54 protein-coding genes and 1 tRNA gene (1 of these 55 cut by a window edge) are annotated in these 57,671 nt (G+C 41.7%); 19 read left to right on the top strand and 36 right to left on the bottom strand.

Annotated features, from left to right (window positions below):
• Positions 1-19: 19 nt before the first annotated feature.
• The 7 genes from BM176_RS05530 to BM176_RS05560 form a co-directional block, all read right to left on the bottom strand.
• Positions 20-832 carry a helix-turn-helix domain-containing protein gene (locus BM176_RS05530; protein WP_090100408.1) on the bottom strand — a complete coding sequence of 271 codons (813 nt, stop codon included), beginning with the start codon at positions 830-832 and terminating at the stop codon, positions 20-22.
• Positions 833-1,027: 195 nt separating this feature from the next.
• Entirely contained in the window at positions 1,028-2,233 is a 1,206-nt protein-coding gene (locus BM176_RS05535; protein WP_090100410.1) for a dipeptidase, read from the bottom strand.
• A 710-nt stretch (positions 2,234-2,943) separates the two neighbouring features.
• Complete coding sequence (locus BM176_RS05540; protein WP_090100412.1) at positions 2,944-4,074, bottom strand: TlpA family protein disulfide reductase; 1,131 nt, start codon at positions 4,072-4,074, stop codon at positions 2,944-2,946.
• 91 nt (positions 4,075-4,165) lie between these two features.
• A complete protein-coding gene (locus BM176_RS05545) occupies positions 4,166-5,629 on the bottom strand; it encodes a RagB/SusD family nutrient uptake outer membrane protein (RefSeq protein ID WP_143097721.1) in 1,464 nt (487 codons plus the stop codon).
• A 21-nt stretch (positions 5,630-5,650) separates the two neighbouring features.
• Positions 5,651-9,118, bottom strand: a complete 3,468-nt coding sequence (locus BM176_RS05550; protein WP_177230305.1) for a SusC/RagA family TonB-linked outer membrane protein — start codon at positions 9,116-9,118, stop codon at positions 5,651-5,653.
• A gap of 190 nt (positions 9,119-9,308) precedes the next feature.
• Positions 9,309-10,442, bottom strand: coding sequence for a FecR family protein (locus BM176_RS05555; RefSeq protein ID WP_090100417.1), 1,134 nt, complete (start codon positions 10,440-10,442; stop codon positions 9,309-9,311).
• 62 nt (positions 10,443-10,504) lie between these two features.
• Positions 10,505-11,098, bottom strand: a complete 594-nt coding sequence (locus tag BM176_RS05560) for an RNA polymerase sigma factor (RefSeq protein ID WP_177230306.1) — start codon at positions 11,096-11,098, stop codon at positions 10,505-10,507.
• Positions 11,099-11,508: 410 nt separating this feature from the next.
• Here BM176_RS05560 and BM176_RS05565 point away from each other — a divergent pair, with 410 nt between their 5' ends.
• Positions 11,509-13,854 carry an ABC transporter permease gene (locus tag BM176_RS05565; RefSeq protein WP_090100421.1) on the top strand — a complete coding sequence of 782 codons (2,346 nt, stop codon included), beginning with the start codon at positions 11,509-11,511 and terminating at the stop codon, positions 13,852-13,854.
• A gap of 166 nt (positions 13,855-14,020) precedes the next feature.
• Here the strand turns inward: BM176_RS05565 and BM176_RS05570 are convergent, their stop codons facing one another.
• The 6 genes from BM176_RS05570 to BM176_RS05595 all read right to left on the bottom strand — a co-directional run bounded on the left by BM176_RS05570 (position 14,021) and on the right by BM176_RS05595 (position 18,329).
• Positions 14,021-14,533 (bottom strand): DinB family protein, encoded by a 513-nt coding sequence (locus tag BM176_RS05570; protein WP_090100423.1) that lies wholly within the window; start codon positions 14,531-14,533, stop codon positions 14,021-14,023.
• Between the two features lie 50 nt (positions 14,534-14,583).
• Complete coding sequence (locus BM176_RS05575) at positions 14,584-15,162, bottom strand: Crp/Fnr family transcriptional regulator (protein ID WP_090100425.1); 579 nt, start codon at positions 15,160-15,162, stop codon at positions 14,584-14,586.
• A gap of 199 nt (positions 15,163-15,361) precedes the next feature.
• On the bottom strand, positions 15,362-15,928 hold the full coding sequence (locus BM176_RS05580; RefSeq protein WP_090100426.1) for a hypothetical protein: 567 nt from the start codon (positions 15,926-15,928) through the stop codon (positions 15,362-15,364).
• Positions 15,929-16,459: 531 nt separating this feature from the next.
• Positions 16,460-16,768 (bottom strand): hypothetical protein, encoded by a 309-nt coding sequence (locus BM176_RS05585; protein ID WP_090100428.1) that lies wholly within the window; start codon positions 16,766-16,768, stop codon positions 16,460-16,462.
• A gap of 212 nt (positions 16,769-16,980) precedes the next feature.
• Positions 16,981-17,055: transfer RNA gene (locus BM176_RS05590), tRNA-Pro, on the bottom strand.
• 419 nt (positions 17,056-17,474) lie between these two features.
• Complete coding sequence (locus tag BM176_RS05595) at positions 17,475-18,329, bottom strand: hypothetical protein (RefSeq protein WP_143097722.1); 855 nt, start codon at positions 18,327-18,329, stop codon at positions 17,475-17,477.
• 74 nt (positions 18,330-18,403) lie between these two features.
• Between BM176_RS05595 and BM176_RS05600 the strand changes: the two genes are divergently transcribed.
• Together BM176_RS05600 and BM176_RS05605 are read left to right on the top strand one after the other, a co-directional pair.
• Complete coding sequence (locus BM176_RS05600; protein ID WP_090100432.1) at positions 18,404-21,007, top strand: PAS domain-containing protein; 2,604 nt, start codon at positions 18,404-18,406, stop codon at positions 21,005-21,007.
• A gap of 50 nt (positions 21,008-21,057) precedes the next feature.
• The gene (locus tag BM176_RS05605; protein WP_255373443.1) at positions 21,058-22,299 is read left to right on the top strand and encodes a multidrug effflux MFS transporter; all 1,242 of its coding nucleotides are present in this window, start codon (positions 21,058-21,060) and stop codon (positions 22,297-22,299) included.
• Between the two features lie 11 nt (positions 22,300-22,310).
• Here BM176_RS05605 and BM176_RS05610 read toward each other — a convergent pair whose 3' ends face one another.
• The 5 genes from BM176_RS05610 to BM176_RS05630 all read right to left on the bottom strand — a co-directional run bounded on the left by BM176_RS05610 (position 22,311) and on the right by BM176_RS05630 (position 26,220).
• Positions 22,311-23,171: an NAD(P)-dependent oxidoreductase gene (locus BM176_RS05610; RefSeq protein WP_090100434.1), complete on the bottom strand. Its 861-nt coding sequence runs from the start codon at positions 23,169-23,171 to the stop codon at positions 22,311-22,313.
• A gap of 76 nt (positions 23,172-23,247) precedes the next feature.
• Positions 23,248-23,613: a hypothetical protein gene (locus BM176_RS05615; RefSeq protein ID WP_090100436.1), complete on the bottom strand. Its 366-nt coding sequence runs from the start codon at positions 23,611-23,613 to the stop codon at positions 23,248-23,250.
• A gap of 320 nt (positions 23,614-23,933) precedes the next feature.
• Positions 23,934-24,404 (bottom strand): Dps family protein, encoded by a 471-nt coding sequence (locus BM176_RS05620; RefSeq protein WP_090100438.1) that lies wholly within the window; start codon positions 24,402-24,404, stop codon positions 23,934-23,936.
• Positions 24,405-24,426: 22 nt separating this feature from the next.
• Entirely contained in the window at positions 24,427-24,744 is a 318-nt protein-coding gene (locus BM176_RS05625; protein ID WP_090100440.1) for a hypothetical protein, read from the bottom strand.
• Positions 24,745-24,819: 75 nt separating this feature from the next.
• Complete coding sequence (locus BM176_RS05630) at positions 24,820-26,220, bottom strand: sigma-54-dependent transcriptional regulator (RefSeq protein WP_090100442.1); 1,401 nt, start codon at positions 26,218-26,220, stop codon at positions 24,820-24,822.
• Between the two features lie 253 nt (positions 26,221-26,473).
• On the opposite strand from BM176_RS05630, the gene BM176_RS05635 reads away from it, so the two are divergent.
• The 6 genes from BM176_RS05635 to BM176_RS05650 all read left to right on the top strand — a co-directional run bounded on the left by BM176_RS05635 (position 26,474) and on the right by BM176_RS05650 (position 29,508).
• Positions 26,474-27,121: a class I SAM-dependent methyltransferase gene (locus BM176_RS05635; protein WP_090100444.1), complete on the top strand. Its 648-nt coding sequence runs from the start codon at positions 26,474-26,476 to the stop codon at positions 27,119-27,121.
• A gap of 153 nt (positions 27,122-27,274) precedes the next feature.
• On the top strand, positions 27,275-27,466 hold the full coding sequence (locus BM176_RS05640) for a hypothetical protein (protein WP_090100446.1): 192 nt from the start codon (positions 27,275-27,277) through the stop codon (positions 27,464-27,466).
• A 48-nt stretch (positions 27,467-27,514) separates the two neighbouring features.
• Positions 27,515-27,682: a hypothetical protein gene (locus tag BM176_RS32385; RefSeq protein ID WP_177230308.1), complete on the top strand. Its 168-nt coding sequence runs from the start codon at positions 27,515-27,517 to the stop codon at positions 27,680-27,682.
• A 46-nt stretch (positions 27,683-27,728) separates the two neighbouring features.
• The gene (locus BM176_RS32390; RefSeq protein WP_177230309.1) at positions 27,729-27,875 is read left to right on the top strand and encodes a hypothetical protein; all 147 of its coding nucleotides are present in this window, start codon (positions 27,729-27,731) and stop codon (positions 27,873-27,875) included.
• 67 nt (positions 27,876-27,942) lie between these two features.
• Positions 27,943-28,578, top strand: a complete 636-nt coding sequence (locus BM176_RS05645; protein ID WP_090100447.1) for a hypothetical protein — start codon at positions 27,943-27,945, stop codon at positions 28,576-28,578.
• A gap of 141 nt (positions 28,579-28,719) precedes the next feature.
• Positions 28,720-29,508, top strand: coding sequence for a PhzF family phenazine biosynthesis protein (locus tag BM176_RS05650; protein ID WP_090100449.1), 789 nt, complete (start codon positions 28,720-28,722; stop codon positions 29,506-29,508).
• Positions 29,509-29,561: 53 nt separating this feature from the next.
• On the opposite strand, the gene BM176_RS05655 is transcribed toward BM176_RS05650, so the two are convergent.
• Complete coding sequence (locus tag BM176_RS05655) at positions 29,562-30,374, bottom strand: helix-turn-helix domain-containing protein (RefSeq protein WP_090100451.1); 813 nt, start codon at positions 30,372-30,374, stop codon at positions 29,562-29,564.
• A gap of 71 nt (positions 30,375-30,445) precedes the next feature.
• Between BM176_RS05655 and BM176_RS05660 the strand changes: the two genes are divergently transcribed.
• From BM176_RS05660 to BM176_RS05670, 3 genes are read left to right on the top strand one after another with little or no spacing between them, the layout of a single operon-like run.
• Positions 30,446-31,717 (top strand): S41 family peptidase, encoded by a 1,272-nt coding sequence (locus tag BM176_RS05660; RefSeq protein WP_090100453.1) that lies wholly within the window; start codon positions 30,446-30,448, stop codon positions 31,715-31,717.
• A gap of 59 nt (positions 31,718-31,776) precedes the next feature.
• Complete coding sequence (locus BM176_RS05665; RefSeq protein WP_090100455.1) at positions 31,777-32,445, top strand: TetR/AcrR family transcriptional regulator; 669 nt, start codon at positions 31,777-31,779, stop codon at positions 32,443-32,445.
• Between the two features lie 10 nt (positions 32,446-32,455).
• Positions 32,456-32,815, top strand: a complete 360-nt coding sequence (locus BM176_RS05670) for a GIY-YIG nuclease family protein (RefSeq protein ID WP_143097724.1) — start codon at positions 32,456-32,458, stop codon at positions 32,813-32,815.
• A 20-nt stretch (positions 32,816-32,835) separates the two neighbouring features.
• Here BM176_RS05670 and BM176_RS05675 read toward each other — a convergent pair whose 3' ends face one another.
• The 8 genes from BM176_RS05675 to BM176_RS05710 form a co-directional block, all read right to left on the bottom strand.
• Entirely contained in the window at positions 32,836-34,110 is a 1,275-nt protein-coding gene (locus BM176_RS05675) for a sensor histidine kinase (protein WP_090100460.1), read from the bottom strand.
• Positions 34,094-35,467 carry a sigma-54-dependent transcriptional regulator gene (locus BM176_RS05680; protein WP_090100462.1) on the bottom strand — a complete coding sequence of 458 codons (1,374 nt, stop codon included), beginning with the start codon at positions 35,465-35,467 and terminating at the stop codon, positions 34,094-34,096. The genes BM176_RS05675 and BM176_RS05680 overlap by 17 nt, the downstream gene beginning before the upstream one ends.
• A 15-nt stretch (positions 35,468-35,482) precedes the next feature.
• On the bottom strand, positions 35,483-36,667 hold the full coding sequence (locus tag BM176_RS05685) for an ABC transporter permease (RefSeq protein ID WP_090100464.1): 1,185 nt from the start codon (positions 36,665-36,667) through the stop codon (positions 35,483-35,485).
• Between the two features lie 7 nt (positions 36,668-36,674).
• On the bottom strand, positions 36,675-37,901 hold the full coding sequence (locus BM176_RS05690; RefSeq protein ID WP_090100466.1) for an ABC transporter permease: 1,227 nt from the start codon (positions 37,899-37,901) through the stop codon (positions 36,675-36,677).
• Between the two features lie 22 nt (positions 37,902-37,923).
• A complete protein-coding gene (locus BM176_RS05695; protein ID WP_090100467.1) occupies positions 37,924-38,589 on the bottom strand; it encodes an ABC transporter ATP-binding protein in 666 nt (221 codons plus the stop codon).
• Positions 38,567-40,024 (bottom strand): TolC family protein, encoded by a 1,458-nt coding sequence (locus tag BM176_RS05700; protein WP_090100469.1) that lies wholly within the window; start codon positions 40,022-40,024, stop codon positions 38,567-38,569. Before BM176_RS05700 ends, BM176_RS05695 begins: the two co-directional genes overlap by 23 nt.
• Before the next feature lie 4 nt (positions 40,025-40,028).
• Positions 40,029-41,276, bottom strand: a complete 1,248-nt coding sequence (locus tag BM176_RS05705; RefSeq protein ID WP_090100471.1) for an efflux RND transporter periplasmic adaptor subunit — start codon at positions 41,274-41,276, stop codon at positions 40,029-40,031.
• Positions 41,277-41,409: 133 nt separating this feature from the next.
• Positions 41,410-41,979, bottom strand: coding sequence for a hypothetical protein (locus BM176_RS05710; RefSeq protein ID WP_143097725.1), 570 nt, complete (start codon positions 41,977-41,979; stop codon positions 41,410-41,412).
• A gap of 21 nt (positions 41,980-42,000) precedes the next feature.
• Here BM176_RS05710 and BM176_RS05715 point away from each other — a divergent pair, with 21 nt between their 5' ends.
• Together BM176_RS05715 and BM176_RS05720 are read left to right on the top strand one after the other, a co-directional pair.
• Positions 42,001-43,404 (top strand): 3' terminal RNA ribose 2'-O-methyltransferase Hen1, encoded by a 1,404-nt coding sequence (locus tag BM176_RS05715; protein WP_090100475.1) that lies wholly within the window; start codon positions 42,001-42,003, stop codon positions 43,402-43,404.
• Positions 43,391-45,949: a polynucleotide kinase-phosphatase gene (locus BM176_RS05720; RefSeq protein ID WP_090100477.1), complete on the top strand. Its 2,559-nt coding sequence runs from the start codon at positions 43,391-43,393 to the stop codon at positions 45,947-45,949. The genes BM176_RS05715 and BM176_RS05720 overlap by 14 nt, the downstream gene beginning before the upstream one ends.
• Before the next feature lie 266 nt (positions 45,950-46,215).
• Here the strand turns inward: BM176_RS05720 and BM176_RS05725 are convergent, their stop codons facing one another.
• Positions 46,216-47,922 carry an amidohydrolase family protein gene (locus BM176_RS05725; protein WP_090100479.1) on the bottom strand — a complete coding sequence of 569 codons (1,707 nt, stop codon included), beginning with the start codon at positions 47,920-47,922 and terminating at the stop codon, positions 46,216-46,218.
• A 198-nt stretch (positions 47,923-48,120) separates the two neighbouring features.
• On the opposite strand from BM176_RS05725, the gene BM176_RS05730 reads away from it, so the two are divergent.
• Positions 48,121-48,834 carry a hypothetical protein gene (locus BM176_RS05730; protein ID WP_090100481.1) on the top strand — a complete coding sequence of 238 codons (714 nt, stop codon included), beginning with the start codon at positions 48,121-48,123 and terminating at the stop codon, positions 48,832-48,834.
• On the opposite strand, the gene BM176_RS05735 is transcribed toward BM176_RS05730, so the two are convergent.
• From BM176_RS05735 to BM176_RS05770, 8 genes are all read right to left on the bottom strand, one after another.
• Positions 48,767-49,741, bottom strand: coding sequence for a nitrilase family protein (locus tag BM176_RS05735; protein ID WP_090100483.1), 975 nt, complete (start codon positions 49,739-49,741; stop codon positions 48,767-48,769). The genes BM176_RS05730 and BM176_RS05735 overlap by 68 nt on opposite strands.
• A gap of 50 nt (positions 49,742-49,791) precedes the next feature.
• The gene (locus BM176_RS05740; RefSeq protein ID WP_177230310.1) at positions 49,792-50,592 is read right to left on the bottom strand and encodes a helix-turn-helix transcriptional regulator; all 801 of its coding nucleotides are present in this window, start codon (positions 50,590-50,592) and stop codon (positions 49,792-49,794) included.
• 64 nt (positions 50,593-50,656) lie between these two features.
• A complete protein-coding gene (locus BM176_RS05745; RefSeq protein ID WP_090100487.1) occupies positions 50,657-51,082 on the bottom strand; it encodes an SRPBCC family protein in 426 nt (141 codons plus the stop codon).
• 255 nt (positions 51,083-51,337) lie between these two features.
• Positions 51,338-52,090, bottom strand: a complete 753-nt coding sequence (locus tag BM176_RS05750) for a glucose 1-dehydrogenase (RefSeq protein WP_090100489.1) — start codon at positions 52,088-52,090, stop codon at positions 51,338-51,340.
• A gap of 27 nt (positions 52,091-52,117) precedes the next feature.
• Positions 52,118-52,858 carry an SDR family oxidoreductase gene (locus tag BM176_RS05755; RefSeq protein WP_090100491.1) on the bottom strand — a complete coding sequence of 247 codons (741 nt, stop codon included), beginning with the start codon at positions 52,856-52,858 and terminating at the stop codon, positions 52,118-52,120.
• 104 nt (positions 52,859-52,962) lie between these two features.
• Positions 52,963-53,451, bottom strand: a complete 489-nt coding sequence (locus BM176_RS05760; RefSeq protein ID WP_090100493.1) for an anthrone oxygenase family protein — start codon at positions 53,449-53,451, stop codon at positions 52,963-52,965.
• Between the two features lies 1 nt (position 53,452).
• A complete protein-coding gene (locus BM176_RS05765) occupies positions 53,453-54,091 on the bottom strand; it encodes an NAD(P)-dependent oxidoreductase (RefSeq protein WP_090100495.1) in 639 nt (212 codons plus the stop codon).
• A 71-nt stretch (positions 54,092-54,162) separates the two neighbouring features.
• On the bottom strand, positions 54,163-54,951 hold the full coding sequence (locus BM176_RS05770) for a helix-turn-helix domain-containing protein (protein ID WP_090100496.1): 789 nt from the start codon (positions 54,949-54,951) through the stop codon (positions 54,163-54,165).
• Between the two features lie 95 nt (positions 54,952-55,046).
• On the opposite strand from BM176_RS05770, the gene pxpB reads away from it, so the two are divergent.
• The 4 genes in view from pxpB to BM176_RS05790 are tightly spaced (at most 11 nt apart) and all read left to right on the top strand, a layout consistent with a single transcriptional unit that may run on beyond the window.
• A complete protein-coding gene (gene pxpB, locus BM176_RS05775) occupies positions 55,047-55,748 on the top strand; it encodes a 5-oxoprolinase subunit PxpB (protein WP_090100498.1) in 702 nt (233 codons plus the stop codon).
• Positions 55,749-56,738 carry a 5-oxoprolinase subunit C family protein gene (locus BM176_RS05780; protein WP_090100500.1) on the top strand — a complete coding sequence of 330 codons (990 nt, stop codon included), beginning with the start codon at positions 55,749-55,751 and terminating at the stop codon, positions 56,736-56,738.
• Between the two features lie 11 nt (positions 56,739-56,749).
• Positions 56,750-57,490: a 5-oxoprolinase subunit PxpA gene (locus BM176_RS05785; RefSeq protein ID WP_090100502.1), complete on the top strand. Its 741-nt coding sequence runs from the start codon at positions 56,750-56,752 to the stop codon at positions 57,488-57,490.
• A protein-coding gene (locus BM176_RS05790; RefSeq protein ID WP_255373444.1) for an NRAMP family divalent metal transporter crosses the window boundary here: on the top strand, positions 57,487-57,671 show its 5' portion. 994 nt of this gene lie beyond the right edge of the window; only the first 185 of its 1,179 coding nucleotides appear in the window; it begins with the start codon at positions 57,487-57,489; its stop codon lies off the right edge, out of view. The genes BM176_RS05785 and BM176_RS05790 overlap by 4 nt, the downstream gene beginning before the upstream one ends.

The following is a 57,671-nucleotide window of genomic DNA, read 5'->3' on the forward strand; positions in this document are numbered from 1 at the left end:
TTGTAAAAAACTGAACTGGTTATAAACCTGTAAAATGATCGTTGATATATCCCCTGTTCCTGAAATAGTTTCCCGGAGCTTGATTGGTTAGAGAACGGAATGACTTTATCAGATGTGCCTGATCATAGTAACCCGCTTCGTAGGCGCATTCAGTAAGTGTTTTCTGAGGGTGAGTTGTTCTGTAAACTATAAAATGATTTAATTGTATGATACGAGTCATCATTTTCGGCCCCACGCCAATGTACTTATCAAACAAAACATCCAGGTATTTACCAGAGATACCTGTCTTTCTTATCAATTCATCTATAGTGACTAATCCATTTTGATGTAAAATAGCACCCATGGACGCCTGTATATAGCCATAGCCGGGATAATCAGAGGATAAATCAGAAATCTTCTGAAACAGTAGTTGTTCAAAATTCAGAAAGGTTTGTTGCGGATTATCAGCGATACAATTGCTCAGCTGTAAATTGCTCACTACGTCGCTCAGCGCATATGATTGATTGGTTAAAGCCGCTAAAGGAACGCGGGTCAATGTATACAATGTATGCGGATAAAACCTGATGCCATATAATCTGGAACCAGGTAACAGCCTGAGTTGATAGCTATTTACTGTTTGTGCTGCAATGAATGTATGAGGCTCATTCACCCATGTATCGTTGTGCAATTTCCTTTGAGCTGATCCATTGTTAACATGGAAGATAATTTCGTGATGCCCGTCAGGAATGATATCCTCCTCATAGAAATGATCTTTGGTATTCACCTCAAGAAACCAAAACGATTTAACTAACTGTCTTATTTTTTGAGGAATATAGGTTTGTAGTGTTATCATTTACCACAACTATTTAAGGCAAATAAATATACCACAATGTAAAAAACAATTTAGTACGCAGAGATAATAAGTTTCCTGGCAATGCGGTTTCAATAGAATGCACCAGGCAGAAAATAGCCCAGCCACCAGCACCGGAATGCCTGATGAATAATGATAATCTTCCAATATTGTGGCAATAAATACCACAATCGAACATTAGTGATGACCTTTCGTGGCTGCATCGAACACGCGGCAGAAGTTGCCGCCGCCTACCTTACCAATTTCCTCCCCGGTGAAGCCCGTTTTTAACATCGCATCGACTACGGCGTAATAGAATCCTACTTTCTGGTCCTTCCAGGCTTCATTCGTGCGCTCGCCAACCCGGCCTTGATTTTTACCACTTCCCGGACCATCCTTGTGATTATCGCCAGGGGGATCGTCATGGCGTTTGCCAGGATCACCACCAGGTCGGGGGCCAGAGGGAGTCAACTTGGTATCAGTACCGATGCAGACATGGTCAATTCCGATAACGTCAACAAGGGCACGAATATTCTGGGCATACTCCAATGGAGAATCTGCAAGGTGTGTCCATACGCCAATCACACCACCAGTGTCGGCTACGACCTGGGCATGTTCCTTGCTGATAAGTCTTGGCCGCATCATGTTGGCCATGAACGGATTCTGACCCAACCGGGAATCGAGTCCGGTATGAGAGACGAGTACCGGACGGGTCGCCACTTTGAGCGCAGCGGCCACAGTATCTGCACTAGCGTGCGATAAGTCGACGAGAATGCCTAGTCGGTTACATTCTTTGATGACGTCAGCCCCGAATGCAGTTAGTCCGCCAAAATTTGGAGGGTTAGTGAAAACGTCGCCTAATGGCACAGATGCATCGTTGTCATGGAGCAGTCCGAGGTGTCGCAAGCCCCGATTGTAGGCCTCTGCGAGCCGCTCCAAATGTCCTTCAAGAAAATGAGCTCCCTCAACCGATTGGATGACGGTCGGCTGATGGTTCTTATGGGCAGTGCGGAGATCTGCCAGGTTCAAGGAGCGCTTCATATTATTTTGAGCCAGCTGCTTGTCCATTGAAGTCAACCCATTCAAGAACCGGTCATAGGCATCTCCAGTTTTTTGTAATTTTTGATAGTCGACGGCGAATGTCATGCAGATGGCCGATAAACCCGACCGCTTCATCTCACCAGCCAGGTCGATGGTTGGGCCGGGTACCTCTGCTTGAGTAAGGGGAACGTCAATATGATTGTGCGTGTCGATGCCCATCGTGGCAGCTACGATAGCAGCCACACGTGGATCAACTTCGTTAATAGCCCACCCAGCCAGAGGGTTAAGCATCATCGCAGCACTTGTCCCGGTTACAGCGGTAAGGAACTCCCGTCGGGACCATGCAGATTGAGATTTCATCATAATTTCCAATTAAGTTAACTGCCGGTAGGATCCGATTACCCACCTACTGATTATTATTAATACAAATAGTCAATGTCAAATTGTAATAGAGATACTTTCAACCTCCGCTGACAAAATAAGAGGATTAAAACCTAATCTAATATTGAATTATGATAAATGGAGATGAAGGTACGGAACAATTTATCTGTGGAATAAGAGATGCTGTTGTATATATTTTATACGTCTTTAAAAATTCCATTTTCGCAGCGCCTTTGTGGTAGTTGATCTCATTTGGCTGAAGAAGAAATCGATTATAGGTTGTCAATGATGAATGGAAAACCTAAATGTTTGATGTCGAAGCAATTCTTTTTGTGTAAGCATTGTAGACTTATGAATGCTAGTAAATGGCCATCCGTTTTTTGAGTTAAACTCAATAATAGCAATTCTTAAAGTGTCAAGATACCTGTCCGAAAACGACAAAAGAAGTTGTCAAAATTGGAAAATTTGGAGTTAACATGGATGTTAATTGTCCGATTACATAGCAGTTTTAATTTAGTATAAAATAATACGCCTTCTTATTCAATTTATATTTGTAATTATCAGGCAATACAATTTCATTTATACCACATTAAGTATGATCTTGCCGTCGACACGTTGCACCAACTATTTAGGCCTCCGAGTGGGGAGGCCTAAATAGTTGGTATTACATTAAACCGTAGTATCCTGTTATTTTACTTCAATTCCTTTTTATAACCGGCAAGTTTCTTCTCAGATTCTTTAATGGTATCTTCCATAATGAAACCAGCGAATTTACCTTCCTTCAGTAGCTGTCTGGCAGTTGTAATTGCCTTTTCCTCGTATTGCACAGCGCTTTTGTAATCATTCATATTTGCATATGCGCCGGCCATTTCTTCATAAACTATAGATGGTGGCATCTGGGGCACTTCCAGTTGTGCATTCAATAACTCTAAAGCATATTCGTAAGTTGATTTCTTCAAGCCCTTTTTCCTGGCAATAACTGCTGCTGTAGAACCTACATATCCAGGCTTGGTAGCTTGCCACGGTCTTACAAAAGCCATTGCTGTATCTTCACTTCCATATTCGATCATAGTATTGAACTTAAAAAAACCGAATGTTCCGGCAAAGTTAGGCATGACAGCGATACCTGAATCAAGGAGCTGATAAGCCCTAGCAAATTGCTTGTCAGCAATAGCTTTTTCGTAAGCTTTATATAGGTTTTGGAAGGGTACCATTGCGGAATCTGCCTGTTCAGTTTTTTCCTGTAACTTCTTTTTGGTAGCTGCAACGTCGTAATTTCCGGACATCACCACCTTTACCACCGAATCCAGCTCAATTGGATGACCCATCCACAAAATGATGCCATCCTTCACCATAAATGAACAGGGAATACCATCTTGCCCGGCAGCCTCCATCCATTCCTTTCCCATAAACTGGTCTTTACTGTCAGTGATAACATTGAAGTCCATTTTGTTGCCCATACCTTTTACAAATTTACTTACTTTGGGAAGTGAAGATTCGTAAGGTTTGTCACCGGTTTTTTCCCAGATATTCACAGCAATGACGGTCGCGTCCTGTTTACGTTCCCTGGCAAATTCTGAAAGATGGGGCATAGATGCAATACATGGTCCACACCAGGTAGCCCAGAACTCGAAAAGGTAAAGACGTCCCTTCTCATACTGCTTAATAGGTGATCCTTTTAGCCATTTTCCGTAGCGAAGTTCAGGTGCTTTGTCGCCCACAAATAATTTTGCCCTTTCCTGCCCCAATGAAACAAGCATAAAACAAAGGATGGAAAGAAAGGTCAGACCCAAGGTTCTCGAAATCTTCAGACTGTAACTCATTTTTGTTGGATTTTGAAATTTGAAATGCAAAAAGATATTATGTAGAAGCCGTGAGCTTCTATAAAAAAATGTTTACTGTAAATAATGTCCCTTAGAAGTTCGGGACGGTCAACACCACTTTGGGATCATCAGGTTGAATGATCAACTCTTTCCCATTGTTGTCGGCAGCCTTCCGGATCATTGGTAATCCGTTGCGGAAATAATCATATCCGGCATGTCCTTCAAAGGCAAGCTCCATATGCCTTTCCGTGAGAATAGCAGCAAGCAGATCCTGATCAGCGATGTTGGTGATATCCGATTCGGGCAGTCCTGCACGTGTGTGGATTGCGCTGAGGTCGGCCCTGGCCATAGCGTAATTTTTCATTTTGGCATAAGCTTCAGCTCTGTTCAGATACAATTCGCCGGTACGTAAAAAGATGTTTGGAGCGCGGGTGAGGAGCATGTTAAGCAAGACCAGTAATTTAGTGGTCTCGGTAAGTCCCGTTGCAGGATTAACCCTAAAAAAACTACTGCGGATATCCTGTGCAGCGAGCAATTGTTTAAGGTCTGACGAGGGCATAAAAACCCCGCCCAATCCAATCGTCGGATCATAGTTGTAGAGAATCCCGATCCGGGTATTGCCTGTCATGTTGTCAAAGGCAAAGATGATCTCTTTATTAGAGGCGAATTTAGCGCGGCCAATAGATCCATCCTGATCATCGGCAAACAGGTTTTTATAGTCGTTCCCCTGCAGCAATGCTAATTTCCCTCCATTTTGAGTCAATGCACTGTCTGCATAGGTTACGGCTGCCTGGTTATAAATAGCGTCCGGATTGTCTATGTTACCGCCCATATACAAATACACCCTTGATAACAATGCCCATGCGGCTTCTTTGCTGGCAAAGCTGTTTGTTTTTACCACGGGGGTTTTCATCAATTGCGCTGCTATTTTCAATTCTTCTGTGATATAATCATACACTTCCTTAACAGTAGATGGTGCAGGTATCTCCTTTAAATCACTTGTCTTTTTTAACGCAACACCGGAACTGTTTGCAGCATTCTGATAGTAAGGCTTGCCGTATAATCTGATCAGGTTAAAATAAGTAAGCGCCCTCAGGAAATGATTTTCGCCTTTCGCATACAACACATTATTCTGGTCGGCTTCGGGAGAGGAGGCGAAACTTGTTTTTTCGAAATCAGCGATCCCCTCTAATGTAATATTAATGCTTACAATTAACTGGTATGAGCCACGATAAAAGTCGTTGCTGAAACCGAGCGTGGGACTGTTACTGTTTTGATAGAAGAACCCATCCGTCCTTTTTTCTGCAGGCCCGAAGGTGCGCAAGGTTACATTGTTACCACGGCTTTCGGATAAGTTTACCAATGGTTCATCGTAAGACGCATTGGAATTTTCGCGCAACAAGGAATAATTGCCTACTGTGGTTTCTACAATCCCGGCGGCAGAGGACAATTCCCCATCCTTATCAATTTTAATCAGCGGGCTGATTTCATCGATCTTTTTATCGCAGCCCATTGTGGCGACAGTAATTAAAAATATGATAGCGTAATTTTTCATATTAATACTTTTAGCATTCAATTAAAATGTTAGCTGTAGTCCAAATACATACCGTCGTGGGATGCTTAATGGGCCGGCTGCATTGCCAAAGTTCTGCGCTTCACCCACAGAAGGTCCTTCAGGACCGGAGGTAACTATATGTTTATTGTAGAGTGTATACAAATTATCGCCACTGGCATACACCGTGAAGTTTGATAACTTCATACGGTTGATTAACGACTGCGGTAAATCATAACTTAACCGAACATTACGAAGCGAGGCATTACTGGCATCGTACATATATTTGCTTGATCCGAAATAGTCCGTAGTTACCTGGTAATAAAGTTCCGGCTCGGTAGCGTTGGTCTGCCCGGGTGTTGTCCAGGGAATCTGGTTTTTAGTGTAGGCCAGCTGGTTATACCGATCAAGATTGGATACCTGGAAAGACGCAGTATAGTTATCGATGATCGTATATTTCAATGCAAAAGTGATTAAAACGCTCAACGAAAATTGCTTGTAGGTAAAGTTGTTGGTGATGCCACCATAGAACCTTGGCTGGGAAGAACCGATTGTTTGAAACTGCCTGTTGTCTGAAGCTGCATCTACTTCAGCAATTGTATTTACATATTCCACACCGATTTTATTTCCCTTATCGTCGAAGATCAGCTTTTCAAATCTCGGCTTTCCTGACTGTGGGTCTACGCCGGCGTACTTAACAGCTTTTAAAGCATTGATATCATCTCCTTTAAAAAGATAATAACTGTTCTGAGGGAAGTATCCCTGTCTTAATGAATCATTGGCCACCTTAACAATCTTATTCCTGTTAAAGCTGATGTTGAAAGAAGTACTCCAGGAGAAATTGGACTTGTTTATATTCTGAGAATTCAGCACTATTTCTATCCCTTTGTTTTCCACTGTAGCCGCATTCTGCCATTGTGTTGGAAAACCTGACAAAGCTGGCAATAACACCTTCTGTAACAGGTCTTGAGATCGACGTTTGTAAACGTCCACCGCAGCTGTAAAACGTTTAAAGAACTCCATGTCAACACCTGCATTCCATGATTTGGTTACTTCCCATCTGAGATTCGGATTACCTAATACCGAAATCGTGGCCGCTCCGGCTCCGCTGTACGTATATCTTGGATCGTACAACGTTCTTGTGAGAAAGTTGTCGCCAAGTTGAGAGCCACTGGTTCCATAGTTGGCCCGTAGTTTTAAATAACTGATCCATTTTACATGCTGGAGGAATTCTTCGTTGCTGGCGATCCAGGCACCACCTCCGGAATAAAAAGTACCATAGCGGTTATCACGGCCAAAGCTGCTGGATGCATCCCTACGTACTGAAGCGCTTAAGCTGTACCGGCCTTTATAGGTATATCCTGCTTCGCCAAACCAGGAGTAAATGGCCTTTATATCCTTTCCACCCTCGATATTACCCGCTTTGGTAGTCGGGATACCGAAGATCGATAAATCCGCCGCGCCACCGATTTCCCTCCCAAGCGAAATAACGGGGTAACCGGCACGCACATGGTTTACATTTACAAGCATGTCCTCAACAGTGGTTTGTCCGAATTCCATACCGGCCAAAGCGCGGAACATATGTTTACCTACATTTTTGTTAAAGGTCAGCTGGTTGGATGTGAGATAAGACATAAGATTGTCGGTGATGGTTCCCAAAAATCCTTGTGGGGCAAAAAAGGAACTGCCCCCGTTATAAGTTCTTACATCTGTATATTGGGTATTTTTGTTGTAGTTAAGATTACCAGAGTTAGTACTGGAAATGTTCAACCAATCGGTAATTTTATAGTCTAACTTAAAAGACCCGAAAAACAATTGCGACTGCCGTTTTGAAAAATTATACTGCCTGCTGAACAGGGGATTGTCAACGATCTGCTGCATTCCTCCCATTTTAAAGTTAAGTGCCTGGCTAACCGCCCCATTTGCGGCATAAGGGTTTGCCCATGGAATAAGGGATTGAATGTTATCAACGGTATTACCCTGGTCCCGGCGACCATCATTCATAATGCCATTAATAGATATTGTGGCTGTAACCTTGTCTGTTAAACGACTTTCGAGGTTCAGGCGGAAAGTTTTTCTGATCAGACTATTAAGGACGCCGGTAGCTTGCTCATTGTAGTACGAACCACCCATATAGTACCTGGTGCGATCATTTCCTCCGCTGGCAGACAGGTTTACTTCTGTGGTATGGCTGGTTATAAAAGCGTATTTCGCCCAGTCGTAAGAATTATTTACCTGCTCTTGTGTTGGCAGGCGATATGCCAGGTAATTATCCAACGTGGGGAACATGGAGGATAAGCTGGCGTTGTTCTGCGAATAATCTTCGGTATAGAATCGTTTTTGTAAGTCAAAAAGCTCTTCCCCGTTCAAGTACTTTATACGACCCTGGTTAGGCTGATTAATACCATATTTCACATCGGCGTTTATTCTTGTTTTTGCGTTACTCCCTCTTTTAGTGGTGACCACTAATACGCCCGCTGCTGCTCTGGATCCATAGATGGCGGTAGCTGCAGCGTCTTTCAGTATAATGATGTCCTGGATTTCCTGTGGCGTAACCAGCTCTTTCAGGTTTTGATTGGGCATGATTACTCCATCCAAAACAATAAGTGGCCCATAGTTGAGTGCAGGTACTACAAACTCATTGATCTGATCTACACCAACGCCCGCTATACTGCTCTGCCCTCTTACAAATATTTGTCCGCCGCTGCTGGTGGGGTCGGCAGCATTCTGTTCCGAAATATACAGACCCGCTGCCCTTCCTTTGAGTAAAGATGCGGGATCGGAAGAGGTGATGCCTCTTCTGATTTCATCTCCTGATATTTTCTGTACTGCCCCAGTCAACTCTCCGGGCTTCTTAACCCCGTAACCGGTGGAGATGACTACTTCTTTCTGCTCGATCGCTTCCTGCTGGAGCGTGAAAGCGAGTTCAAATGGTTTATCTGTTACGATCAGTTTTCTACTGATCGTGGAATACCCGATACTGGATATTTCCAGCGTATAAGTACCTGGTGGTACATTCTGCAATACAAATATTCCATCTTCATTGGTAGTTGTGCCTATCGTTGATGGTTTCAATCTTACTGATACGCCCGGTAGCATTTTACCATCGGCCCCCGCAATAATCCCTTTTATTATCACCAGGGTATTGTCAATATTATTTTCCTGCAAAACCAGATCATTGCGGGGAGTCACTGGTGCCTTAATTGAAAGCGTGACGGAGGTGTTTCTTAGACTATACTTTAATGGTTGCTGCTGAAAGAGCAGGTCGAGAAACTTCAATAATGGTAAGTCTCTGGCTGTAATTGTCACTGGTTTGGCAATAGACAGCAGTTTTTCATCAAAGAAGAAAACATACCCGGTTTGTTTTTCTACAAGCGCCAATACTTTTGATAGGTCTTCGTCTTTAACTGACATAGACACTTTGCTCTGCGCTGTTACGTTTGCACTAACATACAGTGAGGCAATAAGCATTAAAATGAATGTAATCCTCATAACTCGCAATGTTTGGTAGAGACAACCAGGCCCAGAGCTGCGGGCCTGCACGCTTTTCGCATTTTTTTGCATAATTTTGGTTGGTTTGGTAAATAACAGGATCTATCCAGACTTGACTATTGCCAAATTGTAGCCGGGTATGTTGACGCATTCCGGCTTTTTGCTTTTTTAAACGGTTGGTTTTTGATTGTTAATTATATACTACTATTGTTTTTCCCTCTATTCTAAATTTAATATTCACTTCCTGGAGCGCCTCCAGTACCTGTGCCAGGCTGAGATCGCGCTTGATTTTTCCTCTGAAAGTTCGCGATGAAACTTGTCCCTCATAACGCACATCTACGTCGTACCAGCGACTCAGCTCATTCATGACCGATTCCAGATTAGACCGGTCAAAATTAAATAGTCCGTACCTCCAGGCCATTACCTGGTCGATGTTGGCATCGTTTACGATTTTAATATCTGCTTGTCCGGCCGCCGCTTGCTGGCCTGGCTTGAGTAATACAGGTTGATTTGTCGGGTTCGACATCGATACGACGCCTTCCAGTAAGGTGGTTTTAATAATGCCTTCATCCGGATAGGCGTTTATGTTAAAATGAGTACCCAGTACTTTTACCTCAGCCTTACCATTTGCACTTACTTTAAATGGTTTTTCCTCATTCTTTGCCACCTCGAAATAGGCTTCCCCACTCATTTCCACCCGGCGCTCCTGCCCCAGGAAAGTAGTTGGGTACCGGATAGAGCTGGCTGCGTTTAACCAAACCCTGGTACCATCCGGCAGGGTGACTTTAAATTGTCCGCCACGGGGGGTACGCAACGTATTATATGTCATCGCATCCTTAGCCGCCGAAGCCACATATACCAGTTGTCCACCTTGCTGCCGTACTAGAGAACCGCCTTGTTGCAGCGTGCGATTACCCGCACTATCCAATTGTACCGTAGAACCATCATCCAGGGTAAGGGTAGCACGTTCGTAACCCGGTGTTACCTTTTCTTTTTTTGCAACGCCTGCAATTTCCTTCTGATTCTTTAACTGAAAATAGCTGCCAATACTCACGAGAAACAATACCGCTGCAGCGGCAGCCCAATACCAGCGTTGCCTTACAGGTCTCATCCGTACCTGTTTATCAAGAATAGCCGCCAACACATGGGCGCCACTGGGCGTCTGAACCGCCGTTCCCTGCAGTGCTTCCCAACGTTGACGCATAACCGATTCCAGCAGCACATCGTCCGATTCCATCACCAACGCCATTAACTCCTGGCGCTCAGTCTCAGTGGCAGTACCTTCGAAATAAAGCTTAAATAATTCAGTCAGCTGCTCATTCATGTGGAATAAATTAACCTGTACATATAAATGACACCTGAGTTTTCAAAAAGTATATGCGAAACCTATTTTTTTTCAAAAAAGAGAGAAAGTAAAAGGGTCACAGCCAGACCCAGTGAAGAACGATTTTTTACGTACTGTGTAATTAGGTTGATCGCCTGCTGCATGTATTTTTTGACCGTTGGCAGTGCAATGCCTAACTCTATCGCTATTTCCGCCTGTTTCATTTTGCCGATTCGGTTCATTGTCCATACCTGGCGACAATGTTCCGGCAATTGGGCAATCGCCTGGTCTATAAGGGAAAGATGCCATTCCCTGGTTTCCTCCGTTTCAACGGTCGGGACTTGCTTGGCAAAATCATCTAACAATGCACTGCGGCGCGCTAGATTGCGCATGGCATTGAGGGCATGGTGACGGGTCATCACCCAGAGATAAGGACTGAATCGCTCTACATATTGTAAAGTCTCGCGTCCCTGCCAGATCTTCATAAAAATATCCTGTAAAATGCTTTCGGTTTCCGGGGCTGATTGGACAATGCGATTGACGTATGTGTAGAGTAACGGGTAATATTGGTCGAATATGATAGCAAATGCTTGCCCATCGCCTTCTGCTATTCTCGATAATAGTTCTTTTTCGTTATATGTTTGATTGACTGACACGTTGTATATGAATCGCAATCTAGGATAATTTCCGAGAACTCGCCAATATAGTCTACTAATTAGAATGCAACAATATGAGCTATATCAATTTCTAATGATCTTTATTAAATTAACTATAATAGACTTCATTGGATGATATTGGGCTCCATTCCCAATTTGACAACATGAGCTAATTTCACTTTTTGTTTGCTGCAATCCATTTTGCAATATCATTACATGCCGCTTACACGTAATCATTCGATCCGGAGCGTCTTTGCGCTAAAATTCATGGATAATATGTTCAATTATGGACAGCAATTGTACGGAACTGAGCAGATAAAGGGCATTTTTGAATCACAGTTGGTTGATTATTAATATTTTGTAATGCTGGCATCTTTTTGGAATATCTGCACTACACAAGTGGTATAACTATGATCAAAAGCTACTTCAAAATGGCCTGGAGGAACCTTCTCAAAAACAAGGTTTCTTCCTTCATCAATATCTGCGGACTGTCTGTCGGGTTTGCCACAGGCATTATCATCCTGCTGGTAGTTTTGGATGAAGGCAGCTATGATAAATTCCACGTCCACCTGAAAGATACTTACCTGTTGATGCGGACCCAGTACCTGAGTGAAGAAACTAAAACCGGCACAGCAACGCCCGGCCCACTGGCAGCAAGCCTGCGTGCCGAAATACCGGAAGTAAAATATGCCGCCCGTGTGGCATTCGCAGGCGATCAACTGGTAAGAAATGGTGACAAAAGCACCTATGAAGATTGTATGTATGCCGAACCGGATTTTTTTAACATTATGAGCTTTCCGGCCTTGGAGGGTAACCCTTTGGCGGTATTGCGGGAACCGGATGCGATAGTGATCACCGAACGTACGGCTAAAAAACTGTTTAACGGAGAAAATGCCATCGGTAAAATGCTGGTGTTTAACAATCTCCTTACGCTAAAAGTAGCGGCCGTGATAAGGGATGTGCCGCTGAACAGTACCAGTCGGTTTGATGTGGTGCTTCCCTTCCTGCTTTTTGAGCCGGGTAGCCCCAGACTGAGCAAATGGGATGATAACCACCTGCAGACATGGATACAAACACAGCCCAACACCCGTTTGGATGTACTCAATACGAAATTGAAAAATCTGTTTCTGCAAAAGCAGGATGAAAAGAATAATATTCTGTTTGCCTATCCTTTCGCTGACCTGCATTTACATGGTCAGTTCAGCAACGGTAAACCCAGCGGCGGTATTATTGACATCATGATGCTGCTGGGCTGTATTGGCGTATTTGTTTTGCTGATAGCCTGTATCAACTTTATGAACCTTTCTACTGCAAGGTCGCAACAACGTGCGCGCGAAGTAGGTATACGAAAAGCTATGGGAGCTAATCGCAAACGGATCATATTACAATTTCTGAGCGAAGCCCTGTTGCTTTCATTTCTGGCGCTCCTGCTGGGTGTTGTACTGGCGCAACTGGCGCTGCCCGGCTTTATGCGTATGGCCGGCAGGGATTTCAAGCCTGATTTGCTGAACTGGCGTATATGCGGGTTAGTACTGGGATTGTGGCTGGTTACCGGGCTGCTGGCTGGCAGTTACCCGGCGTTTTACCTGAGTCGTTTTGAACCGGTAAAAGTGCTGAAAAATCTCCTGCCTGCAGGAGAGGGAGGCCGCTTGTTACGGAAAGGGCTGGTAACCTTCCAGTTCGTGATCTCCATTTTCCTGGTTATTACGACTATAGTTATTTTCCGGCAACTGCATTATGTGGAGCGCAGGCCTTTGGGTTATAATCCGGAGAATCTGATTGAAATACCCGCAAGAGGCGGCATGAAGGATAAATTTGATCTGCTTAAGAATGAACTGTTGCAGCTTCCTGGCGTTAAAAGTGTATCTGCGGGGGGCGATAACCTGGTACGGTTCGGAGGAGGCATGAATGGCGTGGAATGGCCTGGAAAAACGGCGGACCAGGATTTGGTGTTCACTATCGCCAATGTGCAATATGACTGGGTAAAAACGGTTGGACTGAAAATGGTGGAAGGCCGCGATTTCAGCCGGGCATATGGGGCTGATAGCTTCACCTGTCTGATCAACGAGGCGGCTGTAAAAAGCATGCATCTCAAAATGCCTGTTGCAGGTATGAAACTAAACAATAATGCAGTGATCGGCGTGGTACAGGATTTTGTGTATAACGACCCTACAGGCACTCCCAGGCCCATGATCATTTACCTGAACACAGGTAGCCTGGACCATTTTTTTGTACGCATCGAGAATAATGAAAACTGGCAGGAATGCCTGTCAAAAATTGAGCGGGTAGTTAAGAAGATCAATCCTGGTTATCCATTTGAGTTTAATTTTACAAAGGAAGAATATCAGAAAAGGTTCAACGTTATCCGCTCTATCGGGTATATGGCAAATACATTCGGGGGGATGGCCATTTTCATTTCCTGCATGGGGCTTTTCGGCTTATCCGCTTTCCTGGCGGAACGGCGTAGCAAGGAAGTAAGCATCCGTAAAGTGTTAGGCGCCGATATTGGTAAGCTTTGGTTCCTCCTATGCAAAGATTTCCTGAAACCGGTGTTGGTGGCATTTATACTCACTGCACCGCTCGCAGGATGGGTTATGCAAAAACTGTTGCACACCATGGATTATCATATTGAATTATCTTGGTGGATGTTTGTGCTGGCAGGTGTATCTACGATTTTGGTGGCCATCATAACTGTCAGCTTCCATGGTATTAAAACCGCTCTTGCCAACCCGGTTAAATTCCTGCAAGCGGAGTGAGAAATTAAATTACTTGATTAAAGCTCACCACTCAAATACCGAAGAAATAATTTGAGCATACTGGAGTATAAACCCGATCAGTGCAGCAATATCCTCAACAACATATAACGCTTAACAAACTTCCATTAAAAGGTTGTCGACGCTTCCTATGTACACAAAGTCTTATTTATATCGCAAATTCAAGCCGGCCGTTTATGCTCCTTTTGAGCATTGCCAGCTGTCCGCAATGCCACATGGTATGTTTGATATTCCAGTCAATCGCTTCCAGTTTACTGTGGGCTATGGGGTGTCGAGGCATAACAGGCTCCAGCGGCGCCCTCATTTGTTCCGCCGAAAGCGTTTCGATGATACCTATTGACTTTTTCTCTATGATCGCGAAGTGCTGTCGAAGCATTGCAGCTGACGTCTTTCCGACGGCATTCACCGGTGTTCCTTTCGTAAATAGTTCGCTATATTCTTTTAGAGGAACCTCCCGTAATACGTCCATCTGGTGACCTGCAATGACCATAATTGAATGATAGTAATAACTAACTAACAGGTGACCTGCCTGCCAGGTAACATTCGAATCAATACCATTAGGAATATGGTCCCACTGGTCCAATGGTATCCCATCGATGAGCCGGTTCGCCCATTCATAAGCGTTTTGAGTTTGGCTAAGCAGCAACTGACGATAATGCATGTTTTTTTCTCAAAAATAGCCTTCGGCTGCTGCATACTGATTGATCTGAATCAAGAACCAGGTTCAAGTGAGATCTTTTTTCTTATCCTACTGATGGTTTCAGGTGTGACGTTTAGGTAAGACGCCAGTAAATACTGGGGAATGCGATTCGCCAGATCCTGTTGGTCCTCCATTAAGTGTTTATAGCGCTGGTAAGGCGTATCCAGCAACAAGGACTTTACCTTGTTGTGCATTTTTACAAATAAATATTCGTTCATCTTCCGACTCATGGTTTCCACGAAGGGATACTGCCCTCCCAGTCCATCAAGCTTCGTGCGCTCAATGACATAAACAGTTGTATCCTCCATGCAGATGATTTGTTTGTCCGAAGTGGCCCGGGTCACATAACTATAATAGTCGGAGATAAAACTATTTTCAAATGCGAACTCAAAGACGATATCTACGCCATCTCTATCGAAAACACATTTCATCAATCCCGTTTCAATTAAACCAATGGTATGGCATACCCTTCCCCGTTCAATGAAAACATCATTTTTCTGTAACTCTACTTTCCGGAAATGCGATAAAAAAGCCTCTGCATCCTCCTTCATGATGTCAAAAAAAAGCATCAGACTTTCGATGATTACCATATCTGTAAAAGTAGGCAATAATTAAGTTCAACAATACCGGCGAACACCTGGTTAACTGCATCCCAATTGACGCACATAAGACTCTAATCATACATATAAAGGAAGTTTATTCATTTATTCTCTCCCACTAAGTGTCATTAGCAATTCTCAAAGAGTCCTTATTGGTAACAGATTGATGTAAAAGATCTCTTTCAACAACTCAATTTGACTTTATGGTATTATCTTTTGCCTTTTTGATGTAATCTTCACTAAAGCTATCGGTGTCCAGCGCTTTTTCATTGCGATTTACAAATGACACTCTTCCGTATTTGTCCACGCTGTAAACGGTTGTCATTTCAGAAGGGAAATGATAATCGAACCTTTTAAAAGTAACCACCAGGTGATTACTATTTATTACATATCCACCTTCAGTAGTTATTTTATGCGCTCCATTTTTTATTATTTTGGGAAAGGTAATTTCCAATGTTCTTTTGCCTTTGCTATTCACACGGTAAAGGACATACTCCTCACCGGTTGCATCATGATCATAATCCATCAAATATTCTGGTGCGGTAACTACCTGAGGAGCATTTGGATTTTCTTGTGGCACAGGGGTTTCAATAATATCTTCCTTTATATTTTTTGTACACACCTGGTAACTAAAACCATTTATTTTTACCGCTTGTATCAACCTGACTGAGGTTGTTTTTTGACCGGACACTTTTACCTGGGCATTAGTGAAGCTAATGGTAAAAGCCCAAAACAACAGTAACAGATATTTCCTCATTTTATTTTGCTAATTTAATTTGATACAAATTAATTTCTGATAGTTTAAAGCAAATGGTTAAAGATCCTTTGCGGAGGAATATAATAAAAAATATAATTATATTAATACCTCTTTCTTTTCGGTCGGAGTAAGCGAACAAATTTGCGACGATTTTGATCGAATCGGGAATATGCGGTCAAATTAATACCAATCACTTAGTGATTACATTAGTTTATCCAATTCCTATATTGAATAAATTATTTTTTCACAAGTATCTGCCAGATTGATTGTTTGATCTTGTTGTTTAATAAATCATAATTGCAGAGAAGGATACATGTGGAATTTACTATAAAAAGCCTTCAAATCTAATAACTTGAAGGCTTTTTAATTTGTCGGTCGGGGTGAGCGGACAGATTCTGAACTTTATAAACGCTTTGATCATAATTGGAGAAGATTATTCAAAGTGCAACTGCTCGAAACATTCGAGCTGTTCGAAATAAGGTCTGACTACTCAAAAAGCGGTTCTTTTAAAAACCTGATGCAATCAAAAGTTCACCACCCGAAAGAAATGTTAAACCTTCCATCTGGATAATTGTACTTAACCCGGAAGAATTTTTTTTCCATCCACTGCTTCCTGTTTTTTGAAACCATTTTCCAGTTTGGATGATCTTTAAACTTCACCTTTTCAGGCTTGTCCGTACCATCTTCCTCATATCTCATGTGAATAAATGGATTATCATAACAGGATTTCCAGAAATTAGAATGCCATCTGCATCTGCTGCATACTGCATGCAATTCCTTACTTATAAGGTTATAGGTACGGCGATGCATTGTTGCCTTCAAGCATTTGTGACGTTTCATTGTGTAGCATTTAGTGCTACAGGGCGTCAAATTTCTTCTTCATAGGTTTGTGATTTCGTTAGATTTCTATTTTTATTAAATAACATTATCAAGTTCCATCATTAGGATCAGGATATATTGTAATTATAATAACAGAGAAGGATACATTTAGAATTTATTATAATTAAAAAAGCCTTCAAATCTAATGACTTGAAGGCTTTTTAATTTTTCGGTCGGGGCGGCAAGATTCGAACTTGCGACCTCCTGCTCCCAAAGCAGGCGCGATAACCGGGCTACGCTACGCCCCGAACCCGTAGACCATCTTTCGATGTTGGGATTGCAAAAGTAGAACATTTTCGGAATATTCCAAAAGTCTTTCGAAAAAAATATTCAAAATCTGGGAAAGTCCTGTAAGAAAAACTCGTTTTCAGACTCTGATTCTATCACCAGACCGAGCCACCAGACTAACTAACAGGCAGAAACAAATAGATACAAAAACAAGTTAAATTATTTTTTAGTTGGTTTCATTGATAACGATTTCTGATATCAAAGCAAAATAGATCGGCCCTTTAAATTAAGCCCAAATAAACCCATTACAGCGTCGAAAATAACAGACAGGTCAGTTATGCTCATTGAAGACAGAAACCTCCGCAAAACAAGCTTGTAATCAATAACAGGCATCAAAAGATTATTAGCAGAGAAGAAGAACGAAGAAACGTAAACCGGCTCAGTGCGTATATTTATACTCTATATGCTGATAATACTGTTCCTTATCCGCAGTTCCCTGATAATATTTAACCATTTCTTTCAGTCCATTACTACTCCATATTGTCAATTCTCTCTTTACTGGAACCCATCCACTCACATTCCCAAAGATTAATTTCTCCTCTTCACTATTTGATTTCTTCACCTGTACTTTAGCAACAAGCCCATTCTGGTAAGTAAGATCCTCCTGGAATAACCCATCATCCGAAATTCGTGTTACCTTATACAATACCCTTCCATTGAATATTTTCTTCTCCTTTAATCCCGGGGGATAACTGTATTCTGTTCTTTCTATGATCGAAGTATCACGATAGATGGTTTCCGTGGTTATCCGGCCATCCTTATCTGATGTTCTGATGCATACATTCCTGGTTCCTCCCGGTTTTGTATCCTCAATCTCTATCTTGTCCTTTTTATAACTGATGATCTTATTCATAAATACCTGACCGTTGGTATTTCTGTAAACTTTCTCAAATACCAATCTGTTCTGTGTATCATAACTGACAGAATCTGTTAACCAGGGCAAACCATCTGCGCCATAATTTACACACATTGTCTGCAAACCGGCAGCATTATAGGTATAGCGCTTATCCTCATAATCATCCTCTTTAAACAGATCATAGGTACGCCTGAACACAAGCAACCCCTTTTCATTGTAAACACAACTATCTACGAGTTGTTTTTTATCATTCAGATGATTAAACAACCACGAAACGGAAGATTTTATATGATTCGCTTTAAATACACCAGCATCCTGCCCAAAGGAAGGAAATAGGAATCCTGCCATCAGTAGCAATAGGAAGTAAATATTTTTCATAGGAATACGAAGATAAACAAACTTCCTTTTGCTTACCTTTAATAAGAGTATGCCAAGATCTGATTAGTGAAGCGATGAACACCAACAATGAGAATGCATCCGCCGAACCGGATAACGAGTTAAAATATACCGCAAAATATGTATCCCGACTAGAGGCTATCATTGAGGGCCAGGTATATGTGCTTGAGATGATTTCCAGGAACATTCCTATTCAGGAGGTGCTGGAAGGGATCATCGCATGGGTGGAAGGAAATAGTGAAGGTGAATTGCTGGCCTCTATCCTACTAACAGATAAAGAAAATAAAACACTCCTGCATGGTGCAGCCCCATCCTTACCCGATTATTATAATGCTGCTGTAAACGGTATCCCTGTTGCATATGGAGAAGGATCCTGCGGAACCGCTGCTTTTCTGAAAGAACAGGTGATAGTAGATGATATTGCTACTAACCCACTCTGGAAAAAATATACTGCTTTGACCACAAAAGCCGGATTAGGTGCCTGCTGGTCTACGCCACTTATTGGCAAACAGGGTAATCTCCTTGGTACCTTTGCCATGTATTTTAAAACTCCCCGTAAACCGACAGAAAACGATTTGCATATTATCCGGCTGGTAGGCCGTACTATCATTATTGCAATAGAACACAATCTCGTAGAAGGTGAGAAACAATGCCTCCAGTTAAATGAACATATAACTGCACAAAAAATACTGGAAGAACGACAGAATTTTTACCAGCTACTAATGGATGTTCCCGCTGTTATTGCTGTATTAAGCGGCCCGGATCATATTTATGAACTGGCGAATAAAATATACATGCAGACATTTGGCGTTACCAGGCAGATCATTGGTAAAACCATTAAAGAAGTACTACCCGAACTTGAAGCTCAGGGTATTTATAAATTACTGGACGAAGTATACAATACCGGCGAACCCATAATAGGGTATGAGCAAGAAATAGAACTGGACCGCTCCCGAACAGGTATCCCTGAATCAGTTTATCTAAATTTCATATACCAGCCTATCCGGGACCATGCCGGCAACATCTCACAGATCCTGATACATGCTATTGATGTTACACAATCTGTGAAAGAACGCCAAAGAGCAGAAAAAAATGAAGAACAGTTCAGAAGTTTTGTGCTGAATGCCCCCATTCCTATCGGCATATACATTGGCAGGGAAATGAGAATCCAGACTGTCAATGAAGCCATCCTGCAAACCTGGGAAAAAGATGAGTCGGTAATCGGGAAAACATTCAGAGAGGCACTTCCTGAATTGGAAGGGCAACCCTTCTTCGACAAACTCGATAACGTATTCATGACAGGAGAATCTTATGAGGCTGTGGAAGAAAAAGTATTGCTGATGAGGAACGGTAAACTATCTACAACCTACTATTCCTTCACTTACAAAGCATTGCGGGATCGGAACGGACAAATCTATGGAGTGATGAATACCGCACTTGAAGTTACCGAACAGGTGATAGCCAAACAGAAATTGGCAGAAGCTGAATATACCCTCCGCAATGCTATCGAAGTGGCAAAGCTCGGTACCTGGCAAACAAATCCGTTGACAGGAGAAACCACTTTCTCCGAGCGGATCAAAGAATGGTATGGAGGTGCTCCCGATGAACCGCTGACCTTTGAACAGGCGATGCAATGTATGTCAGATCCTTCAATCATTAACAATGCTCTTGTGAAGGCGCTGATGCCGGAATCCGATGGGATTATCAATGTGGAATATGAGATCATCCATGCTGTTACCGGCCAACATCGTATCATACATACAGTAGGCAAAGTGTTCTTTGATGATACCGGAAAACCCTACCTGATAGTAGGTACCTCGCAGGATATTACCGCACAGAAACAATTGCAGATAGAACTGGAAACAGAGGTGCAGGAGAGAACAAGAGAATTGAGCAAAGCCAACCAGGAACTGAAAGAAGCCAATCAGAATCTGGAAAGAGTAAATAAAAACCTGGAACAGTTTGCCTATGTAACCAGCCATGATCTGCAGGAACCTCTGAGAAAAATAAAAATCTTCTCCGATATCCTGCAAACCAGAAGTGAAGTACCTCTCTTGCCCTTCACTAAAAAATATGTGGATAAGATAGATGCATCCGTAAACAGAATGAGCGCACTCATCACCGATCTTCTGAATTTTTCAAGAATAGAAAAATCCTGTAAAATATTTATTCCTACAAACCTGAATGCGGTTATCGAAGAGGTAATAGAAGATTTTGAACTCGCCATCAAGGATAAGCAAGTGATACTTAATGTGTCTCCGTTGTTGCAGATAGAAGCGGTTCCGTTGGAAATGCGCCAACTGTTCTTTAACCTGATTGGTAATGCCATTAAGTTTTCCCGGCAGAACATCCGTCCGGTGATTAATATAAATGGCAGAATACTTACAGCAGAAGAAGTAGCTAATGATGAAAGTTTAAATTCTTCATGGCCCTATTATGCAATAGAAGTGAGCGACAATGGCATTGGGTTTGATTCCAGATATGCTGATAAGATCTTTACCATTTTTCAACGGTTGCATAACCGCGAATTATATTCCGGCACGGGTATAGGTCTCGCACTTTGTCAACAGGTGGCAATTAATCATCACGGAAAGATTTTTGCCGAAGGGATAGAAAATAAAGGAGCCCGCTTTTTTATCTTGTTACCAATACACAGGTAAATACTATTGGATTTTAGATACTTTCGCAACAGAATTTGATAAACAGAACCATGGAAGCACAAATGCCAGCTAAAAAATATTTCTTTCTGATATTGATATTAGGGACTCTCACTGCGTTAGGCCCTTTTTCTATAGATATGTACCTGCCTGGATTCGAGTCTATTGCATTCGACCTGCACGTTACCTCTAACGATGTTGGATATTCTCTATCAAGCTATTTCATCGGCATTTCTGCCGGACAACTACTTTACGGTCCTCTGCTTGACCGGTTTGGCAGAAAGAAACCTCTTTATATAGGACTCGTATTATACATCCTGGCTTCTGCCGGCTGTATAACAGCCAGAAGCCTTGATGCGCTGGTGATTCTTCGTTTTTTCCAGGCACTTGGTAGTTGTGCTGCTGCAGTTGCTTCTATTGCAATGGTGCGCGATCTTTTTCCGGTACAAGACTCTGCTAAAGTATTTGCCCTGCTGATGCTGGTAGTTGGTGCTTCTCCAATGATAGCTCCTACCGTTGGCGGCTATGTGACTGCAGCGTTTGGTTGGCAGACGGTATTCATTATACTTGGAGTAATGGGTATCCTGATCTTACTGGCAAGTATCTTTTTCCTGCCGGAAAGCTATCACCCGGATATAAATATGTCTTTAAAACCAGGGCCTATCCTGATTAATTTCCTCTCTGTAATTCGGGAACCACAATTCTACACCTATGCACTGACTGGCGCATTGGCCTTTTCCGGTCTGTTCGCTTATGTTTCCGGCTCTCCCGTTATGTTCATGAATATCTTCCATTTAAGTAAAGAAACCTATGGATGGATCTTTGCAGGCTTGTCTGTAGGCTTTATCGGCTCCAGTCAACTAAACAGTTTAGTACTACGCCGGTACCGGAGCGATCAGATCATCATCGTAGCAATGATCTGCCAGGCTGTTGTAGGGATTATTTTCCTGGCTGGCAGCTATTTTGAATGGTATGGCTTATTGTCTACAATCGTCATGTTATTCCTGTTTCTGTGTTGTCTCGGCTTTGCAAATCCTAATGCATCTGCTTTATCTATAGCTCCTTTTAAAAAGAATGCAGGCAGTGCTGCGGCATTGATGGGCGCATTGCAAATGAGTATTGGAGCACTGGCATCGGTAGGTGTTAGTTTTTTCAATACACATAATTCATTACCTATGGTTAGTATCATGGCCGGTTCTGCTATACTGGGAGTACTGACAATCATTATTGGCCGTAAACAGATAGGACACCCTGTACTAATGCAGGAAGCAGAAGAGGCTGTTGTTATACATTAATTAAAGGTGTCTTAAGCTATACTTTTGATAATAGCCATCATATCTTCCTCTCCATAACCTTTTTTCATTGCAGCCTGCAAACTATCGGCCAGTGCATTGCCCAGGGGCGTATCCAATCCCTGTGCCTTTGCAAGGCGGATATCTTTATGTAGAAGATTTAATGCAAATGCAGGTTTAAAGTTATTATTGAGGATATTCGGAGATTTCATTTTGGTAATCACACTACCTATGGGACCGCTATTAATCAATGACAACAGGCTTTCGGGAGCAATTCCGTTCTTTCTGGCAAAAACTACAGCTTCTGCCAATCCCTGCATAGTAATACCCAGGAAAGTGTTAATGGCCAGCTTGGCGTAATTACCGCTGCCATTCTCCCCCATCAGATGAGCAGCCTTACCAAGACATCCAAATACGGGCTTCGCACGCTCAAAGTCATTTTCCCGCCCTCCGGCCATAATGACCAGCTTAGCATCTTCGGCCGACTTCACTCCTCCGGAAACAGGTGCATCCAGGTAACCTATCCCTTTCTCCCTGCATAGGATTGCCAGTTCTTTTGTTGTGTCAGGAGATACTGTACTCATATCAATAGCCAGCAAACCAACTGGTATCTTTCCGGATAACATGCCATCTGGCAATTGGTAAACTGCCTTCAGCGCTGCATCATCTGTTACCATCGTAATGATAATATCAGCATTAGCTGTCAGCTCTCGCGGAGAAGTGACAACACGTACGCCCGTTTCGACCTTCAATGTTCGCGCCTTTGCAACAGTCCGATTATAAACTGTTACATCAAATCCCGCACGGACAAGATTTCTAACCATGGGAATACCCATGTTACCTAATCCGGCCCAACCAATTCTTATTGTATTCATAGCCTAAATTTATGATGCTTTCATGTCAGGAGATTGCAAAATAGGAGCTTATTACTACGTGGAATTATATGGGGTATCATTTTGCCATCCTGAATAAAGCAAGGGAAGTATTTTGTAGGGGTATCATCCTGTAATCCTGTATAAATGGTGAAGATAAAAGATTGGAAATGTCTGTGATTACTAATTCTTTCACTTCTGAGAAACATTGTTCATGTTCCTGTCTGGTGGTTTCTAGAATATAATAGTAACTTCTGATGTTACTGAATGCCTTTAACAACATGGCAGATGTTCTCTCGTCCTTCTTGTGTTTAAAATTGGAAATATGCTTCTTTGCCAGAAACGATGCCGTATACATCAGCAAAAGCCGCAGTTCAAATAAGCTGCTAACATCTGTATACATTTTTTCTTCCAACCGCTCTTTAATTTGTAACAACTCTAACATATATATAAAAAACAGAATCAATTCAAATATCAAACCAAGATATACCTATGTGCTATATTAACTGCAAATAATTATAAATGAACCGCTTGTTGATGAAATAGTATAAATACAAACTAATGAAGAGGGGCTGGAATTCTACATTTTTACACAGTTTTGTAGAAAGACAAGTATTGCGGGTAGAGAAGATAATATGAATTGAAACAACCTGGGCAGTAAAAAGTAGTTTTATAAAAACTAAGAGGTATGAATTAAAAGGCCATATCAATATGATACAGCCTTTTAATGGAGGGAGACAATACTCCGTTTTATTTAATTTACAATTACTTCAGATAAGCGCGGATCATCCAGGCCCACTCCTCATGTTCCTTCAGTAATCCTGTCAGGAAGTCTGCAGTTCCGATGTCCTTATAATCATCTTCTACTTTAGAAATATGACCACGCACACTACGAATAATTGTTTCATGATCATCCAGTAGGTTCTTCAATTGTGTTTGTTGATCATTCGTATATTCTCCTTCATCCAGATTTGTCAGTTTCAGATAATCTTTCAGGCGGCCTTCTGCATAATGGCCAATTTTACGAACGCGTTCAGCAATTTCATCTATTGTTTCTGCCAGCTCTGTGTACTGCTTTTCATAGAATTTATGTAATTCCATAAAACTCGGACTCTCAATATTCCAGTGGTAATTGCGCGTTTTAGCAAATAACACCTGCTCATCAGAAATGAGCTGATTGAGAATGAGGGCAACTGCTTTTGAATTTTCTTCGCTGATTCCAATGTTTGCTTTCATATACAAAAGGATATTTTAGTGTTTATTTCATTTTAAGTTTTTCTAACATAGCAGTAGACAAAGAATCTGAGTAAGCACCATAAGATGTTACCAGCACTCCTTTTAAACCGGAAGTAGACTCAATGGCATATACAGCTGCTTCATCGGAGGGATCTGAGTTACCTTCATAACGGTAAACATCTACGATATTAAATTCGTTAACATGAATCTTATCCCTATCTGCTAAAAGATAATCTCCTTCAAGATTAAAATCAATCGTAAATCCTTGTTTTCTTAAAGCATCGATAGCGTTGGATACTGTGTCGTAATGAGAATGTCTTTCCACATTGGGGTCATTCATGTCTTATGATTTTAATGGTAAATTAAAATGAGGAATTCAAATGTAATGCAAAATAACAGCAAAAATAGCGCCGGTTTATACTGAATGTCTTCTGGTAATACCCAGCTTTTTCATTTTAGAAGTTAAGGTGGTAGGAGGTAAATCCAGAAGTTCTGCAGCACCTCCCGGACCGGCAATTTTATAATTGCATACTTTCAATACATGCAGAATATGTTCCCGTTCCAATTCAATAATAGTCTTAATCTGCTGACCGGAAGAAATATTTCCGGGAGCCGCCGGTTCAACAGAAACAGGCAATTCCACGTTTCCGATTACATCATCTTTTGCGAGCAGTACATTCCTCTCTACCAGATGTTGTAATTCCCTTACGTTTCCCGGCCAGTGATATGCCATAATATCGTTCAATACTGCAGGAGACATCCCCTTAACCACTTTACCGGTTCTGGAGGCATACATCCTTATAAAATGAGATACCAGCAAAGGAATATCCTCCTTACGTTCACGCAATGAGGGCATTTGTATCGGAAAAACGTGTAACCGGTAATACAGGTCCAGCCGGAAATTCCCTGAGGCAATTTCTTTTTCAAGGTTACGGCTGGTAGCCGCAATAACCCGGACATTTACTTTTATAGAGCCTCTTCCCCCAATACGTTCAATTTCTCTTTCCTGTAATACCCGCAGTAATTTAACCTGCAGATCCAGCGGCATCTCCCCTATCTCATCCAGGAAAATAGTACCTCCATCTGCCTGTTCAAATTTCCCAATTCTTTTATCAATAGCACCGGTAAAGGCACCCTTTTCATGACCAAACAATTCTGATTCGATCAACTGAGCCGGTAGTGCGGCACAGTTGATCTTTACAAATGCTTTTGTTTTCCGGGTTGATAACTGATGAATCGCATTGGCTACTCCTTCTTTACCAGTTCCTGTTTCTCCTAATACCAGTACAGAAGTATCCATCGGCGCCACCTGACCGATAAGATGGAAGATATGTTGCATCACCGGGCTATTCCCGATGATCCCTTCAAAGTTGGGTGCTATTCCCTGTTTGGGTGGTTGTTGCAACAAAGGTGTATTTACAACTATCGTATCTGGTCTCAGTTGCTCCTGCTCATAACGGTAACGCGCAATATCCAATGTTACCAGCAGATCTTTTTCCCGGAAAGGTTTTACAAGAAAACCATATGGTTGCGTGTTCTTTGCCGCTTCCAATATTTCACGGTTACAGTTTGCCGAGAGATAAACAAATGGGATATTACTCTCATTCAGCTCCATCGCCAGGTCAATTCCGGTAAGATCTCCTTTCAGGTAAATATCAAGTAACACTATATCCGGCCGCATCATTTTAAGGATTTCCTGCGCTCTGTACACAGAACGGGCAATACCACAAATACGATATCCTGCCCGTTCAAGTGTTAAACGAAGATCACTGGCTACAATCAGTTCATCTTCTACAATCAGAATTTGTTCATTCATTGTAATGTTATGATTTGTTACTTTTATTCATCGGGTTATTACATCTAAAGCAGCTTTGACAGCATTAGCGGCTGTCTTCATACAATAAAATTTTCTCTTCGACAGATTTACGATTCTCGTTGACTCAACAAAATATACAACAATTCTGATAATTTTACGAAGGCTTTCTAAATTGAAAACAAAAATGCTTTATTTTTTGTAATAAAAAATCATCATAGATTAATTCTATATATGCATTATTTTTGGCCCTCACATGAAGTATCTACGCTATTTCTTATACGTTGCATGGCATTGGGGGCTTGACCTGGCTATTTTCATTGTAAAACATGAGATCCGGGGAGAGAAGAAATATGGTATCAGCACCATCGGTCTTGATAACCTGTCGGAGACTATATCCAAGGAAGACCGTGCACATGTAAGCACCTATGAACCTGTCAACTACTATACCTCCGGCTGGCTATTTGATCAGTTGCAATCCACCGACACTACCTTTTTAGATGTTGGATGCGGCAGGGGCAGGGTATTAGTCATTGCAGCCGCTTATGGATTTAAGAACATTATCGGTATAGATTTTTCCCAGAAATTGTGTGATGAAGCTACCCTGGCTTTTAAAACCAGATATCCAGACAGATCTGTTACTATCACCTGTGCCGATGCCCGTCAATATAATATTCCGGATACTGTAGGTGTTATATTCCTGTTTAATCCGTTTGACGCGATTGTCATGAGTGAGTTTATTCAGAAAGTAGATGAAAGCCTGACAAGAAAGAACCGACCGTTGAAAGTATTATATGCTAACCCTCAATGCAAAGAGCTTTGGCTGGATGCCGGCTTTAAAGAAACAGCCTCTTTCGTGAAGAAAAGATATTTGAAAGGGTGTGTATTAGAGAAAACTATTTAGTGACCTGATTCTGTAATTTCAGGACTGTAATATTTTCTTAGATCAAATTTGATCAATTAAATATGATTATAACAGTGAAAAAACTACTATGATATTAGCATTAAAACAGCGGATTTTTCTGTAAAAAAACTCTTCTAAAATATTTTGCGAAATATGAAAAATTCATACCTTCAATTTATGAATGAAAGTGAATTTTTAGAAATGCACGCTATTTTGAAAGAGCAACAACGGGAAGTTAGTTCGTCTGTAGAAGCTGCAGATGCGTTGCTTACAAAATATAATCTTAAACATCTTTTAGTACCTATAGGTACTAATGCGGCTAATACGCCTGATGTTTCACGTTAATCCAATATTCACATCCCAAAAATTCTTATCTAATTAAACTTCTAATTTATGACAGAAAGAGAATTCTTAGAAATGCACGCTATTTTGATGGAGCAACGGTTAGAAATTACTTCATCAGTTGAAGCTGCCGATGCGTTGCTTACAGAATATAATCTTAAACATCTTTTGGTACCTATAGATACTAATGAGGCTGATACGCCTGATGTTTCATGTTGATGTAATATTACATCCCAAAATTCTTATCTAATTAAATTTTAAATTTATGACAGAAAGAGAATTCTTAGAAATGTACGCTATTTTGAAAGAGCAACAACGGGAAGTTAGTACCTCTGTTGAAGCTGCCGACAAATTGCTTACAGAACTTAATATCAAACATCTTTTAGTACCTAGAGTTACTAAGCAGAGTTAATAGGCCTGCCAGATGTTTTTGTTAATCCAATTATTCCTCCTCAAAAAACTATTAAATATACCTACCTATGGTACATTCTACGCGTCCCGGTTTAATTATCGGGTTTCATGGCTGTGATCAGCAAATTAAAGATGCATTAGTCGGTAAAGGACTTCGTATGAATCCCAGTACCAAAAGTTATGACTGGTTAGGAAACGGGTGTTATTTCTGGGAGAATAACTACGAGAGAGCACTGGACTTTGCTAAAAATCCACCTGGCAAAAAAGTCATTAAGCATCCATCTGTTTTAGGAGCAGTTATTGATCTTCAGTTCTGTTTAGATCTATTAGACACCACATTTTTAAATGTTGTTAAAGACTCGTATACAAATTTTTCTCTAGCTGCTAAGGAATCAGGAATGAAACTTCCTCTAAACAAAACAACGGGATTATCAAAAGACCTGCTTATCCGAGATCTGGACTGTGCTGTAATTGAAAATGTACACAAAAAAAGGTTAAATAACGATCTTAAACCTTTTGATTCTGTCCGGGGTGTTTTTGTAGAAGGAGAAGCACTATATCCAGGCGCTGGTTTTAACGCAAAAAACCATATCCAGATATGTATCCGTAATCCCAACTGTATAAAAGGGTTCTTTAATCCTGTTGAGGAAACTCAATGGCCACAAGTAGAAAATTCATTCAATATGAAGGCAAGGCAGAATTGACAAATGTCAAGTCCATTTAGTATCAAATGTCATAGGAAACAGGGTGCCTTGCACCATAGTTTTATATTGTTGTTGACAACCACCCTCAGTTCGATAGTATGATTATAAGTCAGTTCAAATAATTAGTATATTTATGATCAGATGAAATTAGAACTTTATCAGGTAGATGCATTTACCAACAAGACTTTCGGAGGTAACCCCGCTTGTGTCGTTCCGTTGAAACAATGGCTGGCAGATGACCTCTTACTAAAAATAGCACTAGAGAACGCCGTTGCAGAAACGGCTTTTTTCGTAGACAATGGCGATAAGATTCACCTGCGATGGTTCACGCCTGAAATAGAAATGGATCTTTGTGGACATGCCACACTGGCAACAGCGCATGTGCTTAAAACGATCCTGAACTATCAGAATGATACCATTACCTTCAATACATTAAGCGGAGATCTGATTGTTACAGTAGATAAAGACCTGTACACATTAGATTTCCCTTCAAGGAAACCGGTAACGGCAGAACTACCAGAAATTATAAAACACTCCCTAAGCAAACAGCCGACTGCCATTCTGAAATCAAGGGACTTTGTGTTAGTCTATGAACACGAATCAGATGTCAGGGATATCAAGATCGACAGACAAACATTCGACCAGATCAATCTCGATCCAGGCGGAGTAATCATCACCGCAAAAGGTGACAACTGCGACTTTGTATCCCGCTTCTTCACTCCCCAGGCATCCATATTAGAAGATCCTGTAACAGGCTCTGCACATTGTTCTTTAATTCCTTACTGGAGTGAGCAACTCCAGAAAAAAGAGATGTCTGCATTGCAATTATCCGATCGTATTGGCACGTTGTATTGTATTGATAAAGGAGACAGAGTATTAATAAAAGGCAAGGCTAAAACCTATTCAGCAGGCTTTCTCTGGACAGAATGATCAATTTCTAAACAACGTAGATTTCATCACTCTGGTGTATAGCTCCGTTGAGATTAAATAAGATGTATGAAGTTCTCTGCAATAGGATGCAGCTGATTGAAATATATACCGGGAGAAGTTCCCACTATCTTCTGAAAATCTTTATTAAAGTGTGCCTGATCATTATAACCCAGATGATCTGATACCTGCCCGTAAGTAAAACGGGAAGATTCATATCGTTTACTAAAAGACTTTATTCTGATGATCCCTGCATATTGTTTGGGACTCATTCCTACACACTCCACAAACTTCCTTCTGAAATTCCGTTCACTCATCAAATGCTGCCGATGCAATACACCAATATCAAGATTGCCTTCAGCAGCATGAATCTGCCGCACCGCATTGAATATATGAGACAAATGATAGTCATCCTTATCAGACCTAACATATCTCATTAAGAACTGTTCCAGGAAACGATGTTTAGCTATCTCTGAAGGGTAAGTATTTAACTGGTCAAGCAGGCTGTAAATATCTTGTCCAAACACATCTCCTGCATCTATAGTAGAAGCTTTGATATGTTCCAGACTATCATTAATAAAAAGATGCGCAGCTCCCGGCTGAAAAACAATTCCCACCAGATGCACCTTATCATTGTATTGCAGAAAACTCCTGTTGGGATAAAGACCTGTCAAAGAAACTCCGGGCATCTTATCAAACTGCACCTCATCACGGGATAAAGTAACACCAGCCCCAAGGTTAAAAACCAGGTCTAACGTCCCATCCGGAAGACGACGGTGAACAATGTCATTCAGTCCCTGAGAAAGAACAGAATAAAAGCATTGCACATATTTCCCTAAATATAACGGACTGGTTTTAACGATGTCCATAAATTAAATGGCCGTTTTTTACAAACCGATAATGAAGATAATTCTTTAGCATTGGGGAATATTATAAGCCCATGAAATTTATCACATTTACCATCTTTTTAACAATCTTTTCCGGACTGGCCAATGCACAGAATCCACTTACGCCCAATGAGAAAATCCAGGTCATTGATTCAATCTCTAAAAGGCTTACGGAACGTTATGTTTATCCGGAAGTAGCTGAAAAGATGGTGAAGCAACTACAACAAAATGTACAAAAGGGCAATTACACCAATATTAAAGACCCGAATGCATTTGCAGATCAACTCTCTAAAGATCTGTTAGCTGTTTGCCATGATAAACACCTGGCGGTAAGATATGATCCCCAAGGGATGATACATAGCGAAACAAAGGAGGACAGCCTTGCCAATGTAAAGAGAAGATTTGAATTCTCCCGCTCGCAAAACTTTGGCTTTAAGGAGCTTAAAATCCTGGATGGGAACATTGGCTACCTGAACCTGAGTAGCTTTGAAGACCCCGTCGATGGTGGCGCTACAGCGGTACTGGCCATGAACTTCCTCAGTAATGCAAATGCCATTATAATAGACCTGAGAAATAACGGAGGAGGGGCCACCACTATGGTACAACTACTGGCAAGTTATTTATTTGATAATCAGCCGCATCCATTAACTGACATCTACTGGCGGCCTACTAATTCCACATTCCAGTTATGGACCCTGGCCTATGTAGAAGGCAAACGCATGCCGGATGTAGATGTGTATGTCCTCACCAGTAAAAGCACCTTCTCTGCCGCTGAAGACTTCTCCTACAGTCTTCAAAACCTGAAACGCATTACCATAATTGGAGAGACCACCGGTGGAGGTGCTCATCCTGTAAGCCCCGTAGCAGCGGCCAACAACTTTATCATCCACATCCCCCAGGGCAGATCTATCAGTTCCATTACAAAAACCGACTGGGAAGGCACCGGCGTAAAACCGGATATTGAGGTAACAGCCAAAGATGCATTATTAACCGCCCAGATAAAGGCCCTGGAAAAGCTTTCCAAGAGCAACGACCAGGCTAACTGGGCCCTGATAGCTTTGAAAGCTAAACTGCACCCCTTAACGCTAAACTTAACCCCTTACCTTGGTACCTATGGAGACAGGACCATTTCTCTCGAAAACGGACAATTATATATTCAGAAAACAGGGAATTCAAAATACCCATTAGTGCCTATAGCAGACGATTTCTTCATGATAGAAGACCTCCCCTATTTAAGAATTAAAATGATCCGGGAAAATGGTCAGATCACTGGTTTAAGCAGGATTTATGATGATGGCGCAATAGTCAATAACCCTAAAAACTAAAACTTTATTTTGTTTATTTAACAGTGTTAATTAATTTTAACACTGTTAAATAAGATAGAATGAAAGATAAAAAGATCCACGAACAGCGGATGAAGGGGTATTTCTTACAGGCTACCAAAGAAATATTAAAAGCTGAGGGACTAAAAAGTCTTAGTGTCCGGAATATTGCTGAGAAAGCCGGTTATTCTTATACAACCATGTATAGTTATTTCCAGGATATTAATGACCTGATATTTTTATGCGTTCATGATTTTTATGAAGAATGCAAATTATATGTGAAGGATAGAACAAAAAAACGGGGGAAAAATACGACTCATTTAAAGTCCACTATCAGAGCTTATGCCGATTTCTTTATTCAATATCCTGGAATTTTTGATCTTTTCTTCATAGAAAAGATGGAGGATTTCGGAAATAAAAAATCTATTGTGGATGTGATAAACTCCTCATTAGATCAGATCTGCGAAGAAGCATGGAATGATTGCATTGCGCTGAATCTGATAAGTGCAGACCATATTGAAATAATGAAAAGCCAGGTTAGATCCACTGTTTTCGGGTTATTATTATTGTATCTCAACCGGAGGATACCATCTTCTTATACAGCGTTTGTTAATCAGCTCAACATCCAATTGGACAGGATCTTTGATATTAGCACAGGGACTGCTTTGTCAACAGAAAACGCTACGGTGAATAATGCTTTAATTTCAATCAAAGTTGGGAATAACCGGTAAATCAGAACGAATGAAAACGAAGAAAGATTTAAAAGAGGAATATAAACAGATGAAGTTTAAAATGGGAATATTCCAGATCAGGAATACCATCAACGGAAAAGTTTATATTGAAGGAAGTATTAACCTTAATGCAATATGGAACAGACATAGGATGCAATTAAATTTTGGAGTTCATCCTAATTTGAACCTTCAGAATGAATGGCAGGAATTTGGTGAAGAAAATTTCAGGTACGAGATATTGGCTGAGATCGAACATAAAGAAAATGAAACGGCGGATTATAATAAAGAAATTAAGTTGCTTGAAAGCATGTATATAGAGGAATTAGAACCGTTTGAAGAAAAGGGATATAACAAAAAGATCAAAAAATAGTGGGGCCGCGCAAAATAACATTAAAACACAATCACAAACTCCGTTTGCTTTTCGCCAACCGTTTTCAGTGAAAACTCAAAGCCATGATTCACCAGAATCTCCCTTACAAGCATAAGCCCTATTCCCTGCCCATCAGACTTGGTACTGAAGAATGGCGTAAACAACAGTTCACGCTGTTCTGCGGGAATACCTTTACCTGTATCTGTTATAATCAACTGCCGGGCACTAATAGTAAATGTAACACTACCTTTCTCCCCAACAGCTTCTATCGCATTTTTCACAATATTGATCAACGCCTGTTCCATTTGCTGCTCATCTGCTGAAATATAAAATGGCTTTTCAGGTAGCACTGCAATCAATTCAATTTCCTGCTTAGCGGCTTTTATTCCCATCAGAACAGATACATCATTGATCAGCTTACGCAGGTCTACCTGCTTTTTATTTACCTGCGGCAATTTTACAAGGTCTGCAAAGTTGCGCATAAACAGGTTGAGATTCTGATTGCGATCAAGCGCTACCTGCAACGCAGCTTTTAAAGGGCCTTCCTCAAATGTTGGCAGGGTGGATTGTATAATAGAGTTCACAGGACCGATCGTATTATTTACCTCATGTGCCATCATTCTGATCACCTTACCATATACATTCTTTTCAGCAGCCAGTATTTCGGCTGTCAGTTCCTCTATCATAATAAAATGACGGGCAAATCCCCTGTCTATAAAGTGCGATTTCTGCAGTTTATATGTGTTTACACCATCCGGTTTTATAGTGATAGTTTCTCCTGATTTCAGCAATGCTATATGCTGTGATAATACATGCGGCAAATTATTTACCGGGAGATCATATACTGATTGCTGATCAACAGACAACAGCTGTTGCGCTTTGGGATTAACTTGTTGAATATGATCATTATAATCCAGGATTATAATACCAGTGGGTGATGTATGGATCAGTTTTTCGAGGAAAAAATGCTGTTGCTCCTGGCGTGTACGCTCCTTTCTCAACTCATCAATCATATGATTATACACCGTAATCAGCGCATCCATTTCATGCTTCCCTGTGGATAAGAATTTCACATTAAAATCCCGGTCTCTGATAGCATCCACTCCCTGCATCAGCATTTTTAACGGCATAATCAATTGCCGGTATAGTTGTATAGAGATTACAACTGAGATCAGTACAAACACCTCAGAGATAATAAAAAAGATCTTGTGCTCACTGAAAATAAAATAGCTGAGGACAAGCGCCACCAGATGCAAGATCACTACAAAGAGTATGTATTTAGTCCTCAGTCTCATCGTAGGGTATTTGATATTTATCCAGTCGCCGGTATAGTGCACTTCGGGTAAGACCAAGTGATGCAGCTGCTTTTGAGATCTTATTCTTATGATAATCCATTGCGCGCTTAATCATCTCAATTTCCATTTCTTCGAGTGTAATCATACCTACACCGGGTAACTGTACATTCCCCATTTTCACAGGCGACAGCTCCAGTTGTGAGCGGAAATCTTCTATCTCAAGGTTATCATTTCTGCTCACCAGAATGGAACGTTCTACCAGGTTCTTTAACTGCCGGATGTTCCCGGGCAATGGTAGTTGCTGTAACCATTTCATAGCGCTTTTAGATACCGATAACGATGGCCTGTTATAGATCTCCTTCAGGTTACCGATAAAAAAATCCACCAGTAAAGGGATGTCCTTTGGTCGTTCCCGCAATGCCGGCAGGCGGATTGTGATCAGATTAATGCGATAAAGCAGGTCTTCCCGGAAGCTGGCGCGGGCCACCATCTCATTCAGATCTTTATTGGTAGCACATACTATCCTTATATCAACGGTTTTGGTGCGGCTACTGCCCAGCACTTCATATGTTCTGTCCTGCAATACACGCAATAGCTTTACCTGGCTACCCGCATCCAGGTCGCCTATTTCATCCAGGAAAATGGTTCCTTTACTGGCAGTTTCAAAACGCCACACACGGTCAAACCGGGCATCTGTAAAAGCCCCACGTACATGCCCGAACATCTCACTTTCAAAGAGAGAAGTAGAGATCCCGCCAAGATTTACTTTAATAAAAGGCTTGCTGCGGCGCAAACTATTCTGATGAATTGCTTCTGCAATCAGTTCTTTCCCGGTACCGCTTTCCCCCATTATCAGTACCGATGCATCGGTCGCGGCCACACGGCCAATGGTTTCAAGAATCTGCAGCATCCTGGTATCTTCACCAATTATATGCTGAAAGTTATATAGTTTATCCAGCTCCTTGCGTGTATGGCTTTCTGATTTTTGCTCCTGAAGGTCCAGTAACGTTTTGACGGATTGCATCAAATGTTCATTACTCCAGGGCTTATTAATAAAATCATTTGCCCCTGCTTTCATCCCGCTTACAGCCAGTTCAATGCTGCCCCAACCGGTGATCAGTATCACCGGTACTGCCGGATGAATAGCTCTGATCTTATCCAACAATTCCAGCCCCTGCCGGCCTGATGTATCGATCGTAAAATTAAGATCGAGTATGATCAGGTCTGGCTGTTGCTGCCGGATAATCGTTAACGCATTCTCCGGTGCCTCCGCAACGGCTACATCATATCCATTGTTGCTTAACAGCAACTGCAGCGACACTCTTACAGCAATATCATCATCAATGATCAGTATCATATTACAATTTCGTCATTATTCTTCGTGTAATGCAACCGCAGGATAAATAGCAGCGGCCTGTTTTCCCGGATAAAAAGCACATACCATCACCAGCAGGTAAATGAACAATACAGATAATCCCAGTGCGGTCAGGTAAATGCCTGCAGACAGATTAAATACATTTAACAGCGGAAACTGTATCGCAAAGAAGGTCCCTATGATCAGCGAAAAGGTAGTCAATATCATAGCTTCCATCACCAACTGACTGGATACAGATTTCCCGGTAGCACCTATTGCCCTTCTAAGACCTATTTCACCCCTCCGGCGACTGATATTATACCAGAGCACTCCAAAGAGTCCTAATGCCACGTTGATGATCAGAAAACAGCTTACAATTGAAAGCACGATCATGGGCACCAATGCAAAGTAATTAATATTCTTCCGTTTATTTGCCAGGTGTTCGATTTCAATATTTGAATTCTTCATTTGTCCTGCCAGCAGCTTATACAATCGTCCTTCAAATGTCGCATCAGCACCTGATGTAACCTTTATCATCATCCGGCTCAGCCAGCGGAATGAAGCAGTATCAGCTCTGACAAAATGCGCATACCCGGCTTCCGCATAATCTCCCTTAAACTTAATATCTTCCACGACTCCTATTACCTGTTTCTTATTATGATCTGCACCTTCACCATACACTTTCCCTACGGCGCCTTCCCGGCCAAACATCACTTCTTTTAAACTTCGGTTAATAATAACAGGCTGATATCTTGTTACAGCATCCGTTTTATTAAACCAGCGACCTTCTGCCATTTTCAAATTCAATACATCTTTATAGCTATCTTCTACTGTATATGAATTAACATGGCTGATATGTTTGTTATTATAATCAAATCCATTCTGCATGGTCACCGGCGCAAAGGGGATATTGTTACTGGAAAAAACAACCTCCTTCACCTCAGGCATTGACTTGATGTTCCGTCTCAATGTTTCATAGAATATGTTGATTGAATCATTATCTTTTATCCCGATATCACCATCATAATTAATAACCCACACATTCTCATAGTCTACTCCCATTGGCTTCCTGTAATTCTGATAATTATAAACCAGTAAGGTGAATACGGCAAATATAACGAGGAAGGACACCAATATCTCCGACATCAGCAGGGAGTTCTGCTTCCTTTTATTCCAGATCAGTTTAAATAAATGTCTGTACATAATATTTTTATTGTGCTTTTAAAGCAGTGACTACATTCAGCTTAGACATACGCCACGCAGGATAAACGCCGGATAATAAACCAAAAATCAGGCAGACTAACAACCCACAGAACAGTACCGTAAAATTGATAGTAAGATCAAGATTAGGAATAAGATTAGCGTTATTAATCAGATAAAGGGCAATCAGAGATAACACGATCCCGATCAATCCACCCAACAGCGTAAGAATAATATTCTCTACAATAAACTGATACACCAATGTCCTTGAAGATGCGCCAAAGGCTTTACGCACACCAATTTCAGAAGAACGTTCCATGATCCTCGTAATATTAATATTTACAAGATTCAGTGTAGGCAATAGCATAAAGAGAAAAACAAATCCTCCTATTACAGAAAGCGCAATAGTAACCCCAGAACTCTTTTCGTTCCCGGTATCCACATAACCTTCGATGTAAGAACTGGCATGACTGAAAATTGACGTGAACTGACCATTTTCCATGGGCACTTTACTCACAACCTGTTCATACTCTGTATGCATTTTAGATACGTCTCTTTTTGAAGGGGCCAGCAGGATAGCCATGCAATCTCCCAGGTAAGCTTTGTGCTTATAATCTCTTTTGGCAACTGTAAAAGGGAGATAGATATCGCTATACAACAAATACGAAGTGATCGGCAGGTTTTTTACCACCCCGCTGACCTTATACTTTATATTATCTGCTTCAATATATTTCCCTACCACAGACGCTACATCTCCAAAATATTCTTTTTTCATATCTGCAGATATAACGGCTACACGTTCACCGTTATCTATCTGTTGACGGGTATAAGGCTTCCCCTCTAGAAACTTATATTCCAGTATCTCCCAGTAATTAGCATCCGTATACTTATAGTTAATCGCTATTTTCTTATTGTTTATATAAGTATTAGTTCCACTGAACCCAGAGAATAAAGTAATCTTTTCAGGTGTTTTTAAACTGGCGGCATAGCGATTTAAAAAATAATAAGAAGGAGGACTTGAGCTATGACTGTCTTTCCCAATTTCTTCGATACTTGTGATATATAAAGAACGGTCCCTTTTTTTATCCGGATAATCATCACCAACTACCTTATCTATAAATGCAGTGAGTACAATCAGTACGGTGAGTGTAAAACTGATACCGAACAAACTGATGAAAGTGAAAAACTTTCTTCGTTTCAGTACTGCGATGGCTATTTTAAAATAATTCTTTAACATGCGATTGTAGATTTAAGAGTGATCACTGTACCTGCGCTCCGTCAAACAGTCGCACCAGTCTATGTGTTTTATTAGCCATATTCTCGTCGTGTGTAACCATGACGATAGTAGTGCCATCCTCCTTATTCAATTGCATAAGGATCTCCATAATCTCATTTCCCATAGCACTGTCCAGATTACCGGTAGGTTCATCTGCCAGGATGATTTCTGGTCGTCCTACTATGGCACGTGCAATGGCTACACGCTGTCTTTGTCCTCCTGAAAGCTGGGTAGGAAAATGCTTGATCCTGTTTGTGAGTCCCACCTTTGCAAGCGCTTCTGAGGCCAGTAACTTCCTTTGTTTTGCAGTAGTGTTGCGATACAATAAAGGCAACTCTACATTATCCAGTACCTGCAGATCATTGATAAGATGATAACTCTGGAAGATAAAGCCGAGCTTCTGATTTCTGAAGTTCGCCAGTTGCTTGTCTGACAGATGCTGGGTTGTCTGGTCATCTATCCTCACATCCCCTTTTGACGGTGCATCCAGTAGTCCCATAATATTCAGCAGCGTACTTTTACCACAACCTGAGGGTCCCATAATGGAGAGAAATTCACCTTTTTCTACATCCAGACTAATGCTGTTTAGTGCCAGGGTTTCAATCGTATCTGTACGATATACTTTTTCAATGTTTTGCAAACGTATCATAACTTATTTTTTTGTTTCTTTCAAAGTCATATAATGATAAATAGCGCAGCTGGTAATAGGCTCCCCAGAGATCCCGCAGCGCATTAATATAATCCCGTTTTGCCTGATCATTCTCCTGAAAAGCGATACTCAGGTCTGTGATACTCAGATCGCCCAGCACATATCTTTCTCTTGCAATTTTATACTTTTCGGCGGCAATACTGTCTGCCTGTGCGGTGGAAAGAATCTGTTCATTCAGCATATTGAACAGGGTAACCTGCGTTACTATTTGCTGTTTAAAGGTCTGCTTATCCTGCTCAACCGCATAAGCTGTAAATTGTTCATTTGCCTGCGCTGTTTTAGTTCGGGATTTTGACCGGCCCCAGTCCAGGACAGGGATGGAAAACTGCAACTGTAATAACTGTTGGTTCTGAGGTGAACGATATACATCCGGAATATTGGATGCACTTTTTGAATACCCCAGATTGGCAGTTAAGGTAGCAACCAATCCGCTCTGCCCCTTAGCTTTGGCTACATCCCGTTGTGCTTCGGCCATCCTTCTCACAAAAGCAATTGCGTCAGATCTGTTTTCAAAAGCCTCCGCCAGCACCCTGTCTGCCGATACTTCCATATTAGTAACAGCGGAAGGGATGATGAGTGCGATTTTACCGGTATCCTCAAATCCTGTATAACTACGCAACGTTAAGGTAGTAATTTCAATATCCCGTTTTGCTGTTCCTACTGCCTTCCGTGCATTTAACAGTTCCAGTTGTAATTGCAGGATCTCATTCCGGGATACCTTACCTAAATCGAATTTAATGTTGGCAATACTTAAGATCCGTTCTGTATTCTCCAGATTATTTCCTGCTACCTGCAAATTCACCTGCGCCAGAAGCAGGTCAAAAAAGTATCCTTCAACGGTAATGGCTATCTGCTCCTGCGATTCGATGTATGCCTGCCTGCTTTCATTATACTTCAGCGGCTCTATCCGTTTGTCCCATTTCAAACTGTTGTACTGTAATAAAGGCTGACTATAACCAATGGCATAAGGTACTCCATTATATAATACACTATTGCGGTCAAAATCATTAAAGCGCTGTAATTCAGTCGTACCATAAATCGTACCTCCAGTCGCGGTGATCGTCTGACTAAAATCAAGTGTCAGCGATGAGTTATCATAATGGATAGGCTGGAATAGAATAGTACCGTTCGGCTGCAACACCTGCGTAGAGGTTTTACTATAGCCGGGCAATATACCTGAAAGAGATAACTGTGGCTGGTAGTTAGATCTGAAAGTACGCCACTGCCAGTATTTGTTCTCCTTTGTAGCAATAGCCTGTTTGGCTGCTATTGAGTTCTCTTTCGCCATTTGCACCACCTGTTGCAGGGATAATCTTACGGTGTCTCCCGCAAAAGCTTGTTGGCTACAAAGAAGTATAATGAATAAAGCTCTCATAATATTAATCCCTGATGGTTAATTCCCTGGCATTTTTATATTCACTCATATCTGATGTAATCACTACCTCCCCCTGCTTCACACCGTCTATCAGTTCTACATAATCAAAGTTGCTCAGTCCTATGTGCACACTCCGTCTTACCGCCTTTCCATTGTTCAGGATAAAGATATCCTGCGGACTTCCCCCTTTGAACGCAGGTCCGTTTGCCGTTCTCATTACATTACTGTGCATAGCCGTCACAACAAACACCTCCACTTTCATGTTAGGGCGTAGTTGTTTGTTATTACGTTCGTCCAGTTGTATATCAAAGGTGATAATGCTATTCTGTACTGAAGGATATACATTGGTGACATGCCCTCTTAATTGCGTATCGTTAATGCGGATGATAGCGGGCATATTATTATGCAACTGATCCAGGTAATTATCAGAGATACTGCCTGTCACCTTAAAGCTATTCAGATCTGCAATGCGGGCAATCATTTCTCCTTCATGGATATTAGCACCGATGTTTTTATTTACATAAGTGACGACACCTGTACGCGTAGCTACTACATTTGCCAGGTTCAGTTTGCGCTGTAGCTCATCCAGATCGTTTTGCTGAATAGCGGCTGCAATAACCGCTTCCCGGATCTCTATGCGCATGGTTTGCTGTTTACTTTTTATTTCATTCTCTAATTGCTTTTTCTCCAGTTGAGCAACTTTAAGATTCAGTTCTGCCTGTTCGATGCTCTCTCTCGTTCCTCCACCCGCTTTATATAATCGTTTAGCATTCTCCACTGCATCTGTAAGACTACTGATACGCAATTGTTTGATATCATTGTTCGACTGGATATCATAAAAACTTTTATCAAGATCCAGCTTTAGCTTGCTGATCTCGTTACGTTTACTTTCCAGTTGAAACTTCTGTTTTTCGTAAGCTGTTTGTGTAGCAGATTTGTCGAGGGTTAAAATGGATTGTCCGGCATTTACTTTATTCCCGGCATCAATCACAGCATCTTTGATAGAAGCATTAATAGGACTGGTAACAATTTCTTCGAACTCCGGCAGCACTTCTCCGGAAGCATTGATCGTATTCTCAAGATCTCCTGTTTCAACAATGGCCGTTGTTATTTCAGATTTCTTAATGGTTGATTTGAAAAAAGCTCTAATGAACCAGATAGCAGCAATGAACAGCAAAATGCTGATCGTTGCGATCAGGATCGCCTTCCTTCTTTTTTGTAATGTTACTTCCAACGTAATCTCTTTGTCCATGACAGGAATTTGGACAATGATTTACAAGGGATGTACCAATATTAAAACAATGAAAATTAACTATTTGCGAGATTTTTAATTTGAAAAAGTGGTCGATATCGGACAAAATGTTTGATAACAGAAAAATTAATAATTATCCCTTCAACATCTCCATCACCTTCCATAAATGCTCACATTGTTCCAGGTGCTTAACAGGAGAAAGCTGTAACATCGATACCCGGATATGATTAAGCGTTTTCAGATCCGGCCTTGCTTCAGCAGGTAAACAAACCATTACCGCTAGTGCTGTTTTAAGCACCGTAGCCTTTACGCGTAAACTATGTGGGGAGTAACGGGCAGGATGCAGATGGATATACTTACCGGGTTCTGTACCGGGCAACAGAATCCAACGGGAACTATCAGAAAGTGTGATCTCCACATATCCCCCGTTAGCTTTTAACATATTGAGATAAGACGTTTCGTCGATTGCTACTGAAGTAATCACTTCTTCGAATAGCTCTGGTAGGTTCAGTGATCCATAATAAATGTCCATCTGGGAGTTGCCGAGCATCTTCAGCATGTCTGGCAAAGTAGCAGCATTTGCCTGCTGCAACTGCTGGCAAATGAATCCTCTGTGATGTTTAAGAGCATTAAAAAGAATATTTTCGGGAGTAGACATATCTGTTAGCTCTGCTACTGCAAATTTACTAATTTCGTTATTCAATCAGGTACAGCCTATATAATTATGTTATTAACGATTACGACCACACATACCCCTGCCTCAGATCTTAGCTATTTGTTGCATAAACATCCTGCCAAAGCACAGCAAGTGGAACTATCAGGTGGCATAGCACATGTTTTCTATACTGAAGTAACTGAAGAGAAATGTACTGCTGCTTTATTATTAGATATTGACCCTGTAGGACTGGTACGCAAAAACAGTGGCCCTTCAGGGAATGATTTTGCATTAGAACAATACGTAAATGATCGTCCTTATGTAGCTAGTTCTTTTATGAGCGCTGCAATTGCAAAAGCATTCTCAACTGCCATGAATGGCCGTTGCAAGGATAAGCCTGAACTGGTGACTGTTCCAATGCCTTTTGATATAACAATTGCCGTGCTACCAGTACGTGGAGGTGAAAAGGTATTGCAGGAATTGTTTAGCCCATTAGGTTATACTATTGACGCAGAGAGACACGCCCTGGATCCCGCCTTTCCATCATGGGGAGAAAGCCGTTATTTTACAGTCCGGCTGCGCAATACAATTACTTTGCAACAACTCTTATCCCATCTGTATATACTAATACCGGTTTGTGATAATGATAAACACTACTGGGTAGGACAAGCAGAAGTAGAAAAGCTGCTTGAAAAAGGGAAAGACTGGCTGCCTGCACATCCCGCTAATGAATTCATTACATACCGTTATCTGAAAAATCAGAAAGGACTGGCAAACCAGGCACTGGAAATATTGATGAAAGATGAGACCATTGAACCGGAAGAAACAATTGAACCGGTTGAGCCAAAGATCAGGGTACACGATCTGCGTCTGCAGACAGTTAAAGACGAACTGCTGAAAACAGATGCAAAACGTATTGCTGATCTGGGATGCGGTGAAGGTAAACTACTGAGATACCTGCTCCCCGAAAAACAATTTGAATATATACTCGGAATGGATGTGAGCTACCGGTCAATTGAAATAGTGAAAGACAAATTAAAGATTGACAGGATGCCGCCCAAACAACAGGAACGTATCCAATTGATCCAGGGCGCCCTCACCTACCGGGATAAAAGACTGGAAGGTTTTGATGCTGCAGTGCTGGTGGAAGTAATAGAACATCTGGATCCGCCAAGATTATCGGCCCTTGAAAAAGTAGTATTTCAGTATGCTAAACCGAAGACCGTCATCATCACAACTCCCAATGCAGAATACAATGTAAAGTTTGCAAATTTTGAAGAGGGACAGATGCGGCATGCCGATCACCGTTTCGAATGGACAAGATCCGAATTTGCAACATGGGGAAATAAAGTAGCAGAAGAAAATGCTTATACTGTCATTTACAAACCACTTGGAGAAGAAGATCCTGAAACCGGAGCATTAAGCCAGATGGCAATCTTTACAAGTAATACAGGAATCAATGCGGAAAGATAATAAACAGATTCATTTACCAGAATTATCCCTTGTGCTTTTAATAGGAGCTTCCAGTTCCGGGAAATCAAGCTTTGCACGTAAACATTTTAAACCAACGGAAGTTGTTTCATCAGATTACTGCCGAGGACTGGTAAGTGATGACGAGAATAGCCTCACAGCGTCAGATGATGCTTTTGAACTGGCGAGATACATTACAGCCAAACGGTTTAAAAATGGTCTGCTGACGGTAATCGATGCCACTAACGTACAGGAAAATTCCCGTAAAGACTGGGCAAAGCTGGCAAGAGAATACCACGTATTGCCGACAGCGATAGTCTTCAATCTGCCGGAAAAAGTTTGCGTTGAACGCAGCACATTGCGCCCGGACAGAAACCTGGGCAGCCATGTAATTCCTCAACAGATTTCTCAATTAAAAAGAGGTCTGAGAAGATTAAAGATAGAAGGATTCAGACATGTAATCGAACTTAATAGCCAGGAAGAAGTAGACGCTGTTGAAGAAATAATCCGTGATCCTTTATATAATAACAAGAAACAGGAGAAAGGTCCATTCGATATTATTGGAGACATCCATGGCTGTTATGATGAACTTGTTATGCTGTTGCAGCAACTCGGATACAAACATGAAAACGAAAACTGGCTTCATCCTGAAGGAAGAAAACCTGTGTTTTTAGGAGACCTTGTTGATCGTGGCCCTAAAACACCGGAGGTACTGAAACTTGTGATGGGAATGGTAAAAACCGGTAGTGCATTGTGTGTACCCGGCAATCATGATATCAAACTGCTTAAATGGTTTAATGGAAAGAATGTACAGGCTAAACATGGCTTACAACAATCCATTGATCAGTTGGAGAAAGAGACACCTGCATTCCGGGAAGAAGCCCGAAAATTTATCGATAGCCTGGTTAGTCATTATGTATTGGATGATGGCAACCTGATAGTTGCCCATGCTGGTATAAAAGAAGAAATGCAGGGCAGAGGTTCGGGAGCTGTGAGGGAGTTTTGTTTATTTGGAGAAACTACCGGAGAGATTGATGAATTCGGCCTGCCAGTGAGATATAACTGGGCATCTGAATATAGAGGAAAAGCAATGGTGGTATACGGCCATACCCCCGTACCGGAAGCACAATGGCTGAACAGAACAATCGATATTGACACAGGATGCGTATTCGGTGGCAAACTTACGGCTCTGCGTTATCCCGAAAAAGAACTGGTAAGCGTTCCTTCTTTAGCAACGTATTGCGAACCGTCAAGACCAATCATACCAACAACGGGGATCATTACCTCCCTTCAGCAGCAATACGATGATATATTGGACATCAGTGACTTTATGGGTAAACATATTGTCCCTACCCAATATGCACATAATGTAACCATCCGTGAAGAAAATGCAATAGCAGCACTGGAGGTAATGAGTCGCTTTGCAGTTAATCCCAAATGGCTGATCTACCTGCCACCCACTATGAGCCCTGTAGAAACCAGCAAACTGGAAGACTACCTTGAACATCCCAAAGAGGCTTTTGACTATTACCGCGGTGTGGGGGTGGAAAAGGTGATCTGTGAAGAGAAACATATGGGATCGAGAACCATTATAATTGTTGGAAAAAATGAAGCTGCCATACAAGAGGCCTTTGGCATCACTAATGAAGGCATTGGAGTTATATATACCCGTACGGGACGTTCCTGGTTCAATGATAAAGAAACTGAGCAGGCTTTCCTGCAACGCATAAACACAGCATTGGAACAATCTGGTTTTTATGAAAAGTTCCAGACGGACTGGGTTTGTCTTGATACTGAATTAATGCCCTGGAGTGCAAAAGCACAAAGCCTGCTGGAAAAACAATATAGTGCAGTGGGTGCAGCTGCGACTCATGCATTACAAAGCACTCTACAAAACTTACAACAGGCAGTACTGCATAATCCGGAAGTAACATTCCTACTGGATAAATACCAAACAAAACAACAACAGGTAGAACAGTATATTAAATCCTACCAGCAATATTGCTGGCCAGTAAATAGCCTGGATGATTTCAAACTGGCCCCTTTTCATATTCTCGCAACTGCGGGAAAAAGCTGGACAGATAAAGATCATGAATGGCATATGGAGCAGATCGAAAATATTTGTCGTGCAGATCCATCCATATTAAAGGCCACCACTTATAAAGTGGTTCACCTGCAGGATATGGAAAGTATACAAGAGGCAACTGACTGGTGGGTATCTATGACAGGCGCGGGTGGTGAGGGAATGGTTGTAAAGCCATCTCAATACATCCATGTAAATGGAGCAAAACTGGCACAACCGGCAGTAAAGGTACGTGGCAGAGAATACCTGCGTATTATATATGGACCGGAATATACTTCTCCGGAAAATCTTATCCGGTTAAAGTCCAGAGGATTATCCTCAAAACGGAATCTTGCATTACGTGAATTTTCGTTAGGTATTGAAGGATTACAAAGATTTGTGAATCAGGAACCACTTCAAAAAATACATGAATGTGTATTTGGTGTACTGGCACTTGAAAGCGAACCGGTTGATCCGAGATTATAACGCTCCTAAATACCTGTATATAGTTGTTTAGGTGAGTTCGGGAAGACACAATAGTGAGTCTATATATTGAACATTCGTTGGGCCTACATTGGAAATATGTTGGAGAATCTTTGATCACGTATAGCTGTTCAAAGATTGTCCAACGTATGTCCAATGTATGAAGCAAATACCAACTCACTCCGAACTCTCCCGGAAGGTGCTATTAATTTGTTCTGAATAGCTATATCCCGAAATCATCACGATTCAATCATGATATTTCTGCCCATCTACCGTATAAAATCTACTCTCACAATCTTCTCATTATCTACTGTATAAACAACGGCGGCTTCCAATGGCGTATCTTTTATTCCAGTTACTTTCTCCTGATCAATCACCTTATTCCCTATTACCATCCGGTTCACAAGTCTACAATGCAATGCAGGTGTCTTACTGAATATCTCACTATACCTCTGCCGTATTTGATCTTTCCCTTTCAGCAATAGTTTACCGGATGACTGATCATATATTTCCACGGTATCACTATAAGGCAACAGAAATGCATCAATATCATGAGCGTTATACCCATTCAATTGTTGCTGTGCCAGTATTTCAGGAGTGACTTTCAATAATTTCTTCGGGTCGAATATTTTCCCACGGTGAATGACGGTATGAATATCTGCGAGTGCACTGAGATCTTTTACGGGATCTTTTTGAAGTAGCAACAGATCTGCAATCTTACCTTTTTCAATGCTTCCATAATCTTTATCTTTCCCGAATCCTTGTGCAGCGCTGATAGTAGCAGAACGGATAATTTCCCAATTGCTCAGACCAGCTTTCTGCATAGTCTGTAACTCTGGATAGAAAGAGGCTGCGTGTAATGTGGCAATATTTCCTGCGTCTGTTCCACTTACCACCAGTACGCCAGCCTGCTCCGCAAGCTTCAGATTAACAAGCATCATGCTATCTTCGGTGGAAGGACCGCTAAACCGTAAACGCACCTGTTTATAATCCACAGGGGCATTTTCTATATGTTGGAGATCCGTGAGTGTACCAAGCATAAAAGGATCAGCATATGCAAATTCATGTGCGGAGAAATCAAACTGCTGTGTAAAGGTGCGTATGTAATTCTGATGAACGATCAATGTAGGAATATAAACGATCTTCTTATCCTTTAGCAGTTGCAACATTTCATTATCCAGCACCTTATCATCTACACTATGAACTAAGATATCAGCACCGGCTGTAACTGCCAGCCGGGCCGTTTCATATTCAGTTGCATGTACGGCTACTTTTAATCCATGCGCATGACTTTCTTCTATCGCTGCTTTTATGATGGGTAGTGTACTATCAGCTTTTTGTCCTGGGAAAACGATGTACCATATTTTGATAAAGTCAGGTTTGTAAGGGAGTTGCTTTTTCACCAGTTCACGGGCTTCTTCCGGTGTGTTGACTTTAATGATCGGTGGATCTTTTTCATCCAGGTTCGGGGGCTGATAAGTCGAAATCAGGGGACCTGTTACCCATGCAGTAGCAGAAGCAGAATCAGCATTCACCCTGTCGCGGATGGCATAATTGCTGAGAGGCCCACCTACATCAATCACAGTAGTGATACCACAGGCAAGATAACGGGCCATCAGGTCATTAAGATGATCTTTTACCCATTGCTGGTCTTTTTCGTATGGGTAAACAGCATTCAGATTAATGGCATCTGGTCTTGTATATAATCCGCCACTCTGGAAAAAATGGATGTGTGCATCCGTCATTCCTGGCATGATATACTGCCCGGTTGCATCTATAACAGTTGCATTTGCGGGTATCTTTATTTTTTTGGATGGCCCTGTTGCTATAATACGGTCATTCTCAATGATAATCGTTTGATCCGGGTCCGTTTTATTGGTATTGACATTAACAAGACTGGCATGTGTAATACATATTTGAGTATAGGCAGGCAGTGCGATGAACGACAATACCAGTAACAAACTGTACTTTCTCATAGGGTTAATTTTAATAGGTTTAAAGATAACAGATTTTCCGGAACAGGTAGTACTGGTAAATCTATGATTCAAATAAATCAAGATAACCTTGTATATTTCGCCCCGGAAAATAGAAAACTATTATCTTGTGATTATGGAACAGCCTATAGCTAATCCAGAAAATAAAAGGGTTTCAATTTATAGGTCAACAATCATTTAATGTTTTATTTCGATACCGACAAATACGATTTCTGGCCGGTTTATAATTGCATAACAAAGTACTATCCTATCGGAATTGCGAAGAGTGACGACAATCAGGTGTTTCTTGCTTATCCAGGGCAAAAAGCATTGGCAACAATCACCGCAGAGAAGATCCATGATGATGTCAGTTATAAAACCCATTGGGAAGATTTCAGCTCAAACGTTCAAAAACAAATTCAGAAGCCGGTTATTGGAACAACCTACGGGCAGGCTCCTTCCTTCAGTGCTTATGTAGAACTTGAAAGAAGTTCGCTGGATAATCTGACCAGGATTAAAGAATTACATTTTCTCGTAAGCATTACCGGCCCATTCTATACTATTATCGGACGGGACAGAAATGAAATTAAAACCTGGGAAAAGACTTATCGCAGTACTAACTTCCTCATCGTTTCGCCCGAAAATGAATATGCTGATAGCTTTACATTATTATGTGAACTGATAGAAGAACAGTTCAGCGGATTCCGCTTCGTCCCTTTTAATATCTGCAATCTAAGTATAGAAGGACTAAATGTACACTACACGGAGAAGCCGATTAACCAGGTATTCAATGCCCTTTTTAATAATCACCTTGACCTTAACAACCAGATCCTGGGAAATAAGTATTTTAAATCCGGCGACTGGCAAAGGGAAGACTATAATTTAACCACACCACCTGCTGTTCCGGAGTATTAGCCTGTCCAATAATATCCTTATACAGATCAGGCCTGCGGGCATTCTTATACCTGTGCCCTCCGGACTTTTTCATATTGTCCGGGTTAAGAACGGCAATGGCAACATCATTGGAAAGCTGGCGGCATTCTGCAATAATATCTCCATAAGGATCAATGATCATCGAACAACCATTCTTCAACTGATCATCATCCATCCCTACCGGATTGGAAAAAACTACATAGATCCCATTGTCATAGGCTCTTGCCGGCAACCATTTCATTAGCCATGCCCGACCTTTAAGACCATCAAACTCAATACGGAGTGAAGTAGGGTCATTCTCCCTGTTATGCCATAACGCAGGATCTACAAAACCTGCTCCCGGACGGGTAGAAGGTGTACACATCGTTACATGCGGCATGAATATGATCTCCGCCCCCAATAGCGTGGTTGCCCTTACATTCTCAATGATGTTATTGTCGTAACAGATGAGAATACCACATTTCCACCCATACAGGTCAAAGACAACATATTTATCTCCAGGCAAAATATGCGGATTAATGAAAGGATGCAGCTTCCGGAATTTAGCGACCAGACCATTTTTATCTACACAAACGTATGCCTTGTAAATATGATCCTCATGATCCTTTTCAAATAATCCGGCAAGAACTACAATATTACAATCCTGCGCAATAGCTATTAACTCCCGGATGCTGGGCCCATCAGGGATGTATTCTGCTATATTCAGCAATGCTTCCTTAGATAAATTCCGCGCGAAAGTATAACCGGTAATTGAACATTCATGAAAAGAGATCACATCAGCTCCTGCTGTGGCAGCCTTTTCTGATAGTTCCCGGATGATAGAGAGGTTGTAATGTTTATCACCACTCCTGTTTTCAAATTGTGCGGTAGCAATACGTAACTTTTCCATGCTACAAAGCTATAAGGATCTTATTGCAGCAAATTGTACAAACCCGACAATCAGGAAAACTGAATGAAATTCACCGCCAGCAAACGCGTGTCAGAAAGATATTTACGGGGTGTTATACCCACCTGCTTCTTAAATTCTCTGATCAGATGGGCCTGATCGTAATATCCGCTTTCATAGGCAAGCGTAGTAAGATTTTCGTCCTGTGATTTATTCCTTAATAATCGCAGAAAATACTGCAGCCTTATAGTATTGGAAAAGTGTTTGGGAGAAACACCTATACTCTCACGAAATTTCCTTTCCAGGTTTCGTTCGCCAGTATGCAGCAGCGTGCCTAGCTGCCCCATCGTTACCTGTCCGTGGAATTGATAAATTAATTGCACTGTCTTTTCAACCACCCCATCAGGCATTGCGCAGTTGCTTAATTTGTTGGTCAGGAATTTTTCAATCAGGCAGATCCGTGTCAAATGATTATCTGCATGCAGCACTTTCTCTTGAAGTTCCACAGCTTCCCGTCCCCAGAGGTCTTGTAAACTGATTATTTCATCAGTGAGTTCATGAGCAGGAATCCCTAAAAGGGAATAGGCCCCATAAGGCTGAAAAACAACTATCAATACCCCTACATTCTCTGCAACCACATTATGAAATTTGCTTACCTGCCCATAAATAAAACTTCTGGGGTGGGTCACCTTCTGGCTATCGTCATATTGTATGAAGGGAGTTCCATAATGAAATACCATTCCGGTATTACCATCAGGAAACATTCTGTGACTGGTAATGCCACCTGTATCACTTTCCAGTATTAAAAAGTGTTTAACAATATTTGAGAGAGCAGGAGAAGGTAATAGCTGCATGATACCTAAATTAATACATTCATGCGTCTTCAGATCATTGAATCCGAAAACGCATGAATAGAATTTAATTTGCTTCTGTATATTTCTTGAAATTATCCAGGATAGCTTGCCAGCCATCTCTTTGCATTTCTATAGGATTTGTATCTTCTGCTTCAAAAGTTTCAACAACTTTAGTGGTATTACCTTCGCTGTGGAAAGTAATTTTCACTTCCCTGCTATCATCAAGCGTATATGCAATGAGCTTATTTTCTTCTACTGCTGTATACACTCCTGCAAAGTCAAAACTGAAACTGCCATCTTTAGCAGCCATTGTTGTGCTGAATCGTCCACCTGTTTTCAGGTCATTTTCAGCAGCCGGCACATGCCAGTCGTCCGAAGCACTGCACCAGTTCTTAATATGTGCAGGTTCTGACCAGTATTTCCATACTTTTTCAACGGGAGCCTGAATAGTGCTCTCTACTGTAATTGCAGTTTTATTAACTATTGTCATGTTATTGCGTTTTTGATGATACAAACTTACGCAGCGAAATTTATATAGGTAATGGGCGAAAGCGACAAAGAAGAGGCTTTTTGCGACCTGTTTTCTCCTATCACTACTCATACATGTAAGAGTTTATTTAATACAAGATAAGGTAGAGATAAAATCATCCTTCGTTCATCCTTCGTCTTTTAACGAAGGATGAACGAAGGATGACTTTATCTCTACCTTAATCCATCACGTCCTATCCTGGTTATCTTGCCTCACTTAGTTGGTTGCTCCCCCGTTCACTAACAGGTGTTGTCCATTCACAAAAGAAGAAAGATCACTTGCGAAGAACTCAGCCGCATTGGCAACGTCTTCCACTTCTGCCAGTCTGCCCATCGGGCAACTGTCCAGCAATTGTTTTCTCAGTTCAGGATAGCTGCCGGCTTCAGCAAAGATACCGGAATGATCTACTGCAAATGGAATAATAGTATTCACGGTTACACCCCGGTGGCCGATCTCTTTAGACAGGATTTCCACCATATATCTTGGAGTAGTTTTACTGCCTCCATAAACCGCCATACCCGGAACAGGGAATGAAGTAGTGCTGGAAGCTATGTAAATAATCCTGCCATTATCTTCTATATTCTTTGCAGCCTGCTGCATGGTGAAATAAGCACCTTTGGTATTGATAGAAAATACACGATCAAATTGCTCTTCTGTAAAATCTACTACAGGAGTCTCTACCAGCTCAATACCTGCATTCGCAACCACAATGTCTATCTTACCAAATGCTGCTTTAGCCTCTTTGAATAATTTTTCCAGATCTGCAACTTTGCTTACATCTGCCTGGACTGCTATTACTTTTGCACCCATTGCTTTAATATTACTCACTACTTCATCCGCAGAGTTTTTATCTCTTGAATAGTTGATTACGATATCTGCTCCCAATGCAGCATAACGTTCTGCTATTGCTTTACCTAATCCACGTGCTGACCCGGTTATTACTGCTACTTTATTCTTCAAACTGTTCATGATTAATAATTTTTAAGAGTTATTTAATTAAGCCATACCACCGTTACTGCCAATGTTCTGTGCATTGATCCATTTAGCTTCATCAGAAGCCAGGAACAGTACGATCTGTGCAATGTCGTCTGGTTCACCAATACGATTGAAGGGAGATAAAGCAGCCAGCCGGTCAATCACTTCCTGTGGTTTACCTTTTGTAAATAATTCGGTATTTGTAGGACCGGGAGAAACGGAGTTTACATTGATGCCCCTGGCGCCTACTTCTTTTGAGAATACACGGGTTAGTTGTTCTACCGCAGCTTTGGTAGCTACATAAGTACCGTAAGTGGGCAGCATAATCCTGTTAACTGAAGTGGAGAAGTTGATGATACTGCCTTTGTCTGCAAGGCGGGTAGCGGCTTCGCGCATCGTATTAAAGGTACCACGTACGTTGATATCGAACTGACGGGTAAAATCTTCATCAGTAGTATCCTTAATCAGCTTAGTGATCATGATACCGGCATTATTCACCAATACATCGATCCTGCCATAATGTGCAATAGCAGCATCGAACATGACTTTTACCTCATCAGCCTTGCTTACATCAGCCTGTAAGGCTATTACATCACCGCCATTTTGTTTAATGGTATTTACAGTTTGCTCTGCGGCATCTTTACCGCCTGCATAGTTAATAATTACTTTAGCACCTGCTGTGGCCAGCTTCTGTGCAATAGTTGCGCCGATACCTCTTGAAGCGCCTGTTACTAAAATTACTTTTCCAGATAGTGTGCTCATATTGTGTTGTCTTTAATGACAATACAAAGATCAGATATGAGCAGTTCGCAGAATTACACATATTACAGTATTAGATGCAAATTTCACACTATCCGGAATTACTGCTATATATGTATTTTATTATCCGGCAGGATACAAGAGATAATCAGTAACAGTAATGAAATGATGATAGCCAACGTCCGAAACAGATGCCATGTATTCCATGGTTTATCAAAAGCACGACGTGCATGTGCAGCCTCAATGGGAGAAGCCGTAAGTACCGGGAATACTTCCAGTATATTGTTTAGCGGAACATTCACTACAAAAGTGATCCCTATTCCCCCAATCAGGTAGAAAGCAGCGGCCAGCCACATTAAAATATGATTGTTATTCTTCCAGGCTGCTAATGGAATCAACACAGCTGCACCAAAGAAAGCAGCCGCAAATGCAGGATTTATAATCGCCTTATTGATGGCTTGCATCGCAGTAATGTATTGCGCATCCGGCAAATGGGCAAAGGCGGGATTGATAGCTACAACGAAACCAAAGAAAAGACCTGCAATCAATGCAGTTGTAATAGTTGCGCTTATCAGCAGTATATGTTGAATATTCATTTTAATAAGAGATGTTTGCGGTTTTATGTAAATAGGTATTGTCCGACAATTGTTTCAGCATGAAATCGGCTACATCAGCGCGGGATACCTTCACCAGAATTTTGTTATCATTGGCCGGAAATCCATGCCTGTATTTCCCGGTAGGAGCATCATCGGTAAGATTTCCCGGACGTACAATGACCCAGTCCAGCCGGCTTTGCCGGATATATTCTTCCTGTAAGGCATGATCAGCAAAACCTTTCTTCAGGATAAACGGGACAATAAAATATTTGAAATAAAAGGGGGTTCTATTCAGCGTTTCCCGGCTATCTCCATAACCAAGTGATGTCTGACATACAAAACGACGAACCCCATTCTTTTCCATAGCACGTATAATGTGCTGTGTACCTGCCGACCGGATAGTTCCTATTTTATTAGCTGGAGAACCCAACGCAGATAACACGGCATCATGGCCTTTTACCGCAGGTTCTACAGTTGAATAATTCATCACGTCTCCCAAACTAACCCGGAGGTTGGGATGTTGTACCTGCAGTTTTGCTGCATCTCTTATAAAAGCGGTGACTTCATGGCCCTGCTTAAGTGCCTGTTCTATAAGATGGCGGCCGGTTCCACCGGTAGCACCGAAAATAATTAGCTTCATCGTAGTTCTGTTTTATAAGACAAAATTATGATGCCGTAACCGTCAAAAATTGAACAAAACCGACAATGAATTTATTCCGGGGAGAATTGTTTCTGAAACTGGAAGGGAGAGCAACCAGTATATTTTTTAAAGGAACGGATGAAATGCGATTGGTCTGCATAATCATTCTCATAAGCTATATCAGACAACTTATTATATTGATTATTCCTTAGCTGGTGAAGTGACGCCTGATAACGGCAAATTCCTGAAAATAATTTGGGAGGGATCCCTACATGATCTTTAAATTTCCTTTCTAAACTCTTCTCTGTTATCTGTAAATCTTCCTGCAAATCTTTCAGAGAAATATTACCGTTGGAGGTCAGGATCTGAGATACCGCATATTCCACTATTCCAGTAATATGTGCACGTTTATTACTGATCTGCGTTTGTAAATAGGACTTTAATATTTTAACCTGCTCTTCTACAGAGGAGGCTTCTGCTAATTTCATTGACAACCCTTTCGATTTCTTCACAGATACCTGATCAGGATCAATACAGGAGTTCGTTAATTCTGCTGCATTCATCCCAAAAACGGATTTTAAAGCATGTGGATGAAACATAACGCCCGTCGCCCGGAATGTTCCCGCAGCCATGATCTCTGTATGTTTTGTTGTTTGCCCGTAAAGAAAAAGATCCGGTAGTTGTTTATCTTCCATAATCAATGTGCCGGCAGCAGCATCCTGAAAGATCAATCCGGGGCGACCATCTACCAGGGAACCGAATACCTGCGACAGGGCAGGCTTCGCATTACCTTCCAATGTCCAGAAACAACGGACAAAAGATTGAAGAACTGGAGGTACTGCGATGATTTCGTATTTCATGGGGATCGCCGGATTATGTGTTAGTGTAAATTTACACCATTTATCATTGAAGCAGATACCGGAATTTAGAAAGATACCGTACCTTTTACAACAATATGAACAGCGATTATAACATAGCTCCTCTGGGTGATCACTCCATTATTATTGAATGGGAACAACAGATGGATCCCGTTATTCACCAACGGGTCATGAGCGTGTTTTATCACCTGCAATCTCTTCAATTACCTTATATAAGAGATCTTATTCCTGCTTATGCATCGTTAACAATCGTATATCAGCCTTCGCTGACTCCCCGGTTAAAACAGCAAACAGCAAGTCAGGAGATCCAGGTTATGCTAAAAAAAATGCTGGAACAGATCACAACCAGCGCAACAGCCCCACCACGCATACTCCGGATACCGGTATGTTATGATCCTTCCCTGGCATTAGATATACAGTCAATGGCAGAACAAAAAGGACTTTCTGTTGATCGTATCATTGAACTGCATACACAGCAACCGTATACCGTTTATATGCTGGGGTTCCTGCCCGGATTTCCCTATATGGGAAAGGTAGATGACCAACTGGCAACTCCCCGCTTAAAAAAGCCCCGGTTAAAAGTACCGGCAGGTAGTGTAGGCATTGCAGGCTCCCAGACGGGTATTTATTCCATGACATCTCCGGGAGGCTGGAATATTATTGGTCAAACGCCCATTCGTATGTTTGATCCTCACAAAGCATCACCTTGCTTTTGTAATCCCGGCGATCAGGTGCAGTTTACGCCGGTATCACTGGAAGCATTTCATAAAATGATTTAAATGATACAGGTAGTAAAGCAGGGTTTACTGGATACCGTCCAGGATGCCGGAAGATATGGCTACCAGCACCTGGGCATTAACCCGGGTGGCGCGATGGACCGGATAGCACTTTCTGTGGCTAACAGCCTGGTAGGAAATGACCCCGCCGATGCAGTTATAGAGATGCACTTTCCGGCATCTGCCTTCCTGTTTGAAACGGAGGCTCTGATTGCGTTATCCGGCGGTGATTTTGGTGCGATGGTGAATGATTTGCCTGTCAGCATCAATAAACCAGTACTGTTGTCCCAAAATAGCGTGTTACGTTTTACCAAACCGGTTTCCGGCGCCCGCTGTTATCTGGCTATTCATGGAGGACTGGCTCTTGAGTCGTGGCTGAATAGTTACAGTACTCATCTGAAAGCAGGAGCAGGAGGTTTCCTGGGAAGGCAGCTGCAAAAGAATGACCGTTTACCGTTCAGAGAAGTAAACAATTATAGCAGGCTGTTGCAATCCAGCGACATACGTATACTCCCCTGGAGGGCCGATATTCGTGGCCTCTATACGGATGCGAACAATATACATGTCATTCCGGGTAGTGAATGGCCCGTTCTCACGGAAGATTCACAGACATCCCTGATAGAGAAAGGATTCTCATTAACAGAGCAGTGTGACCGCATGGGATTCCGTTTAAAGGGCCCTGCATTACATACCCGCAATAAGGATGAACGCCTTTCTGCCGGCGTCAGCAAGGGGACTATCCAATTATTACCCAACGGCCAGCTGATCATCCTGATGGCAGACCACCAAACTACCGGTGGTTATGGCCGCGTAGCTCATGTTACTACAGCAGATATCCCGGCGCTCTCCCAGTTGTTGCCTAATCAGGAACTCCATTTTAGTATGGTTACCCCTGAAATGGCAGCAACACTGTTCGAAAAGCAGGAACTGCATTTGCATATCCTGCAAAATGCCTGTAAATTACGATTGCAGGATTACTGCATCACTAACTAATTGCTATCGGAATGACTTACATTGATCTTAACTGCGATATGGGCGAAGGCATGGATACCGATGCGGCTATTATGCCCTTTATCAGCAGTACCAACATCGCCTGTGGCTATCATGCAGGCAACCAGGATACGATCATACGTACAATCACACTGGCTTTATTGTATAAAGTAGCTGTGGGGGCTCATCCAGGCTTTGCTGATAAAGAAAACTTTGGCAGGAAAGAGCACCACCTCACAGATTCAGAATTATATGATCTCATTACCACCCAGTTATATGCCGTTCAATCTATTTGTCACTCCCTGGGTACTCCAATGCGTCATGTAAAGCCACATGGTGCTCTCTATAATATGGCGGCTAAAACACCAGCTATGGCACATGTTATTGCCCAGGCAATAAAAGATACGGATCCGGAGCTGTGTCTGTTCGGGCTTAGCAACAGCTGGCTTATAAAGGCAGGGGCAGAAGCCGGGCTAAAAACAGCCAGCGAAGTATTTGCCGACAGAACCTATCAGGAAGATGGTTCTCTTACCCCACGAAGTGAACCTAATGCCTTGATCGAAAGTGAGGAACAGGCATTACAACAGGTATTGCAAATGATTACACAACAACATGTAACTACTGTGAACGGACAAACGATTCCACTCACAACAGAAACTATCTGCCTGCATGGAGATGGTGCACATGCAACAGAATTTGCACGTACCCTTCACACCACCTTAACTCAACAAAGTTTAATCATACAGCATCCTTGAACAAACAACGATTCTCTATCCTGATGGGAGCAGCGTTTCTGATGGCCACTTCGGCCATCGGACCAGGTTTCCTGACACAAACAACGGTATTCACGCAACAACATGCTGCGGCTTTCAGCTTTGCAATACTCGTTTCTATATTACTGGACATTGGCGCACAGTTGAATATATGGCGCATCCT

Origin of the sequence: Chitinophaga sp. CF118, assembly GCF_900112615.1 — a bacterium.
GTDB lineage: Bacteria > Bacteroidota > Bacteroidia > Chitinophagales > Chitinophagaceae > Chitinophaga.

Excerpts from the sequence above, each read along its gene's own strand:
- BM176_RS05530 (WP_090100408.1), bottom strand. The coding sequence starts at position 832 with ATGATAACACTACAAACCTATATTCCTCAAAAAATAAGACAGTTAGTT.
- BM176_RS05535 (WP_090100410.1), bottom strand. The coding sequence starts at position 2,233 with ATGATGAAATCTCAATCTGCATGGTCCCGACGGGAGTTCCTTACCGCT.
- BM176_RS05540 (WP_090100412.1), bottom strand. The coding sequence starts at position 4,074 with ATGAGTTACAGTCTGAAGATTTCGAGAACCTTGGGTCTGACCTTTCTT.
- BM176_RS05545 (WP_143097721.1), bottom strand. The coding sequence starts at position 5,629 with ATGAAAAATTACGCTATCATATTTTTAATTACTGTCGCCACAATGGGC.
- BM176_RS05550 (WP_177230305.1), bottom strand. The coding sequence starts at position 9,118 with ATGAGGATTACATTCATTTTAATGCTTATTGCCTCACTGTATGTTAGT.
- BM176_RS05555 (WP_090100417.1), bottom strand. The coding sequence starts at position 10,442 with ATGAATGAGCAGCTGACTGAATTATTTAAGCTTTATTTCGAAGGTACT.
- BM176_RS05565 (WP_090100421.1), top strand. The coding sequence starts at position 11,509 with ATGATCAAAAGCTACTTCAAAATGGCCTGGAGGAACCTTCTCAAAAAC.
- BM176_RS05570 (WP_090100423.1), bottom strand. The coding sequence starts at position 14,533 with ATGCATTATCGTCAGTTGCTGCTTAGCCAAACTCAAAACGCTTATGAA.
- BM176_RS05575 (WP_090100425.1), bottom strand. The coding sequence starts at position 15,162 with ATGGTAATCATCGAAAGTCTGATGCTTTTTTTTGACATCATGAAGGAG.
- BM176_RS05580 (WP_090100426.1), bottom strand. The coding sequence starts at position 15,928 with ATGAGGAAATATCTGTTACTGTTGTTTTGGGCTTTTACCATTAGCTTC.
- BM176_RS05585 (WP_090100428.1), bottom strand. The coding sequence starts at position 16,768 with ATGAAACGTCACAAATGCTTGAAGGCAACAATGCATCGCCGTACCTAT.
- BM176_RS05595 (WP_143097722.1), bottom strand. The coding sequence starts at position 18,329 with ATGAAAAATATTTACTTCCTATTGCTACTGATGGCAGGATTCCTATTT.
- BM176_RS05600 (WP_090100432.1), top strand. The coding sequence starts at position 18,404 with ATGAACACCAACAATGAGAATGCATCCGCCGAACCGGATAACGAGTTA.
- BM176_RS05605 (WP_255373443.1), top strand. The coding sequence starts at position 21,058 with ATGGAAGCACAAATGCCAGCTAAAAAATATTTCTTTCTGATATTGATA.
- BM176_RS05610 (WP_090100434.1), bottom strand. The coding sequence starts at position 23,171 with ATGAATACAATAAGAATTGGTTGGGCCGGATTAGGTAACATGGGTATT.
- BM176_RS05615 (WP_090100436.1), bottom strand. The coding sequence starts at position 23,613 with ATGTTAGAGTTGTTACAAATTAAAGAGCGGTTGGAAGAAAAAATGTAT.
- BM176_RS05620 (WP_090100438.1), bottom strand. The coding sequence starts at position 24,404 with ATGAAAGCAAACATTGGAATCAGCGAAGAAAATTCAAAAGCAGTTGCC.
- BM176_RS05625 (WP_090100440.1), bottom strand. The coding sequence starts at position 24,744 with ATGAATGACCCCAATGTGGAAAGACATTCTCATTACGACACAGTATCC.
- BM176_RS05630 (WP_090100442.1), bottom strand. The coding sequence starts at position 26,220 with ATGAATGAACAAATTCTGATTGTAGAAGATGAACTGATTGTAGCCAGT.
- BM176_RS05635 (WP_090100444.1), top strand. The coding sequence starts at position 26,474 with ATGAAGTATCTACGCTATTTCTTATACGTTGCATGGCATTGGGGGCTT.
- BM176_RS05640 (WP_090100446.1), top strand. The coding sequence starts at position 27,275 with ATGAAAAATTCATACCTTCAATTTATGAATGAAAGTGAATTTTTAGAA.
- BM176_RS32385 (WP_177230308.1), top strand. The coding sequence starts at position 27,515 with ATGACAGAAAGAGAATTCTTAGAAATGCACGCTATTTTGATGGAGCAA.
- BM176_RS32390 (WP_177230309.1), top strand. The coding sequence starts at position 27,729 with ATGACAGAAAGAGAATTCTTAGAAATGTACGCTATTTTGAAAGAGCAA.
- BM176_RS05645 (WP_090100447.1), top strand. The coding sequence starts at position 27,943 with ATGGTACATTCTACGCGTCCCGGTTTAATTATCGGGTTTCATGGCTGT.
- BM176_RS05650 (WP_090100449.1), top strand. The coding sequence starts at position 28,720 with ATGAAATTAGAACTTTATCAGGTAGATGCATTTACCAACAAGACTTTC.
- BM176_RS05655 (WP_090100451.1), bottom strand. The coding sequence starts at position 30,374 with ATGGACATCGTTAAAACCAGTCCGTTATATTTAGGGAAATATGTGCAA.
- BM176_RS05660 (WP_090100453.1), top strand. The coding sequence starts at position 30,446 with ATGAAATTTATCACATTTACCATCTTTTTAACAATCTTTTCCGGACTG.
- BM176_RS05665 (WP_090100455.1), top strand. The coding sequence starts at position 31,777 with ATGAAAGATAAAAAGATCCACGAACAGCGGATGAAGGGGTATTTCTTA.
- BM176_RS05670 (WP_143097724.1), top strand. The coding sequence starts at position 32,456 with ATGAAAACGAAGAAAGATTTAAAAGAGGAATATAAACAGATGAAGTTT.
- BM176_RS05675 (WP_090100460.1), bottom strand. The coding sequence starts at position 34,110 with ATGAGACTGAGGACTAAATACATACTCTTTGTAGTGATCTTGCATCTG.
- BM176_RS05680 (WP_090100462.1), bottom strand. The coding sequence starts at position 35,467 with ATGATACTGATCATTGATGATGATATTGCTGTAAGAGTGTCGCTGCAG.
- BM176_RS05685 (WP_090100464.1), bottom strand. The coding sequence starts at position 36,667 with ATGTACAGACATTTATTTAAACTGATCTGGAATAAAAGGAAGCAGAAC.
- BM176_RS05690 (WP_090100466.1), bottom strand. The coding sequence starts at position 37,901 with ATGTTAAAGAATTATTTTAAAATAGCCATCGCAGTACTGAAACGAAGA.
- BM176_RS05695 (WP_090100467.1), bottom strand. The coding sequence starts at position 38,589 with ATGATACGTTTGCAAAACATTGAAAAAGTATATCGTACAGATACGATT.
- BM176_RS05700 (WP_090100469.1), bottom strand. The coding sequence starts at position 40,024 with ATGAGAGCTTTATTCATTATACTTCTTTGTAGCCAACAAGCTTTTGCG.
- BM176_RS05705 (WP_090100471.1), bottom strand. The coding sequence starts at position 41,276 with ATGGACAAAGAGATTACGTTGGAAGTAACATTACAAAAAAGAAGGAAG.
- BM176_RS05715 (WP_090100475.1), top strand. The coding sequence starts at position 42,001 with ATGTTATTAACGATTACGACCACACATACCCCTGCCTCAGATCTTAGC.
- BM176_RS05720 (WP_090100477.1), top strand. The coding sequence starts at position 43,391 with ATGCGGAAAGATAATAAACAGATTCATTTACCAGAATTATCCCTTGTG.
- BM176_RS05725 (WP_090100479.1), bottom strand. The coding sequence starts at position 47,922 with ATGAGAAAGTACAGTTTGTTACTGGTATTGTCGTTCATCGCACTGCCT.
- BM176_RS05730 (WP_090100481.1), top strand. The coding sequence starts at position 48,121 with ATGTTTTATTTCGATACCGACAAATACGATTTCTGGCCGGTTTATAAT.
- BM176_RS05735 (WP_090100483.1), bottom strand. The coding sequence starts at position 49,741 with ATGGAAAAGTTACGTATTGCTACCGCACAATTTGAAAACAGGAGTGGT.
- BM176_RS05740 (WP_177230310.1), bottom strand. The coding sequence starts at position 50,592 with ATGCAGCTATTACCTTCTCCTGCTCTCTCAAATATTGTTAAACACTTT.
- BM176_RS05745 (WP_090100487.1), bottom strand. The coding sequence starts at position 51,082 with ATGACAATAGTTAATAAAACTGCAATTACAGTAGAGAGCACTATTCAG.
- BM176_RS05750 (WP_090100489.1), bottom strand. The coding sequence starts at position 52,090 with ATGAACAGTTTGAAGAATAAAGTAGCAGTAATAACCGGGTCAGCACGT.
- BM176_RS05755 (WP_090100491.1), bottom strand. The coding sequence starts at position 52,858 with ATGAGCACACTATCTGGAAAAGTAATTTTAGTAACAGGCGCTTCAAGA.
- BM176_RS05760 (WP_090100493.1), bottom strand. The coding sequence starts at position 53,451 with ATGAATATTCAACATATACTGCTGATAAGCGCAACTATTACAACTGCA.
- BM176_RS05765 (WP_090100495.1), bottom strand. The coding sequence starts at position 54,091 with ATGAAGCTAATTATTTTCGGTGCTACCGGTGGAACCGGCCGCCATCTT.
- BM176_RS05770 (WP_090100496.1), bottom strand. The coding sequence starts at position 54,951 with ATGAAATACGAAATCATCGCAGTACCTCCAGTTCTTCAATCTTTTGTC.
- pxpB (WP_090100498.1), top strand. The coding sequence starts at position 55,047 with ATGAACAGCGATTATAACATAGCTCCTCTGGGTGATCACTCCATTATT.
- BM176_RS05780 (WP_090100500.1), top strand. The coding sequence starts at position 55,749 with ATGATACAGGTAGTAAAGCAGGGTTTACTGGATACCGTCCAGGATGCC.
- BM176_RS05785 (WP_090100502.1), top strand. The coding sequence starts at position 56,750 with ATGACTTACATTGATCTTAACTGCGATATGGGCGAAGGCATGGATACC.